Origin of the sequence: Calothrix sp. NIES-2100 (assembly GCF_963875285.1) — a bacterium.
GTDB lineage: Bacteria > Cyanobacteriota > Cyanobacteriia > Cyanobacteriales > Nostocaceae > Aulosira.
Genome location: NZ_CAWNLA010000001.1, coordinates 6327988 through 6385658, shown reverse-complemented (window position 1 = coordinate 6385658; position 57671 = coordinate 6327988). Strand labels below are relative to the sequence as shown.

Here is a 57671-nt window from a genome sequence, read left to right as displayed (position 1 = left end):
GTTCGAGTTCTGTTGTAAAAATCTCAGAGCCAACCATTTTAGAATTAGCTACAGCCATTTGTGCTTGTTGACCTAAAATTAAATCCTCTAATTGAGCAATTCTATTCATTAATTGCTCGTAATTCTCCGCTGACATAATTACGTAACTAGCTTGCGATTCGCTTGTCAGTATGAATGGTTCCGTCGCAGCTTGTTCTAAAACATCGCTGTGGATATTTTGGATATCTCCAAGGGTAAATTGGCGCATTTTCAAGCTTTCCTAAATGCTTATGAAGAGATTATAACAAGTACATCATTAATATTTTTTAGCAACTAATTAAATTCACGCGATCGCACTTCCCCAACATCACACAGGCGATCGCACTTTCCCAACATCACACAGGCGATCGCATTTTCTCCACTGCAACAAAAACGCGATCGCACTTTCTCAACATCATAATTGTGATCGCACTCCATACCCTAAACTGCAAGTAAAAGGCGATCACAATCTCCCAATTTAACATTAAAAATGTTAAATTGGGAGCAATTTACTGATAGTATTATGCTGATTTAGTAATCGGAAAGAATTTTCTTCATCTGAAGGGAAATTTTCTGTTCTCTTCCCTAATGAAGACGTATTTGAGATGTCACCGCCAAAAGATGCGATCGCGCCAGGTATTCAATCGTTCAAAATGCACGCTGCTTCCGACAACAATAGTGTTTTTATAGTTGGATATGCAGACTTTAGCGTTGATATCAGTCAGTTACCTGCTGATGAATTATTAAATGCTTTTATGGAAGGGATGTTACAGGGTAAAAGCAAGTTATTGAGCCAAACCAATATTCAATTAGGGCAATATCAAGGAAAAGAAGTGAATGTTCGAGATGAAGAACAGGGATTAACTTACAAAACTCGAGTTTTTCTAGTTGATCAAAAGATATATTTTCTGATGGTTGGTAGTAACCAAACTCCTCAAATTAGTGATACTCAGAAGTTTTTCGACTCCTTTGGGTTGGTTAATTAATCACTAAAACAAGAGTACATAGATCCGCAATATGAAGGGTTTAGCAGTGCTAAACCCCTACAAAAAATGTGTTGTTTACATCATTTAATTTGCCAAACTATGTTATCCTACATCACCAATAAGTTCAAAAATTTTGTAATTGTATCTGCTTGGTTTTTCACGGATGGAGAAGCCATATTTATTGATTTTATAGTGATTTGCTAATACCAATTTACTATGAAGATGCAGATAATTAGCCTGCTCTGGCAGGCTTTGTATGTATAGCCCCACCCTTATAGGGTGAGGGCGATAATGTGCAGCCTCACAGAAAATTGGTATAAGAGTCTACTAAATAAGCGAGCAGCTAAAATCGGCATTAATTTGCAAATTGTGACAGATAATGTGGGAAGGTAAAAATATAATTTTCAACGAGTATGGTAAAATAAGATTCATGTTTCCCAGTTTTTTACCGAAAGCAGTTGAGCAACTGACAGAACCGGCTGCGATCGCACTAGCTCAGAGCGTTCAACTTCAAGCGATCGCTACTCCGCTAACTAATCAACCAATCAATACCACCTATGTACATCAAGGTAGTGGTGGTGTCCCAATTTTATTAATTCATGGCTTTGATAGTTCGGTGTTGGAATTCCGGCGACTACTACCACTATTAGCCGCAGAAAATGAAACTTGGGCTGTAGATTTGTTGGGTTTTGGTTTTACTGACAGAGGGGCTGATATTCAATATAGTTCAACTGCCATTAAAACTCATCTGTATTATTTTTGGAAAACCCTGATTAATCAACCCGTAATTTTGCTGGGTGCATCAATGGGGGGTGCAGCAGCGATTGATTTTACACTCACCTATCCCGAAGCGGTAAAACAACTAGTGTTAATTGATAGTGCAGGTTTGCAGGGAGGTTCACTTGCAAGTAAATTGATGTTTCCCCCTTTAGATTATTTAGCTTCAGAGTTTTTGCGTAGTCCTAAAGTCCGCGATCGCATTTGTCGCGCTGCTTATAAAAGCCAAGAGCTTTTGTTAGCTGATTCTGTAGATTGTGCCGCATTACACCTACAAATGCCAAACTGGAGTAAAGCTTTAATTGCTTTTACTAAAAGTGGTGGTTATCGGGCTTTTAAATTTAAAAAAATCGCTGAAATTATGCAACCTACACTGATTTTGTGGGGTGATAACGATAAAATTTTGGGTACTAAGGATGCTTCTAGATTTAAACGAGCAATTTCACACAGTCAACTGATCTGGATTAAAGATTGTGGTCATATTCCCCATCTAGAACAACCACAAATTACAGCCGAGCATATATTAGCATTTCGGAGTTAAATTTACAAACTGTAACTTTGGCGCTGCAAGATCCCCGACTTCTTTAAGAAGTCGGGGATCTGATCACCGTTAACCATTCATAATTAATGGGATAGACTATTAGGTAAACAAACAGAATTGGCATAAATCGCTAATTGCGCTCTATTTTTGAGATTGAGACGATTAAAAATGCTGTTAATATGGGTTTTTACTGTACTTTCAGAGATGAATAATTTCTGAGCAATTTCTTGATTTGTTGCACCCATCGCTACTAAACGCGCAACATCTAATTCTCTAGGTGTTAATAAAGCTAATCCAGGGGAAACAGATTCGCTTTGATTTGGCTGGGTTGATTTGTGACTAACAACTCTTTCTAAAAGACCAGGTGCGAGTTGTGCATATCCCCGGTTAATGCTGCGAATGGCGTTAACCAATTCTTCCCAAGGCATATCTTTTAATAGATAACCTTTTGCACCAGCGCGAATGGCTTCACTTACATCATGATCATCATCATAAGTGCTTAAAACTAAAACTTTAATGTGAGGAAATTTTTCACAAATAATGCGAGTAGCAGTAGCACCATTCATTACCGGCATTCGCACATCCATTAATACAATATCTGGTTGTAAGTTTTCAACTTGTGTAACAGCTTCTTCTCCATTTTCTGCCATACCCACAATTTCTAGGTCTGATTCTAGACTCAGCATTGCTTTTAGACCTTGGCGAACTAAACTTTGGTCGTCTACAAGTAATAAGCGAATCATATAATTTTAGATTTTAGATTTTGGATTGTTGAAATATACTGAACAGTGCCCACCCTTCTACAGTCTTCATCCATAATTCTGACCATGTGGCGTAATTCTTGCATCAGTTCACTACTGAGTTGATAGGCTTGAGATAGTGATTGCTGTGATTGGATCGGGTTGATTTGCGATAATTTTTGCGCTGCTTGGAGTTGGATATTTAAAGCCATGATTGACTGTCCTAAAGCTTTATATAAATTAATTAGTTCATTATTCTTTGCTTGAATAATGAGCAATTCTTGATTTTTGTATTTAGATGTATATATCTGGAATTGCCAAACTAGTATTAAGCCTCCTAGTATTAACAACAGAACAGTAATCATGGTTTTGGCGGTTTGATTAAATTAATGTTACATCCATAATTAAAACCTGATTTTTAAAATTTGACTATCTGTTGTTGGCAATTACCAACTTTAGTAGGAATCAAATTTATCTCAACCAACGAAAGTTGATGATTAGGGATTTTAATCAGACAAAAGTTGTAGATATTTTGGTTGACGGTTGACGGTTGACTGTTGACTTTTTTTTAGCTGTGTATTTGCGTCAGATTTGACAACCAGTTGTCATCAAAACATGAATTCCTGTGATGCTGAGTTTTGCCATTCATCTAAATTCAAAGGTTGCCATTCACCAATTCTTACTGACTGGTTGTGGCTCAGAGAAACGGATTCTTGAGGAATGGAAATTTCGGAAATGATTGAGATATTGGCTATTTCTGGTATTGTGGGTATTTCCAGTAAATTAGATATTTGCAGGGGAATTTCAACATGAATGCAACAACCTGCTTGGGGTTGGGTTGTTAATTGGAATTGACCTTGTAAAACGGCAATTCTCTCTTGCATTCCCCGGAGTCCATAACCACCTGAAATATTTTCGATATCAAATCCTCGACCATTATCTTGAATTGTTAAATGTAGCCCAGTTGATGTTGTGCAGAGATGAATTTGTACTGCTGTTGCTTGAGCATATTTACGAATATTGTTGAGTGCTTCTTGAATAATTCGATAAAGTGGGGCGGTGAAATGTGGCAATAAGGTCATGGGCAGATTGATTTCCACTTCTGGTAAAATACCAGTGGTCTGATGAAAATCACTTACTAAAGATGCAATCAAAGTTTCTAAAGACTGGGTGGCTAATGGATCGTTACGTAAGGCTTTGACCGATTGACGAACCTCTTGAGTTGCGATCGCCATTAACCGATTAGCTTCATTGAGAAACTCCTGTGCTTGATTGGGATCGGGTTTGCACAGTTTACTGGCAGTTTGTAATTGAAAATTCAGTGCCGTCAGCGCATGTCCTAGAGAATCATGCAACTCTCGCGCGATGCGGTGGCGTTCTTGTGCTGCTGAAACATTAGCAAATTCCAAGACACACTGCCACAACTGCTGATGCATTTGATTGAGTTGTTCTGGTGTATATAGTTCTTCGACCAAGGTAATCTCTCCGTAACTTCCAGCTAATTCTCTATATTTCTGGGTGGGGAGGACTTATGCAATATTGGTCATTTGTCATTGGTCATTTGTCATTTGTCATTTGTCATTTGTGATTTTTCCCCCTTCCCTTGTCCTCCCTTCGGGTTCGCAGTCGCCTGCGGAGGGAAACCCTCCCGCAGCGCTGTCTCACCTTGTCCTCCTTGTCCCGCCTACTCCTCCTAAGTCCAATTACCTAACAATACATAAGGTGCCCAATAGTATGGGGCTTGATAATCTGGGTTCTTTAAGATGGCGAGTTGGGCGCGTCTTAGGGCTTCGGCTTTGGTGATACCTGTTTGATTGGCTTTTACTAGTTGCTCGTAAAATTGACTCATGAGTTTTGCTGTGGCTTCATCGTCAACACGCCACAGGGTTGCTACTGTACTCTTTGCACCGGAACGCACTGCTACGCCCGCTAGTCCCAAGGCGGAACGATTATCACCGGCGGCTGTTTCGCAAGCACTCAATACGAGAAGTTCGAGGGAGTTGTCTTGTGATATTTCGACGGTTTTTAATACACCGCTGAGTTCGTTGACTTTGATTTTGCCGTCCCAGGTGAGAATAAATGTGTCATCGGCTTGAGAACTAAATTGTCCGTGGGTGGCTAAATGGACAATCGGGAAGGAAGCACCACCAATTCCACCTTGAATAGCGGAATTTGTAAAGTTTTGATTGAATAGAACTTGAGAAGGTAGTTCCGCTTTGATGTTTTCTACTTCTTGCTGGACGTTGGGTAAAGCCTCAAACCCAGAACGTGCTTCACTCAGTCCACCTACTAAGGCTCCTAAGCGTTGTTGTTTGAGCGATCGCGGTGCTAATAATTGTAATCCGGGTGTGAGGGCTATGCTATATTTTTCCACAAGGAATTGTTGACCATCATGCAACGCCGCCATTGGAATGTTCCGCAAAACTCCATCTAAAACAAATACCAATGTCTCTACCTGACTGGCAGCTAAATCGTCTGCTTCTGGTCGCAGTACTAAATCATACATTTGTTGCAGTAGGGGAAGCGTTAGATCCAAGATGGTTGATTGCTTTAAACCTCCTTCTAGTTTGGTTGTCAGCTTCTCAATTTCTTGGCGGCTGATAGCGGTTTTATAGTAGCGAAAATCACGCTCATTTTTTGTTTCGGCTTTATTTTGGGAGTTTGGTAAGCTGGCAATAATCGCTAGTTGATTTTCGAGAATAATCGGATAAATGACTGCTGCTTTTTTATCAACCTGATCTACTTGTGCAAGGTTCCCATTCAGACAACCTTCGCGGAAAAAGTTATCGAGTTCGACTAATTGCAACCCTTCAATGACATCTCGCGCTGCTTTTAAATTATCTTTTTGATTTGATTCCACTAACAAGCCGACGAGTTGACGGTGAATAGGTTCAACTGCTTCGCGGAAGGAAAATTGCACATTGGGATTAGCGGCGGCTAAGTCTGCGCGCAGAGATTTAATTGTACCAACTGCTTCGGTGTAAGCGGCGATCGCACTTTCGATTTTCCCTTGGGCTTTCATCACTCTGCCTAACTGCCATTGCCAACGGTAGGCGATATCCCCGGCGTTGATTTGTTGCCCTAATTGCACTGCTTGTTGAGTTAATTTTTCTGCCTCTGTCCACTGTTGTGTATGTTCGTAAACGTTACCTAAACTACCCAGTGCATCAGCTTGTATGCGTATGTCTCCTAAATCCTTAGCTTGTTTTACCCCTGCTGCCAATAGTTTAGCGATTTCTGACCAGGAAATTTGGCTGTTGGGTTGCTTTTGCATTTGTATCATTGTTTGCGCCAGATTCACCCGTGATGCGATCGCACTCCGACTGGGAGGTAAGGTTGCAATATTTTGTTGTAACTGTGGTAGTAAAGCCTTCGCTGCATCTAGCTGATTAGTCTCCACCAGCAAACTAAGTAGATTAACTTGCGCTTGCACCTTTAAATCCGGTGTTGCAGATGCGGCTACTTGTTTGTAGAAATTGATGGCAACTTGAGGATTAATCGGAGTTTTGCTATCCTTACTCAAGCTGATTTGAGTGCGGGCAAGATTACCAAGGCTAAGTTGGGTTAACGCGATCGCCTCAGGTAATTGTAATTGATTTGCGATCGCCAGACTACGCTCTAAAATTAGAGTTGCTTGGGGAAAATTACCCACAACTCGCAACGACTCACCCAAAGTTCTTAACGCCGTAGCTGTTTCTGGTGTCGCTGCAACTTTTTCTAATAAAGGCTTGAGTTGTTCGGGATTAGTAGTAGAAAGCTGGGGTAACTTTAACGCCGGTTCCAAAAGCGAAATTGCTTTTTTATAAAGACCTAAATTTTGTAAAGCCTGCGCTTGGTTAGTTTGACTCGTCAGTACCCGATTTGGTTTATTTAATTGAGTATATATAGATGTCGCCGCTTCCCAAGACTTTAAAGCTGCTTCTCCTTGACCGCGTGCCAATTGTAACCCGCCTTGAATATCCAGAGCTTGAGCTAAAGCCAAAGATTTATCTAATTTAGCTTCTTTTATAGTATTTAACAGAGCAATACTTTCAGTAATAGCACGGTGCGCATCATCCCACCGTCCCAACTGTTGATAACACAGCGACAGATTACTTAAACTCAACGCTTGATGAATGGGGTTATTCGCAGCTTGATAAACTTGGGCTGCTTGTTGAAATAACTGCGCCGCTTCCGTAAACTGACCTTTAGCGTAGGAATTTCGCGCCTGTTGTTCCACAGATAAACCAGGAACTTGAGCGATATTAGTCATTTGCGCTAACCCCGGCGATGTCATAGATAATAAAAGAGCGATCGCCATCAACACCACAAACCTTTTAATCCTTTTCATACTCCTCTTTGCGCCTTTGCGCCTTTGCGTGAAATAAAAAAACAGCGCCTCAGATACCCGACAGTAAGATCCCTCGCTTATCCCGAAATCCCGCCCTCACCCTGTAAGGGTGGGGCTAACGCTACAAAGCCCACCTCCGTGGGCTGAATTTTCTTAGCCCACGGAGGTGGGCTTCGTTCGATTAGCCCCACCCTTCTAGGGTGAGGGCGGTCTATCGGGTAAGCGAAGATCCTGGACACATTGCAGAACTACTAGTAGCAGCAGGTGTTGCTGTTGGCACTTGAGCAACCAGCATAATATTACCGTCAGCCGTTTTCACCAAACCTTGCGCCTCAGCAATTGGCGCAGAATTACCTGCGTCAGTCTCGACATTTTTCTGCAACTTAGTATCAACATTTTCCCCATCCAAAGTAGCTAAAGGACTGAGGCTAGTAGTACCTGCAAGTGGTTCAAAGGAATTGGGGGGTAAACTACCGCGCCCAGTGACGACAAACGTACCCAAGGGTTTAGCATTGCGGCCTCTGGGGCAAATTTGGGCAAATTTTGTACTAGCGTCAACCAATCCTGTAGGTAGTTCGATGAGTTTTTGTGGCGGTTGGACTTGTGGTTGAGTGATGGTGATTTGTCCTTGTACGCCTAATTTAGAACTTGCGGTGATATCGCTTTGATTTGTAGTTTCGGGACGGGGTTCGATACCAAAGATAGCCTGAGTGCTGATGTTAACTTTACCACCTTTACCAGTAAAAGCATTGGCGGAGATATCGTTGTTTTCATTAGCTACGGCGATAATGAAAGGTGAATCAATGATGATATTACCGCCATCACCTCCCGCTTGTGTTATACCTGCGGTTGTAGAAATTAAAGCCCCACGACGCAGTAATAATAAGCCTGCTAATTGCAAGTCAATATTACCGCCCTGTCCGTTAGTGGTTTGAGCATAAATTACCGCTCCATTGTTGAGATTAAGAGTCTCACTGTGAATAAAAATATTACCGCCATTGCCGATACCTGTCAATTCTACGCTGGTGAAAGCACCACTAGGAAATCCATTGTTACGAGTGCCATCAAAGCTAATAGTATCACGAGCATTAATTGTAATATTGCCTGCATTTCCCTGTCCAAAAGTGGCAGCAATGAGTAGCCCACCATTGGTCAAAGATAACGAGCCGGTTGTCAGATTAATGTTGCCACCATTGCCGATGCCTGTTGATTCTACATTGCTGAAAGCACCACTAGGAAATCCATTGTTACTAGTGCCATCAAAGCTAATAGTATCACTGGCATTAATTGTAATATTGCCTGCATTTCCCTGTCCACGAGTGACAGCAGCGAGTTCAGCGCTGTTGGTCAAAGATAACGAGCCGGTTGTAACATTAATGTTGCCACCATTGCCGATGCCTGTTGATTCTACAGTGCTGACAGCAAAGCCGTTGTCAAAGCTGACAGTATCACGGGCATTAATCGTAATATTGCCTGCATTTCCCTGTCCAACAGTGCCAGCAGCGAGTTTCCCACTATTGGTCAAAGATAACGAGCCGGTTGTCAGATTAATGTTGCCACCATTGCCGATGCCTGTCGATTCTACATTGCTGAAAGCACCACTAATCCATCCAGTGTTACTAATGCCGTCAAAACTGATAGTATCACGGGCATCAATTGTAATATTGCCTGCATTTCCCTGTCCAAAAGTGGAAGCAATGAGTTGAGCGCCGTTGGTCAAAGATAAGGAGTCGGTTGTAACATTAATGTTGCCACCATTGCCGATGCCTGTCGTATTTACAAAGCTGACAGCAGAGCCGTTGTCAAAACTGATAGTATCACGGGCATTAATTATAATATTGCCTGCATTTCCCTGTCCAAGAGTGGCAGCAGCGAGTTGAGCGCCGTTGGTCAAAGATAACGAGCCGGTTGTAACATTAATGTTGCCACCATTGCCGATGCCTGTGGTATCTACAGTGCTGAAAGCAGAGCCGTTGTCAAAGCTGACAGTATCACGGGCATCAATTGTAATATTGCCTGCATTTCCCTGTCCACGAGTGGCAGCAGCGAGTTGAGTGCCGTTGGTCAAAGATAACGAGCCGGTTGTCACATTAATGTTGCCACCATTGCCGATGCCTGTCGTATCTACAATGCTGAAAGCAAAGCCGTTGTCAAAGCTGACAGTATCACGGGCATCAATTGTAATATTGCCTGCATTTCCCTGTCCAAAAGTGGCAGCAGCGAGTTGAGCGCCGTTGGTCAAAGATAACGAGTCGGTTGTAACATTAATGTTGCCACCATTGCCGATGCCTGTCGATTGTACAGTGCTGGAAGCAAAGCCGTTGTCAAAGCTAATAGTATCACGGGCATCAATTGTAATATTGCCTGCATTTCCCTGTCCAAGAGTGTCAGCAGCGAGTTGAGCGCCGTTGGTCAAAGATAACGAGCCGGTTGTCACATTAATGTTGCCACCATTGCCGATGCCTGTGGTATCTACAGTGCTGAAAGCAAAGCCGTTGTCAAAGCTAATAGTATCACGGGCATCAATTGTAATATTGCCTGCATTTCCCTGTCCAAGAGTGGCAGCAGCGAGTTGAGTGCCGTTAGTCAAAGATAACGAGCCGGTTGTCACATTAATGTTGCCACCATTGCCGATGCCTGTGGTATCTACAGTGCTGAAAGCAAAGCCGTTGTCAAAGCTAATAGTATCACGGGCATTAATTATAATATTGCCTGCATTTCCCTGTCCAAGAGTGGCAGCAGCGAGTTGAGTGCCGTTGGTCAAAAATAACGAGTCGGTTGTCAGATTGAGGTTGCCACCATTGCCGATGCCTGTCGTATCTACGCTGCTGATAGCGGAGCCGTTATCAAAGCTAATAGTATCACGGGCATTAATTGTAATACTGCCTGCATTTCCCTGCCCAAGAGTGGAAGCATCGAGTACCCCACCATTGGTCAAAGATAACGAGCCGGTTGTCAGATTGAGGTTGCCACCATTGCCGATGCCTGTCGATTCTACGGTGCTGAAAGCAAAGCCGTTATCAAAGCTAATAGTATCACGGGCATTAATTGCAATATTGCCTGCATTTCCCTGCCCAAAAGTTGAGGCTGCAAGTTGAGCGCCGTCTTGTAATGAGAAGGAACCAGAATCAATTGTGATGTTACCCCCATTGCCTTTTGCTCCCAAGCGGACATCATTGAAAATAAAGCTTTCTGAAGCAAGTTTGATTTCTCCTATCGCATTGAGAATAATATCTCCCGCAACAGTTTCAGAAGTACCCAAACCTTCGCCGATACCAGCATATAGTCCACTGCCTCCCAAAATCTCTAATTTGCGGGCATTGATGGCAATATTACCGCCACCAGCAGCTTCCACATACACAGCAGCTTGATTGCTAAGAGATACATCTGCACGAGTTATATTCTCCGGAAATCCCAACTTCAAATTATCCCCATCAAACAGAAGATTTACATTTCCAGATTCCGCCAATCCTCCCAACTCAACTCGCCCACCAAAAGCATTTAATCGTCCGCCATCTAGGCTGACATTACCACCCACCAGCAGTAAACTCTTACCATCTGGAACTCTTAACCCAAGTGCCTCAAAACCTGCGGTATTTTCTCCTGCTGGTGCAATTGAGTTATTTTGAATTGCTGCATTTTGATTTATTTGATTAAACAGCAACGCGGAAGGATTAATAGTTAATAAAGGTGGTGCTTGCGGATTTGTGGCGCTAAAAATTCCCTGATTACCAAATTGCACAGCATTAGCCGTAGTCGCTACAAAAGAACCACGTACATCTAATCGCGCATTTTTACCAAATAAAATGCCATTGGGATTAATTAAAAACAAATTGGCATTACCATTAACTCCTAATGTGCCCAAAATATTCGAGCCTTGTCCGCCTGTCACCCGCGTGAGAATATTTTGCACACCAACAGGGTTGCCAAAATACACTCTTTGCCCATCATTAATATTAAACTGGGTAAAACTATGAAAAAGATTGCTACCACGTTGAGCGCCGCCGTCAATTCTGTCTGCATTTGCATTATTAATTAAAATGTTGGGTGTCAGGCGAGAACTTTCTGCGCCTAATGTGTTGTCGGGGGTGATTTGGGCTTGGGCTGGGGTGATAAGGCTCACTTCGACTTCGCTCAGTGAGCGCATTTGGACTTTGCTCAGTAAGCAGATTGTCAGTGTAGCCGAAGTGAGGCAGAAGGAAAAAATGCTGGCGTAGACGCGTAGCGGCTTGTCGTAAGACATCGCATGATTGATTTTCATATCTGCTGAGTCTAAAAAGTAGGTTTAAAGAAATTTCATAAATTTGTAGTAAGCACTTCAGTGATTAAAAATGAATGACTAAAGTCCTTACTACAAAATTTATGGCTACATGCTTTATTTGGCTTGAGATGTTGTTGCTGATGGCGACTTTTCTGTACAAATATTGGCAACAAATTCTTCGCGTTGCTTCACGAAGGATTGAGAGGGTTTATCTACTTGATAAAGTGTTTGAAAAGCATCAGACCAAAGGTAAAATGTTCCTGTTTCTGTTTTATGTTTGATTTCGTAATTCAGGAAGTAATCGGCTTTTTTAATGGCAATTTCTTCAGATGAGGCTTTGGTGGCTTTGAGTTGTTGCTCTATTGTTTGCAAGTCTGCGGAAATTTTTTGGCGATCGCTTGTTCCCATGACTTGAAATGTTGTCCAAAGTGTGTATCCTGATAATTGCCATTGATAGCGCTTCCCAGGTTCTAAGGATTGTTGAGCTTCGTAAACAGCTTGTTGATCGCCAATTTTGACGGTTTTTTCCCAGACTACTGCTTCAGTCTCGTCATCGCGCACTACTAATTGCGCTTCTTTATCTGTCCCGAAATTGTGCCACAAAAATAAGGGGCGATCGCTCCACAGAATATATGTATCTACTAACCCAGGTGCGATCGCACAAATTGTACCCCCCCTGGCTCCATGTCGTTTTCTTTGCGGACGTTGCCATATTGAGGCGATTCCTGTAGATTGAGCGATGATGTATTCAGATTGGGGAATGTGCTGTTTACTACTCATACCACCAGATGCGATCGCTAAGGGAATGAGTGCAACGCTAAATAATTTACGCATGATTATTTCTCCTTATAGCTGGTAAAACGTAGGCTAAAAACACCGCTGATGGTAAAAACCAGGGAAGTAAAATCGCGGCGGATATATATAGTTGCAATCCCCCAACACCATAGAGAATCACTGCACCTATTGAGCCTGCCATGATTTGCCGACGACGGCTAAGGCTCAAACGTGACTGATTTTTAATGACAACTACCGTGATTTTACCGATAATAATGGCGATTCCAATCATCCAAATATCAGGGATAGGAATCACTAAGCGTTTGGTCAGGAAATGGTGAATCATGTATGCTAAAGTTTCACCCCCAGTTAGCCAAGGTTGCTGTGTCCAATAATTGATGGCGGCTGGAGATGGTGCGCGATCGGGTGTACCGGGAGCAATTCCTAAGCGTTCATCGCTACCCACGGAAATCAACACTACCTGTTTGGACATTAAGGGAAATTTGTTGATATCAGGCTTTTCAATCAATTGCCAAGCAGGTATGGTTTGATACGCTTGCTTTGGCGGAATTGAGTAATCTAATATGGGCTGTAAACCAAAAGGCGATCGCCATTGCGATAATGCAGATAAGTTACCCGGTTGTTGATGCTTTTGAATAATATCGAGAATTTCCGCCCGTAAATTCTGCTGTCGGTTAGTTTGCGGTTGCGGTAATCCCTCGACTTCTTCCTTAGCTAGCCGCACCAGAGATAGCAAATAGGGAAATGGGCAAATTTTGCGACAATCTTGTTTAGCATCTGGAACTTCCAAATAGTTTGGGTAAGCATCGATGTATCCTTGCAATGTCCAATTCCACTTATTAATCCCCAGTGCTTCATTTGCGCCTACTTCTCTGTTTTCTTCCAAAACAGCCGCAAACATTAACCACATATTTGCATCTACTGCTTGACTAACCGCTTTACCTAAATCTTTATCTGCCGATGGGGGATCTGTTTGTGGTGTATCAAAAATAAAGTCTAAACCGACAACGGAAGCATTTAACTGGCGCGTACTATCTATCAACTTGGCTATATAACTGCGGTTCAGCGGTAAAAGTTGCGTACTCGGCAGTCCAGCACGGTAAATTGATTCTGTATCGATTTCTACTAAGGCGACTGGGGGCGCTTCCTCGGTTGGGATTTGGGCTGTGGCGTTGCGGTAAACTGATTGTGTCAGAACTCGTGCTTCTAACAGCAGTTGTTGGACGGGGACAAGGAAACCTAAACTGAGACTTACCGCCAGTGCGATCGCCTCTAAGCGATTTGGAATACTTTGACGCAGGCGTTGTTGCCAGCGCACAGCTCTTATGCGGTAAAGTTCCGCCCCCGGATGGCAAAATAGAGAAGGCACTAAATAGGATGAAGGGTAAGTGTGGCTTTTATCCATCCTGAGAAATTGCCTAGCTTCCGTTAAAGATTCGTAAACATCCAGGTGTTTCGCCAATCCTTGCAAAAAGCGCACCATAAATCCTTGGGCAACGCTATTATGAATTGGTTCTCGCATCACCACAACTTGCCCAAAACCCAAATCAATCAAGGCATCAGCGATACTTAAGCCACTGCATGAATTAAAAATTGCTACTTGAAGTCCGCGTTTTTTCGCAGCACTGAGTTGCGGTGCAATTTCCTTAATCGAGATGGAGACATCAGGTGCAATCCCCAATTCACCGCCTGTCATCTCTGTTTCATTACTGTGCCCTGCAAAAAATAATACATCCCAACCGCGCTCATCGGCGATCGCTTCACTAATTTCTTGAATTACTTGCGCCGGTGTGTATTGTGGTTGCCAACCCACAAATTCTACATCAGCAATCCGCATTAATGATTTTAATGCTTCTTTTTCCGCTTGAAAATTTAACCCAGTATCATCACCCAAAATTGCTAAAATCCGGGTTCGTCCTTGACGTTTTTCCTGTGCTTGGGTGGAAATATTTAAAGGTGTGCGAATAATTTGAATTGCTTCATTCGTCGCAAATTCATTACTTAATTCCCAGGCTTCCCAAGGAAACCGATCTAATTCTAAAGGTGTACAGGTGAGGAATATTTGTACTGCTGCTTTAGTTTCGGGATTTTCTTTACTCAGTTGTTGACTTGCTTGGGCAATTTGGGCACGAATTTCATATAATTCTGCACTACGTAACCAGCGATGAAACTCATACATAAATTTAGTTTCCGCTTTGATAAGTTCGGCGTGCCAATCGATAGTAAGTTTAGCCACACCACCATCAATAGTGCGTCCGCGCATATTGTCAGAGCGATAAAAGTTAAAATATGCTCGTCGCCAATCTTGATGTAGTTGAGTTATCGCCGGTGGATAATTAATTTGTGCGTTTAATCTTTGTCCTTTTCCCCAAGTCAGTTCAAATAAACAAATTTGCTCAATTTTTTGAACTTTTAGATTAAAAATATTGTCGCTATTTTTCATAGTTAATTTTTTATTTCACGCAAAGTCGCATTCGACGGAGTCGTTCCCGCAGGGTAGACGCAAAGTCAGAAGGTAATATAGTATTTCTTAATCACATGAGGTACATCCTAGCCCCCTCCTCGCTTGCGGGGAGGGGGTTGGGGGTGGGGTGACTGTCCCTCACTTGACAGAGAAACGCTATATCTTGATATAAAAGATTAATCTGATATAAATAGACCATATTAAAGTTACTGTTTGAAAAAAGCACTGAATACTATTTACAAAACCCTAGCCCCTAGCCTCTATTCCCAAACCAAAGGGTGGAATTTCAAATACAGTATCATCCGCAGTTACAGTTACCCAAAATTGCTCATTCAAGTTGCCAATAACTTGAGCATAGAGAATACCAACGCTAGTATCAAATAGAGATTCCTCGAATAATTGTTGTGTTTCATCGCGCACTTCTAATGTGAGAGTATTTGGCATTTGTGCTTGTGGTTGAGAACCTAAAGCAATCAACAATGTCCATTCAGGATTATCTGGCGTTTCCGTTAGTTCCCAGGTAATTGCATACATTCGCAAACTACTTTGTTCACTATCTAAATCACGAAAAGCGCCCTGTGCAGATGATGGAATATAAACTCCCTGTTGTTCTAAGCTGGTGCGAATTGAGTCAAAATTTTCTCGTAAGGAACGCAATCCTGATAATGCTGGTGATGGCATCAGCATCCAACCTAATTCTTGAGCAACTGTATCTATTTGATTATTTAACCATAAACCAACATTAATTAATGGTTGTAAAAGGGAGGGACTTGTTGCTTGATAAACCCAGTTAATTAAATCTGGATTACTCAGTAATGTGATACCTTCATTAACTGTGAGTAATTCCCAAGGAAGTTGGTTTTGCAGTTGCGGTTTGAGCCTAATTAGCTTTTGTTTTAAAGCCACAATTTGATTAGTTTCTCTGGCGGGAATATTTGCAGGTAACTGAATTGCATCGGGATTAAGACAGCGTAAATTTAATAGTAAAGCATTAGGATCGGGATTAAAGCAAGTTTGGGGTAAGGTATATGTCCAATCTCGCTCTATTTGTAAATTAGCTGTTTGTTGATAACTACGATATTGTTCGTAGTTCATAAATCCAGATATCGCCACCTGCTGTTCTTCTTCCTCAACTTGCATCAGCACATAAAAATGAGCCGCTAAATCAGGGATATCAAATACTGCATGGGGAATGCTATGTTGGTCATTAAAAATGCTGGCAGTGATGATACAAATTTTCCAAGCACCAACTTGAATATTACAAGCTGCGGCTAATAAATTAGCGGTTGCTGGTTGCCAAATTGAAGCAGCATCACTGTGTATTTCTAAATCAGGTGCGCGTTCCTTCAGCCATTGCTCAAATCCCAAACTTCCCAAGGCACAAAGGTAAACAGCCCAGCGTTGTTGTGATCGATGAATTGATTCAGTCAGACGTATAGCTCGCTGTAAATGTTCTGGTAATAATTCCGTTTGCGTTTCATTCGGCGAATACCAATCTAAGTAATCGTTGAAATCTAAATCTGATGTAGGATTGTTAATCATGGTTAGTCAGTTGTCATTTGTCAGTTGTCATTTGTCATTTGTCATTGGGCATTGGGCATGGGGCATTGGGCAACAGTCAACAGTCAACAATCATCATTCCCCCTACTTTCTAAATAACTACATAATCGCCGCGCTAATAAACCAGGTAAAGGTTGACTTCGCACCGGATTTCTCGTTTCTGATTCGGCTTCTTGGATGATGACTGAAATTTGTTCATCTAATATTGATTCCAATTGTTGATCTAAACTTTGTAAGCGGTGAAAATCTGTAAATTGTTGAGCCATTTCTAAAACGCGCTCGCGTAAAATTATTAACAGTTTTTGCCGAATATCCGCCCGCAATTCATTTAACTTTAATAACCGCGTAACTTCATATTGTTTTTGCATTCCCAGTTGGGGAGCAATTTTGCTCATCGGTTGCCCTTGGCAATGAAAAAGATGTAAGCCAGTTATAAATGATTGGGCAATTTCTTGATTAGCAGCACGCTTGCGTTGTAGTTGAGCTAAAAACGTTTCTACAACTTGAGAAATCGCTGTGTCTAAAGCTTCGAGAAATTGCTGTTGATATAAATCAATAAATTCAAATTTTTCTTCATCTTCATCTGGCGTGACTTGCGTTGGCGCAGCCCGCCGCAGGCATCGCTCTACAATGGGTTGGATCTCTGGCTGATCGTAAGCAATTGAAGAAACATTCCCTCCTTGGGTTGCAATCCGGTATTGTCTCAGTTTGCTAGCCATTGCTTGCAGTTGCTTTAACACTGCTTCGGAGCTAAGTCTGCGATTAGTTCGGCTTTGCAAGTCGTTGGCAATGTCGCTTAACTGTTCCGATGTGGGAATTTGACAGCGCACACTTACTCCGGCAAATTTTTGTTGTAAACGTTCTTCACGATAAACAGCGTGATAACTTACCAACAATTGACAGCTTTGCTCAATTTCCCCTGATGTTAAATGATACATTTCTGCGAGAATTTGTTGTAATTGCTTGGGAGTTGTATTATTTAACAGCGCCCAATCACTGATCAACAACAAACCTTGCTGGAGTAAAAACCGCTTGAGTTCTAAATTTTGTTTAACATAGCGGCTTACCCATGCATTTAGGGTTCCTTTGCTGGGATCGAATGTTTTTAAGAGCTTTGTCGCTAAGGATTCATAAGCAGATTTGCGGAGTCTTGGTTGATTAGAAGTCCCAAAGATAACTTCATCATCCAAAACAAACGGCAACAAATCCTCACATCTAAAACCGTGACGACTGCCAAACCGCATCGCTAAATCAAGGCAAACTTGATGAATTTGGTAAGAGATGTAGCACCGCAGACAAATTTCTGCGAGGTGAGGAACTTCAGTATCGCTGGCTTGTGCCTGTGGCAATTGTTGCCACAGGTGACGAGCGATCGCCGCATCAGAAAGCTCAACTAGATTTGTTAATTGTGCCTGCAAATAACTTTTAGCTGCAACTATCATTGCCACCCGGCGCTTGCTTGTAGAATCTAGCTTGACAAATTCCCAAAATTTTGCTGCTACCACGGTATTTTTACTGAATTTCAGCCAATCACTTTCAATTTTTTCACCTCCTTTGAGGAAAAGCAATTTGTTTTAGGGCATGGGGCATTGGAAATTGCTATTCCTCCCCACACTCTCCACACTCCCTCATCTCCCTTAACTTTGGAATCACTTGTACCTTCGGTTAACTACAATTCCTTATATTTATGGCGAGGGGGAACTTATGCAAATGAAGAGTTAGATCCCCAACTTCTGGTAGGATACTGCTGGCGAATTATGGGTATGACCCCACAACCAACGATTTTTCGTGATTCCGCAAGATGTAGAGACGCGAAATTTCGCGTCTCTACCACCCATTTTGTGTGCAAATCAGGGGTTATAACCCCTATTCGCCAGCTGCGTCCTCTAAGAAGTCGGGGATCTGAGCAGATGCAATAACAATCTCAGGCAATGTAAATCAATTACAGACCGATGTATTAATATAACAAGCCGATGCAATGGCATAACAGACCGATGTATTAATATAACAAGCCGATGCAATGGCATAACAGACCGATGTATTAATATAACAAGCCGATGCAATGGCATAACAAGCCGATGTATTAATATAACGGGGCGATGCATTAACATAACCCACCGAAGCGATCGCATTACTCTTCAATGCATTAAAATGTAGGGGTGGGGTCTCCCCACCCTCCCGGTTGTGTCTACCCACCTTTCGGGTTTTCACACCCTACAAAATGCGTAGGCAAAGCCCGCCGCAGGCATCGCTTCAATCTTCAATTAATGTTGTAACTTCGCGTGTTGATGGTATAACCCTTGGACAATCGACTCTCATTAAAAGAAAAATTACTAGCCGAGCTTGAGAAGCTGCAAACTAAAAGCAAAGGCTCTCCTGTTACCAATTTGAAGCTAGACAAAGCTGTAGCTGAAAATATTGAACAACTCACAGCAGAACTAGAAAGCCTTAATCCCAATCCTTCCCCACTTCTCTCTGCTACTGCTTTGCTCAATGGCGCTTGGCAACTACAATACTCAACTGCAAGAGAAATTCGTTCTTTAGATTCTCTCCCCTTCGGTTTAAAGGTGGGTACAGTCTATCAAGTAATAGATGTTGCCAATACATCGTTTTTCAATCTCGCTAACGTGAAACATCCTCTGGGGCTAATCTCTGGGTTTGTCAAACTCACAGCTAGCTTTGAACCAGCTAAAGAAGATGTATCGCCACCAACACACAAACGCATCAACGTTAATTTTGAAAAACGCTACCTCGCAATTGAGAAAATAGTTGGGATTAACACCCCCAAACTCAATCCATTTAAAGTAGTTCCAGGGAGAAATCCTCAAGGTAGAATTGCTAGCCTTGACATTACCTACCTGGATGAAACCTTCCGAATCGGTAGGGGAGGCGATGGTAGTTTATTCATTTTGCGTAAAGCAGATGATTTTGTTGATAAAATCAATTCTTAATGATGACTTCAATTCAAAATCCACGCAGACAAAATTGATTCATTATCCCGACATCCCGCCGTCACCCTAAAGGGTGCGGCTAATTGCACAAAGCCTGCCTGCGCAGGCTAAAGAATTTGAGCCTGCGTAGGCAGGCTTCGTAAAGATAGCCCCAGGCTTCAGCCTGCGGGCGGTATATCGGGTAGGCGAGAAAACTATTGATATCGCCGAATCATCAACCAGGCGGCCATTTTAACGCCCGCCCACCAAGAACATGCAGATGTAAATGATACACAGTTTGCCCGCCATCAGCACCACTGTTAATCACCACCCGATACCCATTATCTAGCCCAACTTGTTCAGCAACGCGCTTGGCTGTTAATAACAGATGTCCTAATACTGCATGATCTTGTGATTCCGCATCAGCTAATTTAGCAATGGGTTTTTTGGGAATCACCAGAAAGTGAACAGGTGCTTGGGGTTGAATATCATTGAAAGCCAAAGCCAAATCATCCTCATAAATAATATCTGCCGGAATTTCCCGACGAATGATTTTGCTGAAAATTGTCTCTGTAGTTTCACTCATGTCAATTGATTTACTCATCTGCTAGAGATTTTAAAGGTTTATTCTTAGATAAGAAATGCTAGCTAGAGTCTGGAGTGCATCAATTGTCGGCATCGATGCCATTAAAGTGGGTGTAGAAGTCGATGTATCAGGGGGATTACCAGGAATTGTGGTGTTAGGACTTCCAGATTCAGCAGTGCAAGAATCAAAGGAAAGGGTAAAAGCAACGTTGAAGAATGCTGGTTTTGCTTTTCCCATGCGGAAGATTGTGATTAACTTAACTCCCGCTGATTTACGTAAGGAAGGCCCAAGTTTTGATTTACCCATCAGTGTGGGTATTCTCGCGGCTTCTGAGCAAATTAATGCTGATTTATTAGGTGATTTTTTATTCTTGGGTGAAGTTTCCCTTGATGGTAGTTTAAGGGCTGTGGCTGGTGTTCTCCCCATAGCAGCCACAGCACAAAAGATGGGAATCGCAGGTTTAGTTGTCCCCATTGATAATGCCCAAGAGGCAGCAGTAGTAGAAGGTATAACTGTTTACGGCTGCAAAAATATCTCTGAGGTAGCTGATTTATTAAATCGTCCTTCAGCCCACAAACCAGTACAACTAGATGAAACGATCGCAACTAGTGAAGGTGCGGCGCTACATTTTCCCAGTGTAGATTTAAAGGATGTCAAAGGACAAGCCCATGCCCGTCGCGCTTTGGAAATTGCAGCGGCTGGCGGACATAATTTAATTTTTGTCGGGCCTCCGGGAAGCGGTAAAACGATGTTAGCAAGGCGATTACCGGGTATTCTCCCACCGCTAAGTTTTGCGGAAGCTTTGGAAGTGACGCGGATTCATTCGGTAGCTGGGTTATTAAAAAATCGCGGTTCCTTAGTACGCGATCGCCCTTTTCGCAGTCCCCATCACTCGGCTTCTGGCCCTTCTCTTGTCGGTGGTGGCAGCTTTCCCCGTCCTGGCGAAATTTCTTTATCTCACCGTGGTATACTGTTTTTGGATGAGTTAACCGAATTTAAGCGAGATGTCTTAGAATTTCTCCGTCAACCTTTAGAAGATGGCTATGTAACAATTTCCCGCACTAAACAATCAATTACTTTGCCAGCGCAGTTTACATTAGTAGCGAGTACTAATCCCTGTCCTTGCGGTTACTATGGCGATACCATTCAACCATGTACTTGTTCCCCCAGACAAAGAGAACATTACTGGGCGAAACTTTCTGGGCCATTAATGGACAGAATTGATTTGCAAGTCGCCGTGAATCGCTTGAAACCAGAGGAAATTACTCAACAACCCACAGGGGAAACATCAACATCGGTAGCGAAACGAGTTCAACAAGCACGCGATCGCGCCCTTACCCGCTTTCAAACAGAACCAAATCTGCGTTGCAATGCCCAAATGCAGAGTCGCCACATGCAGAAATGGTGTAAACTAGATGATACGGCTAGGAATTTATTAGAAGCAGCCATTAGAAAATTAGGCTTATCCGCCAGAGCCAGCGATCGCATTCTCAAAGTAGCACGCACCATTGCAGATTTAGCAGATGAGGATGAGTTACAAGCTAATCATGTAGCCGAAGCTATTCAATATCGTACAATTGATAGAATGCAGTGAACAACCTACACTGTACCGCAAGGTCAGTGTATGCTTCCCAATTCATTGGGGATTGCCTCTATTGAATCCAGGCTTTTAAAAATCTGTTATCCTTATTTAGAAAGAGTTTTGCCGTTTTGCAACTGGGTATTTAATGATAGCGTAAGTCACTTGGGCATCAGGGGAGCGTATAGAACCTAGATGATTTACATAAAAATATAGGGAATTCATATTGCGATCATGTAAGTGATAACTAGATACCAACAATCAATGATCGATGAATCATCAACTAAAAACCCAGATGGGACTGAGAAGTGCAGCTTTTCTGACGGCTTTAGTGGGAGTGGTGAACTTAGTTTCAGCAGTAATGCCTACTCTACCTGAACGCAATCACTGGCTAAAGCACTTTTTGCCTTTTGAAATTCGCGTTAGCGGTCATTTATTTGCAGCTTTGGCTGGATTTGCTTTACTAGCACTTGCAACTAATTTATTGCGGCGAAAACGGGTTGCTTGGTTGCTCACAGTTATATTACTAGTAATTTCTATTATTAGCCATTTACTAAAGGGTTGGGACTATGAGGAAAGTATACTTTCTGGTGTTTTGTTAATGCAACTAATTTGGATGCGCCAGGTTTTTACAGCACAGTCAGATCGTCCTTCAATTGCACAAGGATTTAGGGTATTATTTGGTGCTTTGTTGTTTACCTTGGCTTATGGAACAATTGGTTTTTACTTACTAGATGGGAAATTTTCCGTAAATTTTAATTGGAGGGAAGCTATATTTCAAACTCTAGCAATGTTCTTTACAGAAGATAATGCGGGACTGAAACCAAAAACCAGATTTGGAGATTTTTTTGCTAATTCTATTTATGTAATTGCCGCTTTTACTTTTACATACGCATTTGTGATGCTGTTGCAACCGGTTTTTTTGCGCGATGCAGCTACCCTCAATGAGCGAAAAAAAGCCAAGGAAATTGTCGAAAAGTATGGCAGGTCTTCTTTAGCAGCCTATACACTATTAAATGATAAAAGTTACTATTTTAGTCCTTCTGGTCGCAGCATGATTGCCTATGTCCCCAAGGGACGGGGTGCGATCGCTTTAGGAGATCCCATTGGGCCACTAGAAGACCGCCAAGAGGTAATTATAGCTTTTAAGCAGTTTTGCCAACGTAACGATTGGTATCCTGCTTTTTACCAAACTTTGGCAGATGATCTGGATATTTATATTTCTTTAGGTTTTAGGGTACTAAAGATTGGGGAAGAAGCGATCGTTGATTTAAAAACTTTCACTTTGCAAGGAAAAGCTGGGAAAAATTTTCGACCCGCTATCAATAAATTGACGAAACTAGGTTATCAAGTCGAGTTTTATCAACCACCAATTGCGGATGAATTGTTGCGTCAACTTAAACCTGTGAGTGATGAATGGTTGAAAATGGTGCAAGGTTCAGAAAAAAAGTTTTCGCTGGGTTGGTTTGACGAGGCTTATCTGCGGGACTGTGTGATTGCTGTCGTCTACGATCCTGAAGGAAAAATCAACGCTTTTGCCAATATTGTGCCAGAGTATCAACTCAATGAAGTTACTCTCGATATGATGCGGCATCGTCCATTAATGGAAAATGGGACAATGGACTTTTTATTTACTTCTATGCTCCAGCACTTTAAAGAGAAAAACTATGATAGCTTTAATTTTGCGCTTTCTGCCCTGGCTGGAGTTGGTGAACATCCACAATCACGGCGTTTAGAAAAGGTATTAGGCTATCTTTACGAACATTTAAATCGCTTCTACAATTTTAAAGGCTTACAAGCATACAAAGAAAAGTTTCGCCCCCGTTGGGAACCACGCTATCTGGTTTACCCTAGTTTGACAGCCTTACCTGATGTAGTTGTAGCATTAATTAGAGCAGATTCCGGCGATCGCCTGCTTGATTATCTCAAACCTGGAGCCTAGTACCCCTACCTTGGCAGTCAAAAGTTTACACTGAGCGCAGTTGAAGTGTCAAAAGTCAAAAAGCTGATGTAGGTTTTTGCATCCTGTAGTCTCTGCATCTTCTTTAAGAGTAATTTCACAAATTAAATAGAAGCGCTATTTATTACTAAATAATTTTAAAGAAACTACAAAACAAGCCATTTAAATGAGACAATCTGAGCTTATTTTCTCAATCTTAAGGAAGACATGGACGATCGCAAACAAGCTCTCCAGTCTCTCGCCAATGAACGCTGGCGGGTATCTCTGCTGCTAAGTGGAGCGATGATCGTGATTTATTTTGGCTTTATTCTGCTGATTGCTTTCAATAAGCCTTTATTAGGGACATTAATCGTACCTGGGCTGAGTCTGGGTATTTTGCTGGGGGCGTTGGTAATTGTCTCAGCATGGGTATTGATTTTTCTTTATGTGCGCTGGGCAAATAACAAGTATGATGACCGCATCAATCGTTTAACACGCAATTGAATAGCTATACCAGGATCAAAAATTTAAAGTAGTAACCAAAATATGTTTCATATTCTGTGGTATATTCCGCATCTCGCTGTAGCTGATGTGACTAGGCTTGGTCATTTTAACCCATTAGCGATCGCCTTTTTCTTCCTGTTTGTAGCGTCTTCCCTAGGTATTACCTTCTGGGCGGCAAAGTTAACTAAAAGCACATCCCACTTTTACACGGCTGGGGGTAATATCAGCGGTTTTCAAAATGGGCTAGCTTTAGCAGGCGACTTCATGAGTGCAGCTAGCTTTTTAGGAATTGCAGGGCTAGTTGCACTCAATGGTTTTGACGGCTTAATTTATTCCATCGGCTTTTTGGTAGGCTGGCCGATTGTCATGTTCCTCATTGCCGAACCACTGCGAAATTTAGGCAAATATACCTTTGCAGATGTGGTAGCTTATCGCTTGCAGCAAAAACCTGTACGCATCGCCGCCGCCATTGGCACATTAGCAGTCATCAGCTTTTATTTAATCGCCCAAATGGTAGGTGCAGGCGAACTAGTCAAACTACTGTTTGGTTTTGATTATGAATTAGCCGTAGTCATTGTTGGTGGCGTGATGATGGCTTATGTAATATTTGGCGGGATGATTGCGACTACCTGGGTACAAATTATCAAAGCCATTCTATTGTTAGGTGGGACTATCTTACTAGCAATTTTGGTATTAGCAAAATTTGGTTTTAATCCCCTGAATCTCTTCGCCGCCGCCGCTGAGAAATATTCTGGTGTTTTAGCACCTGGTAAACAAGTTTCCGATCCTTGGGATGCGATTTCTTTGGGGATGTCGTTGATGTTTGGAACTGCGGGATTACCTCACATCTTGATGCGCTTCTACACAGTACCCGATGCCAAAGCTGCGAGAGTTTCTGTAACTTACGCCACAGCTTTTATTGGCTTTTTCTATCTCCTCACCTTTATTTTAGGGTTTGGGGCAATGGTATTAGTTGGTCAAGATGCCATCAAGCAAATTGGTACTGGTGGTAACATGGCTGCACCGATGTTAGCCGAATTTCTGGGTGGTGATGCTTTCTTAGGCTTTATTGCGGCCGTTTCTTTTGCCACAATTTTAGCGGTAGTTGCAGGTTTAACACTTTCTGGTGCAGCAGCATTATCCCATGATTTATGGGTGAATGTAGTACGCGGCGGTCATGCCAACGAATCAGAACAGCTAAAAGTGGCTCGTGGTGCGACAATGCTTTTAGGTGCATTGGCAATTATCCTGGGAATCTTATTCAAAGGACAAAACGTAGCTTACATGGTAGGTTTAGCATTTGCGATCGCAGCTAGTGCCAACTTCCCAGCTTTACTATTATCAATGCTGTGGCGACGCTTCACCACTAACGGTGCGGTAGCGAGTATGTTAGTGGGAACCTTCAGCGCTTTAATATTGATTTATTTCTCCCCCACCATTCAAATAACAATCCTCAATCATCCCAGTGCGCCTTTCCCCTGGAAAAATCCCGGCTTGGTTACTATCCCCTTATCATTTATTGTCGGTATTGTTGTTTCTCTACTCTCTAGCGAACAGGAAGCAGCAGAAAAATTTGCAGAAGTTGAGAACCGCATCCACATAGGTTCTCAAAATTGAGACTAATTGTCTAGAAATTCACAAATTCTGCATTTTCTTAGGGGATGGAGTCAAATTCATCCCTTAATTATTGTCAGTACCGTCGGGTTGGGGAAACCCCAGACGTGTCAACTTAACGTGAAACCCTTGTAAAGAGGTGACATGGAGTTCACTCAATTACCAACCAGCCTCTAGGAACCCCACCCCAGTTTTATCTAAAGCCAAAACGTCCCCTCCTCGCTTGCGGGGAGGGGATTGAGGGGTGGGGTAAAATCTTGTGGAATAAGCGTTTTAACTTAAGTTGACACGTATGCGTTTCCCCGCCCATGACGACAATTCATAACACGCAATCACTACTTGTAGCTTTTGAGTAAAATGCTAATAAAGATAAAAAGCCTGAAACCCGAACGCAGTATCTAGGACTACACTAAAAACTATTAAAACCTATGCAACTTTGGACACCTAACCAATCACTGCAAGACGGACGCTTTATTGTGCAAAAAGTCCTTGGTAGTGGTGGTTTCGGTATTACCTACAGCGCCATCGAACCAAGCACAGGTAAATTATTTGTTCTCAAAACACTGAATCATATCCAACAAACAAGAGATGATTTTGACGCCCAACAGGTAAAATTTGTCAACGAAGCTTTGCGTTTAGCCCAGTGTAGTCACCCCCACATTGTCAAAGTTCATGAAGTAATCAAAGAAGATGAACTTTGGAGCATGGTAATGGAATATATTGATGGGCAAGATTTAGCAACTTATATTGATGAGTGTGGACAGTTATCAGAACCAGAAGCCCTACGCTACATCGATCAAATTGGACAAGCTTTAGAATATGTCCACACCAAAGGATTTTTACATCGGGATATCAAGCCCAATAATATTTTGTTGCGTCAAGGTACACAAGAAGCAGTATTAATTGACTTTGGGCTAGCCCGTGAATTTAACTTAGGGAAAACTGGTAGCATGACTAATGCTAAAACCGAAGGTTATGCACCCATTGAACAGTATGAACGCAAAGGAAATTTTGGTGCTTACACAGATGTTTATGCATTAGCCGCGACGCTGTATAGTTTGCTAACTGCGGAAGTACCTTTCCCGGCTAAATTTCGCAAAAGTGGTATACCACTACCACCACCACAGCAATTTAATCCCCAAATTAGCAACAGAGTAAATGCAGCAATTCTTAAAGGAATGGAGTTAGAAGTAGAAAACCGCCCGCAAACTGTCGGGGAATGGTTAAAATTAGTTAATCCGCAATTGGCGATCGCAACTGTCAAACCTGAACCTGCTGTTACTCAAGACTATACTCGCCTGCGGGACTTACTCGCCGCCGGAGAATGGCAAAAAGCAGACGAAGAAACACGCCAAGTCATGCTAGTTGTAGCCGGAAAAACCGCACAAGAGTATCTCAATATTCAAGACATTGAGAACTTCCCCTGCGAAGACCTGCGGACAATAGACCAACTATGGATAAAATACAGCCAAGGGCGCTTTGGCTTCACAGTACAAAAGCGTGTTTATCAAAGTCTCGGTGGAACCGAAAAATTTAACATAGACACCTGGGAAGCTTTTTGGGATCGGGTACAGTGGAGTAAAAACGGCAAATGGATGTACTATAAAGACCTAAAATTTGACCTCACAGCCCCAGAAGCACACCTCCCCATTATGCATACTTATTTAGGCAAAAAATGGGATTTTGTAGATTATGATTGCAAAGTAAAGTACATCTCTTCTCTCACATCAAGACTGATAAAATGTAACATAAAAGGCTAGAGGCTAGGGGAACCAGGACTAGGGAGATAAGGGGGGATGAGGAGACGCAGGTAAATAACCAATGACAAATGACAAATGACAAATGACAAATGACCAATGACAACTGACAACTGACAACTGAAATAAATGTCTGCAAAAGTCACCCTCAAGATTATCAAAGGCACACTTTTGGGAAGACAATATATCTTTGATTCCCGCACTATTTGTATTATCGGCAGAAGCAAAGAATGCAACATTCAGCTACCAAATGATCCAGACCATCGTACCATCTCCCGCTATCACTGTCTGTTAGATATCAACCCGCCAGAGATTCGCATCAGGGATTTTGGCAGTAAAAATGGTACTTACGTCAATAGTAAAAAAATCGGTCAACGTCAACCCAATCAAACAAGAGAAGAAGCGGCAAAATTAGAATTTCCTGAGTATGATTTGCAATCAGGAGATAAAATTAAACTAGGTAACACGATTTTTGCAGTTAATATTGAGACTAATCCTGAAGATATAAATATTCCTAACGACCTTCTCCCAACAGCTAAAGCTAATCCAGATTTCACAAAACCACCTAATTATTTAGAAATTACCAAACGCTTGCTAGATGTAGCGCAAAAGGATAATGATAAGTTACGTATTCGCGGTTACCAGCTAATTGAACTATTAGGAAAAGGTGGTTTTGGCGAAGTTTATTTAGCCAAACACAATGCTTCTGGTAAGTTAATTGCCTTAAAGGTAATATTACCTGCGATCGCCACCAATGAAAATGCTGTTAAAAGATTCTTGCGAGAAACAGAAAATACCAAAGCCTTGCACCATCCCAATGTGGTGCAAATCATCGATTATGACTTTTTTGAAGGTATTTTCTTTTTCACAATGGAATATTGCTCAGGTGGCAGTGTTTACGATTTAATGCAACAGCAACGTGGTAAATTAGCTGTTGATATTGCCATACCAATTACCCTGCAAATTCTCAACGGTTTAGAATATAGCCATAATGCAGAAATTCCTTATGTAAAATTGAGCGATGGTGGCTTCGGTAAAGGTAAAGGTTTAGTTCACCGCGACTTAAAACCAAGTAATATCTTTCTTACCTACGATGACGGAAAACTCATCGCCAAAATTGGAGATTACGGTTTAGCCAAAGCATTTGACTTAGCAGGTTTAAGCGGTCAAACCCTCACAGGTACTAAAGCTGGAACTCCTGTTTTTATGCCCAGACAGCAATTGCTAAACTTTAAATATGTGCAACCAGAAGTAGATATTTGGGCAACTGCTGCTTGTCTGTACAATATGCTGACAGGAACTTACCCACGTAACTTTACAGGTAACGATCCATTTTTGGTAGTATTACAAAATGACCCTATACCCATTCGCCAGCGTGACGCAACTATTCCGCACAAATTGGCAGAGGTGATTGATTTAGCATTGATAGATAAGCCAGAAATTCATTTCAAGAATGCAATAGATTTTAAGAAAGCATTGTTAACTGCATTGTAAGCTGTATCTAATGCAAATTTGAAAAAAGAATGCGACAGATGGTAGGGGCACGGCAGTGCCGTGCCCTCTAGAATATATTGATATGTCGCAAACATTATTTGAATTGGTATAATTTGTCAAAATTTCGATGCACTTGTCTAGTTAGATCCCCGACTTCTTGGAGAAGTCGGGGATCTGAACAACACCAATTTTTACAAATTGTCTAGAATTGCAATATCAGGAAATCCGGGCTAAAAAAATTATAAATTCTTTAGTAAAGATGTAACCATCGAACAGATTTAATTACGTTTTTTCTAATCGTAATCAATTTATCTGTATGAAATCAATAAATGTGAATCAATAAAACATATGAATTAAATTTCATCCACTTGCTTCGGGTGAGTTCTTTATTGGTAAGTCTCTTTTTATAAAGACTCTAACGCGATGCACTTGGATATGGGAATCCTGCTTGATTGTTGAAAAACTGACTAACTCAGGAAATCTAACTGTATTATCCTGATTTTTGCAGCCTAGTCCTAACTACTTAGATTTCAACAATCAGATATCCATCCTATCTATAGCAGTCCTAAATCATTCGTGAAAATTGAGATTTTCGATTTCTCAAAGAATCTGTGATCTGAAAGAACCGAATTTTCACAACTTTTACACAGATTGCTAGAAAAACTCAAAAATACATGCATATCTTCAGCCCTAATTAAACTATTCTCATTCTTTTCTTAATCATTTGAACGGTATAAATGCAATCAATACAAGTAAATAAGCAATTGAACAATCCTATGCTGCCAAGGACAAATGACTAATTTCTACCATAAGTATATTGTGTAACAACTGAGTAAAGTACAAACTGAAAAAGTTCCTTTGTCGGACTCTACAACTAGTCGAATTTTTAGAGAATAAACTAAAAGGTGATACTTCATGCAAAGTAGAATTCAAGGTAATTGGTTCCGTTGCTCAGGAAATTTCTGTACAGGTGTAGTATTAATCTTGGCAACTTTGTTCACTTGGTCGCCACCAGTTACAGTTGACTCCAACTTTGCCAAAGCCAACGCAGCTTCAGTAGATAATCAGCAAAACTCATCTCAACTCAAACAAAAATCCCCATCCCGTTGGATTGAAATTGACCTGTCCGAACAACGGTTAATTGCTTGGGAGGGTAAAAAAAGCGTTTATTCATACCGTATTTCTACTGGTAAGCGCAAAACTCCCACACCCAAAGGTAAGTTTTGGATTAATTCTAAATATCGCACTAACCGAATGCGGGGTGAGGATTACGACATTCCCGATGTCCCTTATACAATGTATTTTTACGAAGGCTATGCCATTCACGGTGCTTACTGGCATAGTAATTTTGGCACTCCAGTTAGCCACGGTTGTGTAAATTTGCGAGTCAAACAAGCGCGTCAACTCTATAACTGGGCAAAAATAGGAACTTTAGTAGTAGTACATAAGTAGGGCATTGGGAATGGGGCATGGGACATGGGATATTAGCTTTTGAACTTCGTGAATGAGGCTTTTTGCTTCATTAACCAGGCTTTGAACTCGATTAACCAGGCTTTGAACTTCATTAAGCAGGCTTTGAACTCGATTAACCAGGCTTTGAACTCGATTAACCAGGCTTTGAACTTCATTAAGCAGGCTTTGAACTCGATTAACCAGGCTTTGAACTTCATTAACTAGGCTTTGAACTCCATTAAGCAGGCTTTGAACTCGATTAACCAGGCTTTGAACTCGATTAACCAGGCTTTTGACTCAACTCTCCTACCCTCCTGTCCCCCTACACCCGCTCCCCACACTCACTCATCCCCTAGCCCCGCTATGTACGGCATGGCTCATTCTCATCTAAAATCTAAAAGCTCAAGTCTAAAACTGGCAGTATAGGTTATGGCAAAAGGCGACAGAATTAATTTTTCTACCCCTAGCGGGTTTCCCGAATTCCTCCCTAGTGAGAAACGTCTAGAATTATATTTGCTAGATACCATCCGCAGAGTTTTTGAAAGTTATGGATTCACGCCCATCGAAACACCTGCTGTAGAACGCTTAGAAGTATTACAGGCAAAAGGCAATCAGGGTGATAACATCATTTATGGTATCGACCCCATCCTGCCACCAAATCGGCAAGCCGAGAGAGATAAAGCCGGGGAAACAGGTTCAGAAGCTAGGGCTTTAAAATTTGACCAAACAGTTCCTTTAGCAGCATATATTGCCCGTCACCTTAACGAATTAACCTTTCCCTTTGCGCGTTACCAAATGGATGTTGTATTTCGTGGCGAACGGGCAAAAGATGGGCGGTTTCGACAATTCCGCCAATGTGATATTGATGTGGTGGCGCGCAGTCAACTCAGCCTGCTTTATGATGCGCAAATGCCTGCAATTATCACCGAAATATTTGAAGCTATTAACATCGGTGATTTTCTTATCCGCATCAATAATCGGAAAATTCTCACAGGATTTTTTCAATCTTTAGGAATAGCCGAAAATCAAATTAAATCTTGTATTGGCATCATTGATAACTTAGAAAAAATTGGCGAAGCTAAAGTCAAACAAGAATTAGAAAAAGAAGGTATTTCCCCAGAGCAAACACAAAAAATTATTGAATTTATTAACATTGATGGTACTGTTGATGAAGTCTTAGATAAACTCAAACACCTTTCCCAAAATCTCCCTGATGCCGAACAATTGAGCCTAGGTGTTAGCGAAATAGAAACAGTAATTGCGGGTGTGCGGAATTTGGGTGTTCCTGAAAAGCGTTTCTGTATTGATTTATCTATTGCCCGGGGTTTGAATTACTATACTGGTACAGTTTACGAAACAACTCTCATCGGACATGAAGCTTTAGGTAGTATTTGTTCCGGTGGCAGATATGAAGAATTGGTGGGGATGTTTATCGGTGAAAAAATGCCTGGTGTCGGCATTTCTATTGGCTTAACTCGCTTAATTAGCCGATTACTGAAAGCCGATATTTTAAAGACTCTAGCTGCAACCCCAGCCCAGGTAGTAGTAGTCAATATGCAAGAAGATTTGATGCCGACTTATTTAAACGTTTCGCAACAGTTACGTCAAGCAGGAATTAATGTAATTACAAATTTTGAAAAACGCCCTTTAGGTAAACAATTCCAAGCAGCAGATAAGCAGGGAATTCGATTTTGTGTAATTATTGGTGCTGACGAAGCAGCAGCACAAAAATCATCACTCAAAGATTTGCAAACAGGTGAACAAGTAGAGGTGGCGTTAGTAAATTTAGCTGAAGAAGTTAAACGAAGACTGGGATGAACTACATTTTAGTTTAGGCGATCGCATCCCATCCCATTCCATCCCATCCATAATTTTGTTCAAAATTCTCTCAAGAGTCTCCCACACCCGTACACTCGATCCTGGATGTCGTTTTGTCGTAACGCATACCACCAAGTTGCTGCATTGACTGCAATCACAGGCTTTCCAAGCCACCGTTCCGCTTCGTCGGCAAGTTGGAGCATACTTAAATTAGTCCCCATCTGCGCGATCGCATCTATATCATCACCATCCAGTTCCTGAAGATGTTGGCGCAGTGTATCCTCAGATACTTCAGCAATTGAGATTGCAGTAGGACACCGGAGACCCTTGAGTCGAACTACCTCCACCCCGATATCACCGAAGAAGCGGCGTACTTTGTCATCACCCACAGGCTGATAAGGCGTAATGACCGCAATCTTCTTTACTTTAAACGCTGCCAGAACTGCCTGCCAAGCCGAACCAGAGGAAGCTACCCTCACACCAGCGCGATCCTCAATTCGGCTGATAAATGCGTTATTTCCCTCCATCCCTTGCCAAATACTTTCAGCACTAATTCCCATCACTAAGTAGTCAATACCCGCCGTCATCACGCGATCAATCGCAAAGAAAATTTCATCGCGCACCTGCTGCAAAAGAGACTCCATCTTTTCGTCACTACTCAAGTCCTGGTCTCGAATATGAATCCGCGACATATGAGACGTAACACCAGGTACAGCCATCGCGTGAAAATCGGGTTCAACAATCGTGTTTGTACTTGGCGCTAGCACCCCAAATTTCTTTCGCCATCCTAACGCATCTCTCATGACCTACTTTTCTTGACTACGATCAATCTTTTGCAACTCAGTATTGCATAAAAGTGGAAGACTTTATTAATTTTTCTTAATCGACGTAGTCTAAAATTTACTGCGTCAGGAGAATGTGTACAAATAGGATCATGTAAAGCTATGAGCGAAGATGGATACTGAAAATTTTTTCGATGTAGCACCGATTAAAGAAGATTGGGGTGGAGATGGTAGCGGACGCATGAACCTATCAGGAAGGTTTACAGCCATTTCTCAAGAATATGTACTGCGTCAATATCAATTTTTTGACACAAATACCGTACCAGCCACACAAGATTGGCGAGTTAAAGGAATGCCAGATGAGGTAGTATTTGGCAGCCGGAGATTGTTATCATGGCATGATTGTGGAGCTTCGACATCAAGAGTTATTTTACCACCACAATTTAAAGCTCCATCTGGCATATTTACATCTGATTTAGAGATTTTTGTCCTCAAGGGGAAAATCCAAATTGGTGAATGGCAACTTACAAAGCATTGCTATTCTTTTATCCCCGCCGGAGTTAAGTTAGGTGATTGGCAAGTATTAGGTGGTGAAGATGTAGAAATGCTTTGGATGGAGAACGGACATACATATTATAAAAATTTTCCTGATAATCATCCAGATGCGAAATTAGATGAATTTATTCCAGTATTAGATAGTAAATTGTTACCGTGGGGTAAGACAGATACAGTTCAATTTGAAGTAGCAAAAAAGAAGTTTTTAAGGAAACACAAGAACCAGGGGGGAACATGGCTGCTTGCTATATTGCCACATTATGACGGCAGGTATCCGATGATTCAATCATATAACGAAGAAGCATATTGCTTAGCTGGATACTGTGATATAGGAGATTTTCGATTTGTTAAGGATTGCTTTAGCTATAGTCCCAGCTTTAGTATTCTTCCAACACACATATCAGATGATGGCGGCTTATTCTTTGTCCGTATTGATAGGGATTTATCAAAAATAGGTACAGTATTGTCATATAAACCTGGAGATACCTAAATGATTAAACCAAATAATTTTTTTAGTATTCTTTGTGGATTGACGATTTCAGCTTTGATTTTACCAATTACTGCTTTTACACAGCTTGATAAGCTTGCGGTTTCAGCAGAACCAATACCAAATAATCCGGCAAATACCCAATCTCAGAAAGTAGTCGCACGCATTTGGCATGGGACAACGCTAACATCAAAAGCCGATGAATACTATGCTTATTTGGTAGAAGCGGGAATTAAAAAAATTGAATCAATTCCTGGTAATTTGGGGGTGCAAGTACTCCGCCGCACAGATGGAGATAACACAGAATTTACTGTTATTTCTTATTGGGAGTCACGGGATGCGATTCGTGAGTTTGCTGGTAATGACATTGAAAAAGTCAGACCACTTCCTAGAGATAATGAATATCTGATAAACCCAGAAACCACAGTGAAACACTTTGATGTGATGTTGAGCGATCGCAAATAATTATTAAATTACAGCAGTTCTCACGTAGTTGAACCACACTCTCAGGGCACAGCACTGCTGTGCCCCTACGGCAAATGTGGTCTATTTACAGGAAGATGCTGTAAAATGTAGGGTGCGTTATCTCACGGAGTAAACGCACCTTCAACAATCCCCTGTTTCCTTTTAATAATTATTCACCTCAAGTTCTTAATTTTTTGCCAGAAAATCGTCTACTACTTTGAATATTTCTGCCGCCATTTGATTTACCATCCAAAGGGTTCCACCTTCTAGTTCAACTCTTTGACTATGAGGAATTACTTCCTGAGTCCATGATTGATTGTCAGCTTTAGCTAAACCATATTTTTCTAATGGTTCTAATGCTTTTTCTCCTGACAAAATCAGAGTCGGGCATTTAATTAAGCGAAATCTTTCTTCAGCTAAAAGAAAATAGTTTCCTGCTGCTAAACCTGGATATATAGGAGAACCAAAGCACTTTAAATCATCTAAAACACAACGGTGATTTAACTCTCCGTTGCCGATGTAATTGACGCGAGATAACCATTGTTCCAGCAAATGAGAGCCATCTTCTTTAATGTGATAACCTTGAGAATATCTCTTGATGATTATGTCTTGTTCTTGTTCGTCAAATCCAATTACATTGCAGAGAATAAGTTTGTCAACACGATTTGGATAGGCTGCTGCCACTTCTCCAGCGATATAAGCCCCTGTCAGACTGCCGAAAATGCTTGCTTTTTGGATACCTAATTCGTCCAAAAGCGCGATCGCAGTTTTGGCATAATCTGCAACTGAATAAACTCTCTTAGGTTTGTCAGAATCACCTAACCCCATTAAATCCATTGCAATTACTAAGTTTTTGTCCGCTAAAATAGGCATCAATTCTTTAAATTCATCACTACTGCGGGGAGTCATGTGCAGTAAAAGTATGGGTTCGCCTTCTCCACCAATACGGTAAAGAATTTGTCCATCTTCTGTGTCTAAAAATGCTCTTTTGATACGTTGGCTCATTTTCTTATACACTCTACTTTACTGGAGTTTGAGTAACTTTACCTCTGAGGATGTTTTAACATTCCTATTGTTGGTAATAAAACACTCTAGATCCCCCTAAATCCCCCTTAAAAAGGGGGAATTTGAGATATTTCCCCGTTTAAAAAGGGGGACTTTGAGATATTTCCCCGCTTCAAAAGGGGGACTTTGAGATATTTTCCCGCTTCAAAAGGGGGACTTTGAGATATTTCCCCCCCTTCCTAAGGGGGGCTAGGGGGGATCAATAAATGCCTAACATCACAGCGAACCAATTTTCAAACAACCTCTTAGACGTTATCATTATGCTTTTATTCAAGAATGGGAACGTTTTAAATAACGCCCAGTAGGCGAACCTAGAACTTGTCCGTTGTTGTAAATCAGATTTCCCCGCAAAAATGTAGTCTTCACTTTTCCGGTTAATTGTACTCCTTCAAATGGTGTATAACCTTGTTGTGACTTCGACTCAGCCGCGCGTACCACAAAGCTTTCATGGGGATTTACTAATACTAAATCAGCATCATAACCAATAGCAATATCTCCTTTTTCTAACAAACCAAAACGCCGCGATGGGTTCCAAGATAATAACTTAGCCATGTGGTTGTAAGACATTCCCCGCTTACTACCTTCACTGAATACACCAGAAAGTAAATATTCTGTACCGCCAAAACCAGACTTTGCTAACCAAATATTATTCGGGTCTTTTGCACTGCGTTTTTGTTCAGCAGCACAGCAAGCATGGTCACTAACTATCCAATCTACTTGATTGTTGAGTACTGCTTGCCATAAATATTCCACATCAGCACGGGGACGGATTGGCGGATTTACTTTTGCCCAAGTACCATTAGGAGTATCAACATCTAATAATAAATGTCCAACTGTTACTTCTCTCCGAAAATTGATATGAGGAAAAGCAGTTTGCATCGTCAAAGCTGCTTCCATTGCTTTACGCGAACTTAGATGCAACAAATTGATATTTGCACAATTTGTTTCATGGGCTAAATAGGATGCAATGCAAATTGCTAATCCTTCAGAATGTGGTGGACGCGCTGCACTATAGGCTTGTAGTCCGCTCAGACTAGAATCATTTTCCACAATTTTTGTATAAGCGTTGAGAATTTCTGCAACTTCACAATGCAAACTCAAGCTAATAGTTTCTCGCGCTTCTGGATGTGCTTCTATTAAGCGTGTAAGACCGCGCATAATAAATTCAAAATGGGCAAAGTCATAGCGTTCTTCTTTATTTATCATTAAAAAGAGGTTTTGTTGGTCTGATAAACCATGTAACCCATAACCGCCATAAAACATGAAGATTTTAAAGGAAGATACACCGTATTGCTCATAAAGTAGAGGTATTTCTTCAATATGCTGACTAGCTATAGGTGCGATGTGGTAACTGTAATCAACAAAAAAATTACCTACAGATAAAGCTAATACTTCTGGGAAAAAATCTTGATAAGACCCACCTTTGTTGAGATAATACTGCCCTGTACGCATGTAATTCAGGCTGGTAGTCACACCTCCCATTGCAGCTGCTTTGCTTTCAGTCACCGCATCTTTATCTAAGGGTTGATAGATACCGATGTGCATATGAGCATCTACGACCCCAGGAAAGCCTAGGAGATTTTGGGCATCAAATACTTCTTTGCCTTGGTCTGGGCTAATATTAGGGGCAATCTGGGCAAATTTGCCATCTTTAATGCCTAAATCTAGTAGTTCGACATCATCGTGATGGGGACGAACTACCCGCACATTTTTGATAATTTTATCTAATAGGGGAGCTTCAGACACAGTAAACTTCACACTAAAATGAGTGTTAAAGGGTTTGTCGTCAGTACTTCAGTCCTGACTACGAACAAACATCGTACCGGGATACAGGCAAAATTTGCTCGCAATGTAACAGTTTTTTATTAAACCAGCTTTAGGAGAAAAGATAATGACAAATTTTAATGAGTATCATCTCAACCCTGAAGAGTTTCCTTTTCTGAAAACTTTTCAAGATAAATGGGAAATAATTAGAGATGAGTTTACCAGCTTTATTAAGCAAGCATCTGATGAAGAATTAAAATTTACTTATGATGTTTTGGGACCTAAAAGTAAAACAATTAAAACCAAAGGTAATTCAAAATATAGTGCTTTTGGGATTTTATTCCAAGGTTTATTTATTGAAGAATATATTCATTTACATGACATAGCATATCCTGATTATAGGACAGATGAGGCATCTGCAAAAGCACTGGCATTAAGAAAGAAATATTTCCCCAATCTGGCTAATGTCATTGAAAAAGTAAATTTAACAGATGATTTTGTTGTTAGAAATGTCTATTTTGGGACATTCCATCCAGGTTTGGATATCAAGTTGCATGTTAACTATAATCCTCACATGAATCGTGGCTATTTAGGCTTGATTGTCCCAGAGGGAGATATAGCAATGCAAATATGTCACGATAAGCTTTATTGGCATGAAGGAAAATTTATGGTTTTAGATCATAGCTATCCCCACTGTCCCCATAATTATACTAATTATGATAGAACTGTTTTGGTTGTAGACTTTTTTAAACCAGATAAATCTAGAGAAGAAGTCAGACAATTTGAACAAAAGCAAGTTGCGGAACGGATGCTAGATAATCCTTACAGTTTAGGTGTTTTTGGCAAAAGCGATAAAGCTCAAGAAGCAGATTTTATTAAGTATGGTTTAGCGCATCAATTAGAGTGGGATAAAGCTTTATAGGCTGAATAAAGGATAATTCAGTTCAAATAATGTTTGCGACACATCAATATATTCTAGAGGGCACGGCAGTGCCCACCTGTGTCAACTTAACGTGAAAGCCTTTTGGTTGACAAGATTTTGTCCTCACCCCCAACCCCTTGCTTACCCAATAAACCGCCGTCACCCTAGAAGGGTGCGGCTAATTCAACAAAGCCCACCTTTGTGGGCTAAGAAAATTTAGCCCACAAAGGTGGGCTTTGTAGCGTGAGCCAGTTGCTTACAGCCTGTGGGCGTTCTGTTGGGTAAGCCAGAGAAGTTAAGTTGACACCAATGGGCAGTGCCGTGCCCCTACTTCTATATGATACTGCTGGCGAATTAGGGGTAAGACCCCTCGCTTATCCCAAAATCCCGCCGTCACCCTAGAAGGGTGCGGCTAATCGTACAAAGCCTGCCTACCCTTCGGGAACGTCTTCGACGAACGCAGGCTAAAAATTGAGCCTGCGAAGGCAGGTTTCGTAGCGTTAGCCCCAGGCTTCCAGCCTGCGGGCGTTTTTTCGGGTATGCGAGAGAACTTGTTTGATGTGAATTGAGGGGTCAAACCCACCATTCGCCAGCAGCATCCTATATGTATCAGGGTTTTAGTAAAATGGTATTACTAGTTTCAGACTGGTAATGAGGAATTTAGCCCTTAACTTAAGGACTAAAGTCCTGACTACGAAGCTATTTGCGCTGTTCAATTGCAGTTTTGAGACGCGCTTCATCTTGCTGGGTAATATCCGGGTTATGCAGTATCCAATAACAATCTAGGCGGTCATTAGTGCGAAACAGAAGCAGTGCGCCACTTTCCGTCCAAAATGGGCCGTGGGGAATGTGTGCCGGTCGCCAGTAATAGCCGTCCTTGCGCATTGCAGCATAACGTCTATTAAAAGGATCATCACTCATTGACCAATGTCCCAGCACATCTCCAGATATGACATATGCTTCTTCAGTGGTAGGATGACCAGCATAAAAATTACCTTCGATCCACATCGGTACTAAGCCTAAAATCCATGTGGCTCGCCCGGTTTTTTTATTGGTATATAGGCTTTTACGCGCTGAACCTGGAGGTAAAAAGGTTGTGCTTTCCCATTTCATGGCGTGGAGTTCTTGCACGGGAATATACTCAGCCATTCGTTCATGGGTCTGCATATTCTCATGATATACAGAATTTTCTGGGATTTGCTCAAGGCTTTTGTAGTCTTCTGTGATGTAAGTAGGGGTAGCGTCTGGCATCCACAAGAGAATTGTATCTTCTTCCGTTTTCCAAGGGCCAGTGGGTATACCAGCCGGGATGAAAGAGTAACTGAGATTGCGGAGTAAAAACCCACCTTGGTAAAGTGCGCCTGTTAGCACAAAAATTTCTACATTGGTGGTGAAATGACCAATAGGTGCATTCCAGCCCTTTTTCAGGAAAACTCGCTGCGTAGATTCACCTGTACTTTCGTTGACGGATAGAACCTGAGCATTACCATATTCACCAGTAACAAAGTTTTCGATTTTAAAATCCACTTGGGGAAACTCGATAACTGAGTTAAGTGAGTCTTCAGTTTCTACATGTTTGCGTCCTGTCTTCGTGTTATGGTTCATTTTAATACCTGTGTCTGTGTATGGGAGATTAAGATTATGAGAAAGTGAATATCAGCTTTTATTGTCTTTATGCCTTTTATACTTATAACAATATTTATAACAAAGGCAGAGGGAAGCACCTCGGCTTCTCTCGGCGACTGGGTAGAAGGAAATACTGTAATCTTTTATATAAGATTCACCTTCTTTCTTCTTAACCCCTCTACCGCAAGTTATATTTGCTCATGCCATACTTGACTGATACCAGGAAAATTCAAGCGAAGATTGCTGAATATACGCACGCTCAAACTTTATGGATAGATACTGAAGTTGCTGATTATAAAAGTCGTAATCCCAGATTATCGCTAATTCAGGTATTAGATGACCCCTATGATATGAGTGGCGATCGCGTTTATCTTTTAGATGTGTTAAATCAACCTGATACCATCGGCGAATTTATTGCCCAAATCATGCTGAATCCGGAAATTGAGAAGGTATTTCATAATGCTAGTTATGATTTAAAGCTTCTGGGTAGTAAGAAAGCAAAAAATATTACTTGTACTTTAGACTTAGCTAAAAATATTCCTTATTATCTCTTGCCTTTACCTAATTATCAACTGAAAACTTTAGCAACAGCGCTGTGTAATTTTCATCATATCGATAAACAAGAACAAACTAGTGATTGGGGAAAGCGCCCTCTCGCTGAAGAACAAGTTGATTATGCTTACCTAGATTGTATCTATCTGGCGCAAGTGCATTTAAAATTGCTAGAACTGCAAGCACAAATTAATCCCGAACCGACAACAGAAGATTTAACATTATTGAGTGCTAGATATACTGAAATTGAACAACAATCTCAATTGTTAAATTCGGAACTAGAACATCTGCAAGAAAGAATTAAAAAAGCGATGCAGGCTCAGAATGTATCAGAAACAGCTTACTGTAAGTTAAGTAGTTACCAGCGCCAAACAGTGAAAGTAGCATTTGCTGAACTAGTAAGGTTAGTAGAAACTCAAGGTATTAATTTAGATTTTCCCATCACACTGACGCAGAAACTGCAAAAAGATTTAGGTAATAATTTAGAACAATTATCTGTAGATATTGATGAAACTACTGCTTGGCGCTTAACTTCTAAAAAACCAGAAAGCGCCAGTGAAGGTGAGTAAAACTCTTGCATCCTTACTTACACGCAGATTTAACTATCTGTTAGCCTTCAGTAGAAAACTTAATATTGATGAAGATTTCGCTAAAAAAAATTAAATTATTATTTCGATATCATTTAAACCGTATAATTAAAGGCGGCAAAAATAGAGGTTTGCTGCCTAGAATATCACTTGTAGAAAGAGAGAAACTCAGCAGATAAATCAGGATGGATAACAGTTTTTATACTTCATTCTCACCTGCAACCATCTACTCTCTGTCTCCTCGTGTGTTCCTAGGGTTTATTTATGACAATAAATGATGGTGACATTTACCAACTTCACACCTGATAGTCAAGATGATCGTTAATTAAACCTAGAGGATATAGCAGCCCTAAATGATCCGTGAAATCTTTTCATTCTTGGCAGTCGGTTAACAAAATGATTTCCAAAAATCAGATAGGATTGCCGTATAAAGTTCGAGTCCAAATTCATTAAAGGAATAATTAAATCTAGGTATAATGGCGGTTTAAAATAAATTATGAAACTGCAATTGTTTGAGCAAGAGTGCCTAAAAAAAGGCAGATCATTAATGATAGTGTTATTAACTATATTGAGTGCAACTACTAGCCTTTCATGTAGTAAAAAAAGCGATGTATTAGTAACAGAAATTGGTGTTAGTCCTCCTAGCCGTCGCGCAGCGAGAACATCGAGGGCGGAGGAATTTTATTTGCAAGGCAAAAATCAACACGCCAAGGGTGATTCACAAGGAGCGATCGCATCTTATAGTAAAGCGATTAGCCAGAATCCCCAATATGGTGCAGCTTACAAGGCTAGGGGGCTGGCTTACTTTGATGCGGGTAACAAACAAGAGGCGATCGCAGATTATAATGAAGCACTGAAGATCAATCCCAATGATGCTCAAGCCTACAATAGCCGTGCTAATGCCCGCGCCTCCCAAGAAGATAAAAAAGGAGCTATAGAAGACTACAACGAAGCCATTCGCCTTGCTCCCAACTATGCCGAAGCCTACAATAACCGAGGGAATGCTCTCGCGGCTGGGGGGGATCGAGATCGAGCGCTAGAAGATTTTAATCAAGCGATTCGCCTGGATACAAGATATGCGATCGCCTACAATAATCGGGGTAATCTCCGCGCTGCGAAAGGAGATAAGAAAGGAGCAATCTCGGATTACAATCAAGCCATTCGCATCAATCCTAACTTTGGCCCTGCGTACAATAACCGAGGTAATGCGCGTGCAGCCCAAGGAGATAAACCAGGCGCACTCAAAGATTTACAAAAAGCTGCTGATATTTTTCAAAGCCAAGATAATAAAGACTTGTATCAGCAAGTGATGAATAATATCAAAGAACTGGGGCAATAACACCTTCGGCACTTACTCGTAAAAAAATATTCCATTGCTATTGTTGTAGGGGCGGGTTTAACCGACATATCTGTTAGGAGTGTGAATATCTCACAGAACCCGCCCCTACAACAGTCAAACGTGTAAATGTCTTGATCATTTCAACAAATGCTTATACAAAACTAAATTTCGTTTAAGCAAAACTTATGAATGGCTTGATCGTTTCAATAAATGCTTATACAAAACTAAATTTCGTTCAAGCAAAACTTATGAATGGGTTGATCGTTTCGACAAATGCTTATATAAAACTAAATTTCGTTCAAGCAAAACTTATATTTACTCCCGATTATCAATCTGAGCGCGTTGTAAAGTGCCTGAGAAGTCAACATAAACACTTTTCCATTCCGTGAAAACATCTAAGGCTGTAGTTCCAGCTTCCCTGTGACCGTTACCTGTATGTTTCACGCCACCAAAGGGCAAGTGTACTTCCGCACCGATGGTAGGGCCATTAATATAAGTGATACCTGCCTCAATGTCGCGCATGGCAGTAAAAGCCCGGTTGATATCGCGGGTGTAAACTGAGGATGATAAACCGTAATTGGTATCGTTGAGAATAGCGATCGCTTCCTCAAATGAACTTACCTCAATTAATGCCACCACAGGCCCGAATATCTCTTCACGGGCGACACGCATCTGGGGAGTTACTTCATCTAAAATTGTTGGTTGAAAGAAGTAACCGTTTTTCAGCTCCTCTTCGCTGGGAATTTCCCCACCGATTAAAATCTTTGCCCCTTCCTCACGGGCAATTTCCATGTAATTATTTACCCGTTGACGTTGGGATTCATTAATTAAGGGGCCGATATCCGTATTGGGATCAATGCCTGCCCCTAAGCGTAACTTGCTGGTACGCTCATAAAGCATGGCTGTAAATTTTTCTTTGATGTCGCGGTGCAAAATTAGGCGACTAGTAGCTGTACATCTTTGTCCAGTTGTCCCAAATGCGCCCCAAACAGCCCCATCTAACGCCAGTTCTAAGTCTGCATCTTCCATGACTACTTGGGCATTTTTACCACCCAATTCTAAGCAAACGCGCTTGTGAGTGCGTCCGCAAGTAGCGCCAACAAATGCACCTGTTTCTGAAGAACCAGTAAAAGATACTAAATCAACATCAGGATGCTCAACTAAAGCTTTCCCAGCTTCTTCACCTACACCATGCACCAGGTTAATTACTCCAGGGGGTAAACCAGCGTCGGCAAAAATCTCAATGAGTTTAGTTGCGCAGGCGGGGGTATCTTCTGCTGGTTTGAGGATCACAGTATTACCACATACCAGTGCTGGCATTGCTTTCCAGCAAGGAATCGCTACAGGGAAATTCCAAGGAGTAATTAAAGCACATACCCCTATAGGCATTCTCACTGTCATGGCGAATTTATTGGGCATTTCCGAGGGTGTAGTTTGCCCGAATAGTCGCCGCCCTTCCCCAGCACTGTAAAAAGCGCAGTCAATTCCTTCTTGCACATCGCCTCTAGCTTCAGTTAGGGGCTTACCCATTTCCCGACTCATTAACTGAGCCAGTTCTTCTTTATGTTGCAGTAATATTTCCCCAACGCGAAAAATATACTCTGCTCTGGCTGGGGCTGGTACTTTTCGCCAACTACGGTAAGCTTGGCGGGCTGCGGCTACTGCTGTATTCACATCATCTGCTACGGAACGGGGAAAAGTAGCAACAACTTCATGTTGATCAGCAGGATTACGACTTTCTAAGGTAGCTCCCCCTAAAGCACTCAACCATTGACCGTCGATATAATTACGACAACTTAGCGCAGTAGTCATGTTGAAGACCTCCAGCTTGTATCCACTGGAACTTTTGTACTAATTTTGGCGTGCTTTAGAGGTTGCCGTCAAGTCTGGGGCTAGGGGTTAGGGGCTAGGGACTAGGGCGTGTTTTCAAACTACTCGTTTAGCCTTCTAAATTTCTCGATCCCCCTAAATCCCCCTTAAAAAGGGGGACTTTGAGAGTCTTTGCGCCCCCCTTTTTAAGGGGGGTAGGGGGGATCTAAGACTTTGAAAACACGCCCTAGGGGCTAGGAGGATGAGGGGGAAAGGGAGACAAATGACCATTGACCATTGACCATTGACTATTGACAAAAAATTTATTTCATCGCTGCCAAAGTCCGGTGTCCAATGATTCCGTCTGCTTTTAAGCCTTTAGATTTCTGGAATTTTATCACAGCTGAACGTGTCTGATTATCAAAGACACCATTAACATTTCCGGTGTAAATTCCTTGCTTCTTTAAAAAGTCTTGGGCAGTTTTGACTGATGCTCCTTGGCTACCTAATTTAAGAGCGATAATTTGATTTGCCTTAGTAGGTTTTTTGGCAATATTGGTCTTTTTGGTAGTATTAACTTGCTGGGTAGGTTGTGTAACTTGGGTAGTGTGAGTATTTTGGCTTTTTTTATTCATCTGAGAATAAGCTGGCACAGCAGTAGCTAAAGTCAGCATAGGAATTAAAGCAAGTAATTTCCAATTCATATTTCTTTTTTCACCATACAGAAACTACAAATTTTAGAGTCAGTAATCTGATCGGGAATGTTACCTGATGATTCTGACTAACAACACTGGTCTTGTTATAGTTTGATACTATTTATGTATCCAGAGTTGAAATAAGCATGACATCTGTGATTGACACAGGCGTTGCAAAAATATGACAAATTTATGTCTGATTTTAGTATTAACTTCTAGGTGAAAATTTACTGTTGCTCGCTGAAACAAAAATATCAATTCAGGAGTTAAGTTTTAGGTGATGACAGCCGCTTAACTTGCGATTTTCATCTGTTTAAAACAAAGAATCCCCTCAATACCTAAAATTTTTAGGTTAGTTGAGGGGTTCAAATGTTGCAGCAAAAAGTGAATTACTAATCAGTAAACAGCCTTCTAGTTAATTTTTCAATAAGCTTAGATTAAGTTTCCGTAAAGAAGCTGTCAAAGATTCATAAAGACCGACCGGATCAAGCAACCATTCTCCTCTCGGAGTACATAGCGACGGTGGTTTTGGGGAATCTTCGACTCAGTAAAAATATTTAGATTTTGATTCTGACACGGAAAACTATTGGTGAGGAGAGGGTTTTGTCCCCTCATTGGGGAGTGTGGGGAGTGTGGGGAGTGTGGGGAGTGTGGGGGGTGTGGGGAGTGTGGGGAGTGTGGGGAGTGTGGGGAGTATGGGAGAGTGTGGAGAGAAGGAGAATAACCAATGCCCAATGCCCAATGCCCAATGCCCAATGCCCAATGCCCAATGCCCAATAGAAATAATTCGCGATCGCACTCTTGTTTGCTAAGAGCGATCGCGAATCTCACCAATCATGATTACCAAATCAATCTCTATGCAGCACCTTAATCTATTTTTCTGCCTTTGATGCCACTATTAGACAGTTGTTTGAGATGCACTTGCTTTTGCGGAATGCTTGGAGATTAATTATCTGATATGCCAAACAGAAAATTGTTAGCAAAAAGCACAATTTTAAGGTTTATTTATCCAGATGTTTTTTATTAAAAAATAGTTAATTTTTTTTAGATATGAGCGGATGACGCTGCGATCGCAACGCTTGGTGTTTGAGAATGGACACGCGGCGAAGGTCACGTTTTTTGTGTTATAAAACTCACAGCAATTTATCTTAGAGCAAAAAATACTCTATGGAAACAGAACAACTGGAGCGTTATAAAGAATATGGCGAATTCATCCTCCAGAAATTAGACTCTGTGCCTGAATATCCCTCCAAGCAAGAAGATTGGGTACCAGCTAGTCTTGATGAGAGTCTGTTTCGCCTGCGGGAAGCTGCGGAAAAAACTGTAGAACTTGCTACTTCACCAGTGAAAATCGGGGTGATGGGTGAATTTAGTAGTGGGAAAACTTTGCTGTTAGGCAGCTTGATTGGATACGCTGATGCTTTACCGGTGAGCGAAAACCCCACGACGGGCAATGTTACAGCTATTCACATCATACCCCAGGATGGCTTTGCGACTACGCAGCTAGGGAACTTTACAGTTGAGTATCTTTCTGGTGATGGGGTGAGTGATTGTCTGCGGTTCATGATTGGGGAAGCTAACCGCCGGACAGCAGCGGCTGGACTTTCACCGGCGCTGTTAACGAAGTTGAAGGAACCAAAGGATATTCTTAACTGGTGTGAGGAAACATGGAAAGCTAGCAACAATTTAGAGTTACGTTATCTGCTGCGGGAATTAGTCTTATTTGTTCGCGCTTATCAATCTTATGGTGAGGTAATGTGTGGTGAATCATATCAAATTGATGCTACCACTGCCCGTGAAGGATTGCAGCTAGCCGAGCAATCAATGGCGATTCAAACTATCAGCTTTGATAATTTACCGCCAGCGCATATCAAATTACCAAGTGCGCCGCAAAGATTATCATCAAAGTTATTGCAAAATAGTTTCCCATTAATTCGCCGTGTAGATATAGAAGTGAAAATATCCCGGGAAATTTGGGATGTTACGGGTGCATCGGAATTTATTTTACTTGATTTTCCGGGTTTGGGGGCGGCGAATTCCGGTGCAAGGGATACCTTTTTATCATTGCGAGAATTAGCCGAAGTTCAGACAATTTTAGTGCTGTTAAATGGTAAATCTCCAGGAAGCGATCGCGCTAATAAAATCTTTACCATGATGCAGCAACAGCGTCCAGGTCAAGACCTGAAGGATTTAATTTTAGTAGGTGTGGGACGCTTCGATCAACTTCCTTTAGAAAGTGAAGGTGGCGAACGAGAACTTGACCAATTAATTAACGATAACGCCGATCAGCCTTTACAGGAAAGCAGCGTTTTCCAAAAACTGAAAGTTCTGCAAACTACTATTGATGGTGCTAGCGCATTTACCAGCCAAAAAGACCGGATTGTTTTGCTGTCACCACTTTTAGGACTAGCAGATTTAGCTAAACGTTCGACTACAGTCAAAGCAGGTTCACCAGAATTTTTGGCTAACCTAGACTATCCCGATTACTTAGACCGTTCCAAGCGCTTACAAGAGAAATGGGGACGATTAAGCGATCGCTTATTAGCCACAGATGCGCGTAATTATCTAGGGAGACAATTAGGTTACTTTGCGCAAGATGGCGGGATTAGCAAGCTGCGAGAATTGATTCAAAAACACGTAGCTACTCATGCTTTGAAGCAACTGCATGAAGATACAAAAAGGTCTGCTGATGCTGTGCGTCAACAACAGGATAACCTGAAAAATATCCTCGAAGAAATGCACGAGCAAGGTATGCCAACCGCAGATAGCCCAGCTTTGCTAGAATTGCGGGCGGCGATTGAAAATTTGGATAAAACCTACAGAGATTTCCAAAAAGATTTAGGTAAAGAACCACTTAAAGATAGGCGGGGAATTGCTGTCAGCGATGTCGTTAAAGATGAGCTAACATATAGAATTATCAATTGGAATCAGTGGACTTTACTCTTTAACAAAGCTAACAATGGCACAATTTCCTTGACTGAATCTAAAGGTGCAGCCGGGAAATTATTTGATCGGGGTAATCGAGTCAATACTTCTATTCCTACCAAAAGCGATGATTTTTATCCCACCTTTGCTAAGACGATTCAAGAAGTAGAAGAATTCGCCCGCGATCGCATTCGTCAAGCTATTGGAGATTTGCTGATAAAATTATCAAATATTGTCGCCAAAGAACGGGACTATTTGCAATCAAATCTCAACCCAGAAATGGAATCGGAAGTTGAAACTAAATTTGGGATAGAAGAAGCAGAACTCTTTTATAAACTGCTTTTAGGCTGCGATCCTCACAAATGGCAAGATGCGATCATTTCCGAAATTCAAACCAGAGAAACAGAAATTTCCTCAGAAGTTATCTTTCCCTTGGCGCGTCAAGATGAGAAACACAATATAGGACAAATATTTGATTGGGCACCAGAACGCAGTGGTTCCCAAAAATCGAACAATCACCAGCTTTTTGTGTTGCGGCTACGGGATGAAATTACTGCTAGTGCTAGTCTTCATCTGGTGCAATATGTTAGTGAAGTCAATCAGCAAGTTAATGCGGAATTAGCTGGCGTGTTGGATCAAATTATTCCCAGTTTGCAAAATATTTCTAAGAAAGAAACATTGCTGAGATATATGGCGGCGGGAGAATCATCACAGTTAGCAATTCCTACTTGGTTGCAAATTTTGGCGGATATTGCAGTGATTGATTATCGGTAAAAAAATCCTAATTCCTGACAGGATGTTTGAACAGTGGCAAAGTTTACGCGAAACCTCTCTCCAAACCTCTCTCCTGCAAGGAGAGAGGCTTTGACACCCCCATTCCCTTGTAGGGAAGGGGGGCTGGGGGGTTAGGTTTGGGACTTTAATGTTAATAACAATACTTTCCAAACAACCTCTGAGAAAAAACTTTATAACACTCCTATTTCTTTTTTTCATGTTCTTAGTGTCCTTCGCGGTTCGTTTCAAAAAGTATCAAGAAACGAACCACAGAGACGCAGAGAACACAGAGGAAGAAACTTTGCGAAACTCTGCGTTAAAAATTAACTCTTCAAAACTATGAACTCTTCTCAACTCAATAGCGAACAACAAAAAAGATTTCCCGGATGGTTTGCTTTAGATTTTGGCACATCCAATTCTACGGTTACACTCTTCGATCCGATTGAAGTACCCATTGCTGAAGTATTACCAAAAGAACAGGAAATGCGATTGCGCGATCGCATGGCACAATGGTTAAGTTCTCCGGCGACAATTGCTTTACCAGATGTCAGTGCTAGCGACTGGGAAAAATTTATTGCTGATATTAGTAAAAATTTGGAGATAGAACCTAGCCGCTTAAGTGAAGTGTTTGAGAGTGATAATAAAGAGCGATTTTTAGAAGCACTGCGTCAAGTTGAATTATGCTTAGGTACAAGCGATCGCTTTCGGCGTGCTGTTAGCAAAAAACTTTATCAGATATATCATGAAGTTTTTCGCGTTCCAACTCTAGAATCACAAAATCTCATCCCCGTTGTCTTAGATATCGATCGCCGCAGCACGGAAATTAAAAGTGAGTTAGAAATTTCTAAATTGGCGGCTTTACAACTGAAGATGGGGAGAGAAGCCAGCGATAACAGAAAAAAAGCGATCGCCCAAGGAACTAGCAGTGCTTTAAAGGAAATTATCAGCCGCTTTCATCACTCCCCCAAACGCTATTTTGGACAGGATCGTTCTTTCCCAGTTAGCTTAGATGGCGCAGAAGAAACAATTAATGTCAATCAATTAATTCAAGCAGCTTGGGGACATTTAATTGAGTTAACCGAAGACTATCGCCGACGCGCCAGACGCAGATTTTCCGAAGGGAATTTTCTTTCCGCAGTTGTTACCTATCCCACCGTCGCCCCGCCTGTTGTTCGCAAGGAAGTTAAAGAATTAGTTGAACAATTGGGGCTGGATGATGTCCAAACTGCTTATGATGAAGCCGTTTCTGTAGCGATATTTTTCCTCTGGCGAGAATTTGGGGGTAATCTCAACATTGGGATTGAATCTTTCAAAACTCGTTGTCGTCAAGTCGGGAATAAATGGTCACAAAATGTTCTAGTTTTAGATATTGGTGGCGGAACTACAGACTTAGCTTTAATTGAACTCACCTTAGAAGATAAAACTCCCTTCTTTGCCGATAATGAAGACAGAGGTTTAGGGGGACGTTACTATAAACTCACACCCAAACTATTAGGTTCATCTGGACATTTACAGCTTGGAGGCGAGTTAATTACCCTGAGAATATTCCGGCTTTTAAAAGTTGCGATCGCCGACTTTTTATTAACAGCAGTTTCCACAGGCGATTTAGAAAGTGACAAACTAGAAGACTTAATTAACTCCGAATTAAACGAACGTTTTCTCGAAAGCGGACAATTCAAAAGTGGCAGTATTTTGAAATGTTTGGATAAAGAAAATCCCGAAGGAGACGCAGCTTATAAAGACGCTTTAGATACAGCCGAAAAAGTCTTACCTACTCGTTGGCAACAAGCACCCCAACGCCTGCAAACATTTTATACACTGTGGGAACACGCCGAAGCTGCCAAAATCAAACTCGGACAAAAGCCAGCAGAAGACGGTTCACCCTTAACCTTTACACTCTCCGAACAGCAGATTTCCGAATTACTAACTCAAAGTGCCATTAAATACCAAGTAAAAGACCCCGGTAGCATCTGCGTCACCATCGATAGTCAACAATTCGATCGCGCCGCATCATCAGCCATTAAAGAAGCGATCGGTATCGCCCAAGGCTTGATGGATAGTCGCTTACGTCCCCAAGATAGCACCGTAGATGCATGGAATACCCACAAAGTTGATTGGTTAATTTTATCCGGTAAAACTTGCAGCCTCGACCTTGTACAGCGCTACATATACCAAGAATTCAGTAAATCTCCGTACTTCGTCTGGAATCCCGAACGCATAACTTTTGTATTGGAATTTACCAAATTAGCCACCTCCGCCGGTGCTTGCTATGCCGAGAAACTACGCAGATTAAGATTCGACCCCGAAGAGTCAAAAGGATTACTCCGTAAAGGAGCAAACCAACTAGAAATTGATGTCAAAAACCTGTTTTATTATTTACCTTGCAACTTCAAACGCAAAACCCAAAGCAACGAACTACTAACAATATTTAAAGCCGGACAAGAACTTTATCAACTAGCCGCTGGAGAAAACGTTGCCAAAGTTCGCACAGAATGGCAAGGGATACAATTAACTAACATTATTTATCGCCAAGACTACGAAGATGGCGATTTGCGGCTGTGGGGTAGCTTCGATGGTAAAACCTTGATGGAAAAACTAGGGTTATCAGAACCAGACTTTCTCAAAAAAATCAAAGTGCAATTTGAAATTGATCAAACCCTGGATTTTAGCGTCTTACTTTGTCAAGGAAACCCCCATTATTTAATAGATGTTTCCGGTATTGATATCACCTCAGTTATCTCCGCCGCCTCAGAAACATCTACATTATTTGCTGATGGTAAATTGAAGTGGAATATTGCCATTGAACGCCCCAATAAAGACTTAAACGATGGAGATATTGCCATCAACGTCATCGAATCAGCCACCGTCGATCAACCAGATGCTTATCATTTAGTATTTGAAGCCGACAAAGACATTAGTAAATCCCTGCAAGAATTTCATTACTTACGAGATGGTTCACCAGAACCAGGAACAGGATTAATTAGTAATCCCTTACCTCCCTTTCCAAAACATGGACAACACACCTTTTATGTAGTGCAAACAGATGCCCAAACCAATACTAAAAAATGGATACGCATCGGCGCATTAAGTAAACCCGACGTTACCACAGATTACCCTTGCCAATATCACGTTACCCTCGACAATCAAGGTATATTAAGAATGCACGCAGGTGAAGTACCTTACTGGACATCAAACAAACAAGAAAGCCTCAAACAACCAGGATGTGTTTACCGCGCCGAATTAGACTTACAACCCAACGAAGTCGATAAAGAACGCGATCCATTTTGCGGTATTCATTAGGGTAATTAACTCACGCAAAGGCGCAAAGACGCAAAGAAAACCTCTCTCAAAAACCTCTTCCTCTGAGTCCTCTGCGCCTCTGCGGTTCATATAAATCTGATACCAAATTCCATATAACCTTGCACTAAATAATTACCTCTCTCTCTCTTGGCGAACTTGGCGAACTTGGCGGTTAATTTTTTAAATTATCAATTGGTATGCGATAAAAAATCGGTAACCTAGAGGCTAAATTCATGCAGCACCTACGTCAACTCTTAGAAACAGAAAACTCCCAACTAGCTCAAATATTGCGCTTTAGCCTCTACGGAATAGAAGCCTCTTTAAAGCAAGCACAAACAGAATTCCCCCTAGATCCAGGCGCTAAATTATGTGACGAAGTGCTGCAAGAAATCCATAGCTTATTACAACCTACATCTCCCCAGATAAACTCTACTAATGAATTAAAACTCAGCCGCCTCCAAGAAGCATTTAATGCAGATAAAGACCTCAAATTATATTTAGGAAATAACCAACTACAAAGCCAAAGCGACTCAGAATTATGGAACGAAATTCAACGCAAATTGCTGCGAGTTCCAGAAGACTTAGCAACAGCTTGGCAACAACGCGCCTTGACATTCGCTCAAGAAGCTGGTGCAGTAGAAGATACCGCCAATCTCTATCCCTTACCCTTCATCCGCGATGAAATTATTTACCCCGGACTTAGCGGTACAGTCCAAGCCAAAGGTTTATCCTTGTCTGAAAAAGCGTTATCTTATTCCGAAATAACCCAAAATAGCCAATCAAAAGATATAACTTTACTAGCTGGCTACTTGCTATTTTGTATAAATTTTATCGAAATTGAACCAGATTTACATCATGCATTAAAAAGCGTTTTTAGCTTCGATATTGTCTCCTTACACGCCAAACCAGAACAGCAAAATCAATATATTGAAGCTTTAACAGACCGCTTTCAACGCACCCAAAAAGCTGTGGAAAATGCCGATCCATTATTAACCCTACGTGCTTGGATTGACATTGATGAGGCAGTACACTCCTTAGTATTTATTCCGCCAAGCGATCGCTATTCGTGGTGGGGTAAACTACAACAAGAATCACGGCGGATGCTGAAAAAATTTGTCGATCAAGCGAATAATGCAGGTAATGAAGTCCGAATTCGCCAATTATCTGGACTTTACGCCGATATATGCGCTTTAACCAAAGATGATTTGCAACTCGATTGTGGCGGTAATCCTGGGGAAGTTTTGGCTTGTCTGCGAGTTTATGCGCGAATTAATCACGAAGAGTCACCAGGGCGGGTAATATTTCGCTCATCACGGTAGTTTTTATAAATTGTTTCTGAGATTAGCTGTATTGATGGCGAGGTTGAACCGGAATATGCACGACTCTGCTCTCTATTGTGAGTCAAAAGAAAGCAGATTGAGACTCATTTGGCTTTGATATTGAGTTAAATCTACCAATTCTCCACTACATATGTTGTTGTATATTTCCTGCATTTCTTCAGGGTTGTTATCCTTGGTTAAAAAACGAAAGGCAGAAGCAGCAAGGTATTCTACTTGCTCCTCAAATGCTAACCATCGGCGTTCTTCTATCTCTGCCACTTGACCTGTTGTATTTGAACCAGCAAAGATATCCACTACTATATCCCCAGGGTCTGTCAGGAAGCGAATAAAGAACTCTGGAAGTTTAACAGGAAAGCGAGCGGGATGTTGTTTGACTGATAATACTTTACAGCCGTTTAGGTACTGACTATTAGATTCTGAATTTGGGATTTGCAAAAGATTGGAGGGAATAGACCCGCCGTTGTCTTTGCTAAAGGCTTTACCAATATCATGCCCAGATGGGCGTACTTTTGGCTTGTAATACTTGTCTGGATTATCGAGCAGCTTTTTCATGCGTTCACTGTAAGGCGCAAGAACTTTGGTAACGTCTGCTTTGGGCCACTCTGTCTTGCTAAACCACCAAACTGTATTTACGGAATCTTTAGTACGTATTTTGCGTTTATTTACCCACTCGATAGGGCTAGGTAATTTAGAAGGATTGTACCAATAGAAATCTTCCGCCAAAAAGAAACCAATGTCATCACACAAGCGGATAGGTACACGGTAGTTATACAAGCTGCGAACTGGAACACCTTTCTCGTATGACCCTCCCAAGTCGAGTACGAAACTACCATCATCCCGCAGTTTTCTGTAAACAAGTGTTGCGAATTCAGCGAGCCAGTCTATATACTCGTTTTGTTCTTTATTGCCGTATTCTTTTTTACGTTGGAGAGCAAAAGGTGGGCTAGATATTACTAGATTGACACTGCTATCTGGTAGTTCTTGCAGTAGTTCCCGTGAGTCACCACAGTAAGCAGCTCCTTTTTGAGTGAAATAAGCAGGTTTTTTGTTTTTAAGGCGTAAAATTGAGTTCATCGCAAAAGATAGTTACAGTCTGTAGAATTAAAGTTGTCAATAGGGTAATTTAAGTAGATTTACGGTTAAAACAAGGATAATAAAACAATATAATTGCTTGTCCGTAATCTGCACATGGTACAAGAGGTGAGTAGTATTTCATTAGAGATTTCGGCAGAGCTTGAAACGTTAGGCATCAAGTAAAAATAAGTAGTGCGAGCATCTTGCTCGCGCGGGCAAGATGCCCGCACTACAAATATTAAATTGTTCAACTTATTTTTACACGACTCCTTACACCATAAAGTATTTGAACTCCATCCTGCGGATTTGCTAGGAGAAAAGAGAATTGTTGCAACCTCATTCTGACCTTCAGCTACTGGAAGAATTATTTCCTGTCATAAAACAGTATCAGAATCTGGCATCTAAGCACGGAATTAGCGATATTTTTCAAGATAATGGTGGTAAATTATTGCAGGTCTTGCTGCTGCTTGGATTAACTGTCATTCCAGGACGGGAAGGTAATGATGCTGTAGATCAGGATGGTAATGAGTACGAATTAAAATCTGTCAATATTGAACTTACAAGAGGGTTCTCAACTCATCATCACATGAACCCTGTCATCATTAATAAATACCGTAAAGTAGATTGGATTTTTGCTATTTACAAAAACATTGAGATCCAGTCCATTTATCGCTTACGACCAATTCATTTAGAATCTTTTTATACACTTTGGGAAAATAAATGGTATGCCAATGGAGGGAAAGATATCAACAATCCAAAAATTCCTATAAAGTATGTCATTACAAATGGTGATTTATTGTATGGTAGTCCTCCTAATTTGCTCATACTAAAGCGGAGAAAATCAGGAATTTAATTAATTTAATTAAATACTATAAATAAAAATTATTTCTCTTTTGAATATCAGCAATTTGCTGAATTTTTGAAAAAATGCCATGACTAATGTTAATAAATTACAACAATTAGCCTCAAATTAGAGTAAATTTTAATTAGGCTGATATCTCCGAGTAGGAATTGCAGTATGGAATGAATGAATGAATAACTATAAACAGAGTAATGCTGCCAAAGGAAAAGAGTTATTCATTACTAACTATCAAATTCAGCGAAATTTGCAGAAAAATATCCAGATAGAAGAAAGGCAAAGCTGAACATTAAGTGTTCAGCTTTGCTTTAGAGGAAAAAATGCAAAAGCTTGCATTTCCTACCAATATCGGAAGAATGATATTTATCTTAATGTAGTGCAACTGCGATCGCAGTCCTAATCAGTCTTGAGGTCAACAGAAGCCAGACAATTCTACATATCGCCGTCTTCAGAGAACATCAAGCCAAGTGCAATCTAGAGGATACCCCAGAAGTGTAAAACTCCTTGGCCTGAAAAAATTTCCACTAGAATCACAGATACAAAACCAATCATTGCAAAACGACCGTTCCAGTTTTCGCTCTGAGGAGTGAAGCCCCAGCGTAAAGCGTTAGGGTCTTCAGAAACTGTAGGTGTAGTATTCTTAGCGCCTGCCATAAATAAGACTCCGAGCTTTTGTGTGGTAACAGTTGTGACTGCTGTAAAGTAATGTAACAGATTTTTATCGAAATGCAACATATTCTTGACAAAAGTAGGATAAATGTATTTAGCACTCACCCATAGAGGTTTTGCATCAGAAGTTTTTATGGTTTACCGGATAAATGACAATTTTTATACTTAAAATAAGATTTTTGCGATCGCCAGAAAATCATGCTCAAAAGTCCACTCCGTTATCCCGGCGGTAAATCAAAAGCAATCAAGCAAATAATTGAATACTTACCAGAAACTTTTTCGGAATTTAGAGAACCTTTTGTAGGTGGTGGTTCTGTATTTATTTATTTAAAGCAAAAATTTCCTCATTTAAAAATTTGGATTAATGATTTAAACTGTGAGTTATTTCTATTTTGGAAATTCGCCCAATCTGATATATCTCAACTAGTTGCTGAAATTCGTCGGATAAAAAAGGAATATACAGATGGTAAATTACTATTTAGAGAATTAACCAATGTAGATATCAATAAATTATCTGATTTGGAAAGAGCAGTCCGCTTTTTCGTCCTGAATAGAATTACATTTTCGGGAACTGTAGAATCTGGTGGTTTTTCCCAGGAAGCTTTTCATAAGCGCTTTACGAATTCATCAATAGACCGTCTAGAAAAATTAGGCAGTATTTTATCAAAAGATATTTTAATTACTAATTTAGATTATAGTGAATTACTAAATTCAGCAGGCGAGAAGGTATTTCTATTTTTAGATCCGCCTTATTTTATTGCTACTAAATCTAAACTTTATGGAATAGACGGTAACTTACATACCTCATTTGAACATCAGAAATTTGCGGAATTATTGAAACAATGCCATCACCAATGGTTAATCACTTACGACAATTCGCCACAAATTCGGGAAAATTTTAATTGGGCGAATATTTCCGAGTGGGAATTGCAGTATGGGATGAATAACTATAAACAGAGTAATGCTGCCAAAGGAAAAGAATTATTTATTACTAACTATCAAATTTTCTCGTAGTGAGGACTTCAGTCCTCAAATATATAAGGACTATGGTGTGTTTTCAATGTATTAGATCCCCCCAACCCCCCTTAAAAAGGGGGGCAAAAAAAGTCTTAAAATCCCCCTTTTCAAGGGGGATTTAGGGGGATCGAGAAATTTAGAAGGCTAAACGAGTAGTTTAAAAACACGCTCTAAAATCCTTACTACGAACAGTTTCCCATTTTCCGGTAGGATAACTCCCAGAGCCGACCACACACAAACAGAATTTTATGACAACTTCCCCCATCTCCACGCCAGAAACTTCACCTAGCTGGTATCTCCTGCTGCAACAATTAATCGATGGTGAATCTTTATCCCGCAATCAATCAGCAGAATTGATGCAAGGTTGGCTAAGTGAATCTGTTCCCCCAGAATTATCGGGAGCAATTTTAACAGCACTGAACTTTAAAGGCATTTCGGCTGACGAGTTGACTGGGATGGCACAAGTGCTACAGTCTCAATCTTCCTTTCAGGGAACTCAGAACTCAGAATTCAGCACTCTCATCGATACCTGTGGCACTGGTGGAGATGGTTCATCAACTTTTAATATTTCTACAGCAGTGGCTTTTGTGGCTGCTGCCTATGGTGTACCTGTTGCTAAACACGGTAATCGTTCGGCATCAAGTCTAACAGGAAGTGCGGATGTTTTAGAAGCTTTGGGTGTAAATCTTAGTGCTTCTAGCGAAAAAGTCCAAGCCGCAGTTAAAGAAGTGGGTATCACTTTTCTGTTTGCCCCTGGTTGGCATCCCGCACTCAAGTCTGTGGCGACTTTGCGGCGGACTCTCAAGGTAAGGACTGTTTTCAACTTACTTGGGCCTTTGGTGAATCCTTTAAATCCGACTGGGCAAGTGGTAGGGTTATTTACTCCTAAACTTTTGGCAACTGTTGCCTATGCTTTACAA

At 41.2% G+C, this 57671-nt stretch carries 44 protein-coding genes (2 of these 44 only partly in view); 24 read left to right on the top strand and 20 right to left on the bottom strand.

Annotation, left to right across the window (positions count from 1 at the left end; genetic code table 11):
- Both AACU32_RS25955 and AACU32_RS25950 read right to left on the bottom strand, forming a co-directional pair.
- Positions 1-247, bottom strand: the 5' portion of a protein-coding gene (locus AACU32_RS25955; protein ID WP_096604055.1) for a type II toxin-antitoxin system prevent-host-death family antitoxin. 26 nt of this gene lie to the left of the window's left edge; 247 of the gene's 273 nt are visible here — the first part of the coding sequence; the start codon lies at positions 245-247; the stop codon falls past the left edge of the window.
- 65 nt (positions 248-312) lie between these two features.
- Positions 313-456, bottom strand: a complete 144-nt coding sequence (locus tag AACU32_RS25950; RefSeq protein ID WP_339378279.1) for a hypothetical protein — start codon at positions 454-456, stop codon at positions 313-315.
- Positions 457-623: 167 nt separating this feature from the next.
- On the opposite strand from AACU32_RS25950, the gene AACU32_RS25945 reads away from it, so the two are divergent.
- Entirely contained in the window at positions 624-1004 is a 381-nt protein-coding gene (locus AACU32_RS25945) for a hypothetical protein (RefSeq protein WP_096604054.1), read from the top strand.
- A gap of 430 nt (positions 1005-1434) precedes the next feature.
- Complete coding sequence (locus tag AACU32_RS25940; RefSeq protein WP_096608178.1) at positions 1435-2322, top strand: alpha/beta fold hydrolase; 888 nt, start codon at positions 1435-1437, stop codon at positions 2320-2322.
- 83 nt (positions 2323-2405) lie between these two features.
- Here AACU32_RS25940 and AACU32_RS25935 read toward each other — a convergent pair whose 3' ends face one another.
- From AACU32_RS25935 to AACU32_RS25895, 9 genes are all read right to left on the bottom strand, one after another.
- Positions 2406-3065 carry a response regulator gene (locus tag AACU32_RS25935; RefSeq protein WP_096604053.1) on the bottom strand — a complete coding sequence of 220 codons (660 nt, stop codon included), beginning with the start codon at positions 3063-3065 and terminating at the stop codon, positions 2406-2408.
- A complete protein-coding gene (locus AACU32_RS25930; protein ID WP_096604052.1) occupies positions 3062-3427 on the bottom strand; it encodes a histidine kinase dimerization/phosphoacceptor domain-containing protein in 366 nt (121 codons plus the stop codon). The genes AACU32_RS25935 and AACU32_RS25930 overlap by 4 nt, the downstream gene beginning before the upstream one ends.
- A 243-nt stretch (positions 3428-3670) precedes the next feature.
- Positions 3671-4537, bottom strand: coding sequence for a sensor histidine kinase (locus tag AACU32_RS25925; protein WP_096604051.1), 867 nt, complete (start codon positions 4535-4537; stop codon positions 3671-3673).
- A 218-nt stretch (positions 4538-4755) separates the two neighbouring features.
- Complete coding sequence (locus tag AACU32_RS25920; RefSeq protein ID WP_339378278.1) at positions 4756-7392, bottom strand: CHAT domain-containing protein; 2637 nt, start codon at positions 7390-7392, stop codon at positions 4756-4758.
- 211 nt (positions 7393-7603) lie between these two features.
- Entirely contained in the window at positions 7604-11653 is a 4050-nt protein-coding gene (locus tag AACU32_RS25915) for a beta strand repeat-containing protein (protein ID WP_096604049.1), read from the bottom strand.
- Positions 11654-11767: 114 nt separating this feature from the next.
- Positions 11768-12487, bottom strand: a complete 720-nt coding sequence (locus AACU32_RS25910; protein ID WP_096604048.1) for a DUF928 domain-containing protein — start codon at positions 12485-12487, stop codon at positions 11768-11770.
- Positions 12480-14891, bottom strand: coding sequence for a CHASE2 domain-containing protein (locus AACU32_RS25905; RefSeq protein WP_096604047.1), 2412 nt, complete (start codon positions 14889-14891; stop codon positions 12480-12482). The genes AACU32_RS25910 and AACU32_RS25905 overlap by 8 nt, the downstream gene beginning before the upstream one ends.
- Before the next feature lie 267 nt (positions 14892-15158).
- A complete protein-coding gene (locus AACU32_RS25900) occupies positions 15159-16454 on the bottom strand; it encodes a DUF1822 family protein (protein WP_096604046.1) in 1296 nt (431 codons plus the stop codon).
- Positions 16455-16537: 83 nt separating this feature from the next.
- On the bottom strand, positions 16538-17977 hold the full coding sequence (locus AACU32_RS25895) for a hypothetical protein (protein ID WP_096608177.1): 1440 nt from the start codon (positions 17975-17977) through the stop codon (positions 16538-16540).
- 795 nt (positions 17978-18772) lie between these two features.
- Between AACU32_RS25895 and AACU32_RS25890 the strand changes: the two genes are divergently transcribed.
- Positions 18773-19423 (top strand): PAP/fibrillin family protein, encoded by a 651-nt coding sequence (locus tag AACU32_RS25890; RefSeq protein ID WP_096604045.1) that lies wholly within the window; start codon positions 18773-18775, stop codon positions 19421-19423.
- 214 nt (positions 19424-19637) lie between these two features.
- Here AACU32_RS25890 and AACU32_RS25885 read toward each other — a convergent pair whose 3' ends face one another.
- Positions 19638-19988, bottom strand: coding sequence for an HIT domain-containing protein (locus AACU32_RS25885; RefSeq protein ID WP_096604044.1), 351 nt, complete (start codon positions 19986-19988; stop codon positions 19638-19640).
- Between the two features lie 55 nt (positions 19989-20043).
- Between AACU32_RS25885 and AACU32_RS25880 the strand changes: the two genes are divergently transcribed.
- From AACU32_RS25880 to hisS, 9 genes are all read left to right on the top strand, one after another.
- Positions 20044-21582, top strand: a complete 1539-nt coding sequence (locus AACU32_RS25880; protein ID WP_096604043.1) for a YifB family Mg chelatase-like AAA ATPase — start codon at positions 20044-20046, stop codon at positions 21580-21582.
- A 256-nt stretch (positions 21583-21838) separates the two neighbouring features.
- Positions 21839-23509, top strand: coding sequence for a phosphatidylglycerol lysyltransferase domain-containing protein (locus tag AACU32_RS25875; protein ID WP_096604042.1), 1671 nt, complete (start codon positions 21839-21841; stop codon positions 23507-23509).
- Between the two features lie 225 nt (positions 23510-23734).
- Positions 23735-24010 (top strand): DUF485 domain-containing protein, encoded by a 276-nt coding sequence (locus tag AACU32_RS25870; protein ID WP_096604041.1) that lies wholly within the window; start codon positions 23735-23737, stop codon positions 24008-24010.
- A gap of 42 nt (positions 24011-24052) precedes the next feature.
- A complete protein-coding gene (locus AACU32_RS25865; RefSeq protein WP_096604040.1) occupies positions 24053-25627 on the top strand; it encodes a sodium:solute symporter family transporter in 1575 nt (524 codons plus the stop codon).
- 425 nt (positions 25628-26052) lie between these two features.
- The gene (locus tag AACU32_RS25860; protein ID WP_096604039.1) at positions 26053-27384 is read left to right on the top strand and encodes a serine/threonine-protein kinase; all 1332 of its coding nucleotides are present in this window, start codon (positions 26053-26055) and stop codon (positions 27382-27384) included.
- A 126-nt stretch (positions 27385-27510) separates the two neighbouring features.
- A complete protein-coding gene (locus AACU32_RS25855) occupies positions 27511-28875 on the top strand; it encodes a protein kinase domain-containing protein (protein ID WP_096604038.1) in 1365 nt (454 codons plus the stop codon).
- A 915-nt stretch (positions 28876-29790) separates the two neighbouring features.
- Complete coding sequence (locus AACU32_RS25850; RefSeq protein ID WP_096604037.1) at positions 29791-30327, top strand: L,D-transpeptidase; 537 nt, start codon at positions 29791-29793, stop codon at positions 30325-30327.
- A 48-nt stretch (positions 30328-30375) separates the two neighbouring features.
- Positions 30376-30552 carry a hypothetical protein gene (locus AACU32_RS25845; RefSeq protein ID WP_339378277.1) on the top strand — a complete coding sequence of 59 codons (177 nt, stop codon included), beginning with the start codon at positions 30376-30378 and terminating at the stop codon, positions 30550-30552.
- Positions 30553-30756: 204 nt separating this feature from the next.
- Complete coding sequence (gene hisS, locus AACU32_RS25840; RefSeq protein ID WP_096604036.1) at positions 30757-32145, top strand: histidine--tRNA ligase; 1389 nt, start codon at positions 30757-30759, stop codon at positions 32143-32145.
- Between the two features lie 59 nt (positions 32146-32204).
- Here hisS and AACU32_RS25835 read toward each other — a convergent pair whose 3' ends face one another.
- Positions 32205-32948 carry a maleate cis-trans isomerase family protein gene (locus AACU32_RS25835; RefSeq protein WP_096604035.1) on the bottom strand — a complete coding sequence of 248 codons (744 nt, stop codon included), beginning with the start codon at positions 32946-32948 and terminating at the stop codon, positions 32205-32207.
- 151 nt (positions 32949-33099) lie between these two features.
- Here AACU32_RS25835 and AACU32_RS25830 point away from each other — a divergent pair, with 151 nt between their 5' ends.
- On the top strand, positions 33100-33972 hold the full coding sequence (locus tag AACU32_RS25830; protein ID WP_096604034.1) for a DUF4437 domain-containing protein: 873 nt from the start codon (positions 33100-33102) through the stop codon (positions 33970-33972).
- Positions 33973-34434 (top strand): antibiotic biosynthesis monooxygenase family protein, encoded by a 462-nt coding sequence (locus AACU32_RS25825; RefSeq protein WP_096604033.1) that lies wholly within the window; start codon positions 33973-33975, stop codon positions 34432-34434.
- Between the two features lie 186 nt (positions 34435-34620).
- Here the strand turns inward: AACU32_RS25825 and AACU32_RS25820 are convergent, their stop codons facing one another.
- Entirely contained in the window at positions 34621-35439 is an 819-nt protein-coding gene (locus AACU32_RS25820; RefSeq protein WP_096604032.1) for an alpha/beta fold hydrolase, read from the bottom strand.
- Positions 35440-35769: 330 nt separating this feature from the next.
- Complete coding sequence (locus AACU32_RS25815; RefSeq protein ID WP_096604031.1) at positions 35770-37245, bottom strand: dihydroorotase; 1476 nt, start codon at positions 37243-37245, stop codon at positions 35770-35772.
- A gap of 145 nt (positions 37246-37390) precedes the next feature.
- Here AACU32_RS25815 and AACU32_RS25810 point away from each other — a divergent pair, with 145 nt between their 5' ends.
- A complete protein-coding gene (locus tag AACU32_RS25810; protein ID WP_096604030.1) occupies positions 37391-38185 on the top strand; it encodes an aspartyl/asparaginyl beta-hydroxylase domain-containing protein in 795 nt (264 codons plus the stop codon).
- A 699-nt stretch (positions 38186-38884) separates the two neighbouring features.
- On the opposite strand, the gene AACU32_RS25805 is transcribed toward AACU32_RS25810, so the two are convergent.
- Positions 38885-39790, bottom strand: a complete 906-nt coding sequence (locus AACU32_RS25805; RefSeq protein ID WP_096604029.1) for a DUF4437 domain-containing protein — start codon at positions 39788-39790, stop codon at positions 38885-38887.
- A 221-nt stretch (positions 39791-40011) separates the two neighbouring features.
- On the opposite strand from AACU32_RS25805, the gene AACU32_RS25800 reads away from it, so the two are divergent.
- Both AACU32_RS25800 and AACU32_RS25795 read left to right on the top strand, forming a co-directional pair.
- Complete coding sequence (locus AACU32_RS25800; protein ID WP_096604028.1) at positions 40012-40932, top strand: ribonuclease D; 921 nt, start codon at positions 40012-40014, stop codon at positions 40930-40932.
- Between the two features lie 514 nt (positions 40933-41446).
- Positions 41447-42289 (top strand): tetratricopeptide repeat protein, encoded by an 843-nt coding sequence (locus AACU32_RS25795; protein WP_096604027.1) that lies wholly within the window; start codon positions 41447-41449, stop codon positions 42287-42289.
- Between the two features lie 315 nt (positions 42290-42604).
- On the opposite strand, the gene AACU32_RS25790 is transcribed toward AACU32_RS25795, so the two are convergent.
- Both AACU32_RS25790 and AACU32_RS25785 read right to left on the bottom strand, forming a co-directional pair.
- The gene (locus AACU32_RS25790) at positions 42605-44101 is read right to left on the bottom strand and encodes an aldehyde dehydrogenase family protein (protein ID WP_096604026.1); all 1497 of its coding nucleotides are present in this window, start codon (positions 44099-44101) and stop codon (positions 42605-42607) included.
- A 320-nt stretch (positions 44102-44421) separates the two neighbouring features.
- Positions 44422-44802, bottom strand: a complete 381-nt coding sequence (locus AACU32_RS25785) for a peptidoglycan-binding domain-containing protein (protein ID WP_096604025.1) — start codon at positions 44800-44802, stop codon at positions 44422-44424.
- A 718-nt stretch (positions 44803-45520) separates the two neighbouring features.
- Between AACU32_RS25785 and AACU32_RS25780 the strand changes: the two genes are divergently transcribed.
- The 4 genes from AACU32_RS25780 (at position 45521) to AACU32_RS25765 (ending at position 53111) form a co-directional block, all read left to right on the top strand.
- Positions 45521-45664, top strand: coding sequence for a hypothetical protein (locus tag AACU32_RS25780; RefSeq protein ID WP_339378276.1), 144 nt, complete (start codon positions 45521-45523; stop codon positions 45662-45664).
- Positions 45665-45960: 296 nt separating this feature from the next.
- Entirely contained in the window at positions 45961-48492 is a 2532-nt protein-coding gene (locus AACU32_RS25775; protein ID WP_096604023.1) for a proteasome protein, read from the top strand.
- A gap of 339 nt (positions 48493-48831) precedes the next feature.
- Positions 48832-51792, top strand: a complete 2961-nt coding sequence (locus AACU32_RS25770; protein WP_096604022.1) for a virulence factor SrfB — start codon at positions 48832-48834, stop codon at positions 51790-51792.
- Between the two features lie 233 nt (positions 51793-52025).
- A complete protein-coding gene (locus AACU32_RS25765) occupies positions 52026-53111 on the top strand; it encodes a hypothetical protein (protein ID WP_096604021.1) in 1086 nt (361 codons plus the stop codon).
- A gap of 72 nt (positions 53112-53183) precedes the next feature.
- Here the strand turns inward: AACU32_RS25765 and AACU32_RS25760 are convergent, their stop codons facing one another.
- Positions 53184-54206: a DNA-methyltransferase gene (locus AACU32_RS25760; RefSeq protein WP_096604020.1), complete on the bottom strand. Its 1023-nt coding sequence runs from the start codon at positions 54204-54206 to the stop codon at positions 53184-53186.
- A 325-nt stretch (positions 54207-54531) separates the two neighbouring features.
- Between AACU32_RS25760 and AACU32_RS25755 the strand changes: the two genes are divergently transcribed.
- A complete protein-coding gene (locus tag AACU32_RS25755; RefSeq protein ID WP_339378275.1) occupies positions 54532-55059 on the top strand; it encodes a hypothetical protein in 528 nt (175 codons plus the stop codon).
- Positions 55060-55539: 480 nt separating this feature from the next.
- On the opposite strand, the gene AACU32_RS25750 is transcribed toward AACU32_RS25755, so the two are convergent.
- Positions 55540-55719, bottom strand: a complete 180-nt coding sequence (locus AACU32_RS25750; RefSeq protein ID WP_096608176.1) for a high light inducible protein — start codon at positions 55717-55719, stop codon at positions 55540-55542.
- 213 nt (positions 55720-55932) lie between these two features.
- Between AACU32_RS25750 and AACU32_RS25745 the strand changes: the two genes are divergently transcribed.
- Together AACU32_RS25745 and trpD are read left to right on the top strand one after the other, a co-directional pair.
- On the top strand, positions 55933-56748 hold the full coding sequence (locus tag AACU32_RS25745; RefSeq protein WP_096604019.1) for a DNA adenine methylase: 816 nt from the start codon (positions 55933-55935) through the stop codon (positions 56746-56748).
- Between the two features lie 251 nt (positions 56749-56999).
- Positions 57000-57671: the 5' portion of an anthranilate phosphoribosyltransferase gene (trpD, locus tag AACU32_RS25740; RefSeq protein ID WP_096604018.1), read on the top strand. The gene runs 396 nt beyond the window's last position; the window shows 672 of its 1068 coding nt (coding positions 1-672); it begins with the start codon at positions 57000-57002; its stop codon lies off the right edge, out of view.

Bases quoted from the DNA above. Each gene is read 5' to 3' on its own strand.
- AACU32_RS25945 (WP_096604054.1), top strand. From the start codon at position 624: ATGTCACCGCCAAAAGATGCGATCGCGCCAGGTATTCAATCGTTCAAA.
- AACU32_RS25905 (WP_096604047.1), bottom strand. From the start codon at position 14,891: ATGAAAAATAGCGACAATATTTTTAATCTAAAAGTTCAAAAAATTGAG.
- AACU32_RS25940 (WP_096608178.1), top strand. From the start codon at position 1,435: ATGTTTCCCAGTTTTTTACCGAAAGCAGTTGAGCAACTGACAGAACCG.
- AACU32_RS25860 (WP_096604039.1), top strand. From the start codon at position 26,053: ATGCAACTTTGGACACCTAACCAATCACTGCAAGACGGACGCTTTATT.
- AACU32_RS25800 (WP_096604028.1), top strand. From the start codon at position 40,012: ATGCCATACTTGACTGATACCAGGAAAATTCAAGCGAAGATTGCTGAA.
- AACU32_RS25745 (WP_096604019.1), top strand. From the start codon at position 55,933: ATGCTCAAAAGTCCACTCCGTTATCCCGGCGGTAAATCAAAAGCAATC.
- AACU32_RS25785 (WP_096604025.1), bottom strand. From the start codon at position 44,802: ATGAATTGGAAATTACTTGCTTTAATTCCTATGCTGACTTTAGCTACT.
- AACU32_RS25870 (WP_096604041.1), top strand. From the start codon at position 23,735: ATGGACGATCGCAAACAAGCTCTCCAGTCTCTCGCCAATGAACGCTGG.
- AACU32_RS25820 (WP_096604032.1), bottom strand. From the start codon at position 35,439: ATGAGCCAACGTATCAAAAGAGCATTTTTAGACACAGAAGATGGACAA.
- AACU32_RS25915 (WP_096604049.1), bottom strand. From the start codon at position 11,653: ATGAAAATCAATCATGCGATGTCTTACGACAAGCCGCTACGCGTCTAC.
- AACU32_RS25950 (WP_339378279.1), bottom strand. From the start codon at position 456: ATGGAGTGCGATCACAATTATGATGTTGAGAAAGTGCGATCGCGTTTT.
- AACU32_RS25780 (WP_339378276.1), top strand. From the start codon at position 45,521: ATGCCCAATGCCCAATGCCCAATGCCCAATGCCCAATGCCCAATGCCC.
- AACU32_RS25935 (WP_096604053.1), bottom strand. From the start codon at position 3,065: ATGATTCGCTTATTACTTGTAGACGACCAAAGTTTAGTTCGCCAAGGT.
- AACU32_RS25850 (WP_096604037.1), top strand. From the start codon at position 29,791: ATGCAAAGTAGAATTCAAGGTAATTGGTTCCGTTGCTCAGGAAATTTC.
- AACU32_RS25900 (WP_096604046.1), bottom strand. From the start codon at position 16,454: ATGATTAACAATCCTACATCAGATTTAGATTTCAACGATTACTTAGAT.
- AACU32_RS25765 (WP_096604021.1), top strand. From the start codon at position 52,026: ATGCAGCACCTACGTCAACTCTTAGAAACAGAAAACTCCCAACTAGCT.
- AACU32_RS25835 (WP_096604035.1), bottom strand. From the start codon at position 32,948: ATGAGAGATGCGTTAGGATGGCGAAAGAAATTTGGGGTGCTAGCGCCA.
- AACU32_RS25920 (WP_339378278.1), bottom strand. From the start codon at position 7,392: ATGAAAAGGATTAAAAGGTTTGTGGTGTTGATGGCGATCGCTCTTTTA.
- AACU32_RS25825 (WP_096604033.1), top strand. From the start codon at position 33,973: ATGATTAAACCAAATAATTTTTTTAGTATTCTTTGTGGATTGACGATT.
- AACU32_RS25770 (WP_096604022.1), top strand. From the start codon at position 48,832: ATGAACTCTTCTCAACTCAATAGCGAACAACAAAAAAGATTTCCCGGA.
- AACU32_RS25880 (WP_096604043.1), top strand. From the start codon at position 20,044: ATGCTAGCTAGAGTCTGGAGTGCATCAATTGTCGGCATCGATGCCATT.
- AACU32_RS25795 (WP_096604027.1), top strand. From the start codon at position 41,447: ATGAAACTGCAATTGTTTGAGCAAGAGTGCCTAAAAAAAGGCAGATCA.
- AACU32_RS25805 (WP_096604029.1), bottom strand. From the start codon at position 39,790: ATGAACCATAACACGAAGACAGGACGCAAACATGTAGAAACTGAAGAC.
- AACU32_RS25750 (WP_096608176.1), bottom strand. From the start codon at position 55,719: ATGGCAGGCGCTAAGAATACTACACCTACAGTTTCTGAAGACCCTAAC.
- AACU32_RS25830 (WP_096604034.1), top strand. From the start codon at position 33,100: ATGGATACTGAAAATTTTTTCGATGTAGCACCGATTAAAGAAGATTGG.
- AACU32_RS25760 (WP_096604020.1), bottom strand. From the start codon at position 54,206: ATGAACTCAATTTTACGCCTTAAAAACAAAAAACCTGCTTATTTCACT.
- AACU32_RS25775 (WP_096604023.1), top strand. From the start codon at position 45,961: ATGGAAACAGAACAACTGGAGCGTTATAAAGAATATGGCGAATTCATC.
- AACU32_RS25875 (WP_096604042.1), top strand. From the start codon at position 21,839: ATGAATCATCAACTAAAAACCCAGATGGGACTGAGAAGTGCAGCTTTT.
- hisS (WP_096604036.1), top strand. From the start codon at position 30,757: ATGGCAAAAGGCGACAGAATTAATTTTTCTACCCCTAGCGGGTTTCCC.
- AACU32_RS25885 (WP_096604044.1), bottom strand. From the start codon at position 19,988: ATGAGTGAAACTACAGAGACAATTTTCAGCAAAATCATTCGTCGGGAA.
- AACU32_RS25865 (WP_096604040.1), top strand. From the start codon at position 24,053: ATGTTTCATATTCTGTGGTATATTCCGCATCTCGCTGTAGCTGATGTG.
- AACU32_RS25810 (WP_096604030.1), top strand. From the start codon at position 37,391: ATGACAAATTTTAATGAGTATCATCTCAACCCTGAAGAGTTTCCTTTT.
- AACU32_RS25910 (WP_096604048.1), bottom strand. From the start codon at position 12,487: ATGCGTAAATTATTTAGCGTTGCACTCATTCCCTTAGCGATCGCATCT.
- AACU32_RS25790 (WP_096604026.1), bottom strand. From the start codon at position 44,101: ATGACTACTGCGCTAAGTTGTCGTAATTATATCGACGGTCAATGGTTG.
- AACU32_RS25855 (WP_096604038.1), top strand. From the start codon at position 27,511: ATGTCTGCAAAAGTCACCCTCAAGATTATCAAAGGCACACTTTTGGGA.
- AACU32_RS25930 (WP_096604052.1), bottom strand. From the start codon at position 3,427: ATGATTACTGTTCTGTTGTTAATACTAGGAGGCTTAATACTAGTTTGG.